The sequence below is a fragment of the Anaerobacillus alkalidiazotrophicus genome (genome assembly GCF_001866055.1).
The window spans coordinates 1-57,671 of the sequence record NZ_MLQS01000014.1; the positions used below are offsets into that span (position 1 = coordinate 1).

The following is a 57,671-nucleotide window of genomic DNA, read 5'->3' on the forward strand; positions in this document are numbered from 1 at the left end:
TAAATGGCTCAACAGAAGAAACAGAAGAAGTCAAAGGAAGTCATTTACCTGGGATAAATTCAGGCTCTTTCTTACTAGATATCCATTACCTTACGCCAGAGTTAAGGTTAATATTTATGACTTAAGAAAAGAGATTAGCTATATTCTGTAAATGGTAACTAGGAGGAGCCGTGTGCGTTAATAGCGCAAGCACGGTTCTGTGAGGGGAGAGAATGCAATCTACCGAGAGGTAGAGAGGTTCTCTTCTACTCGACTAAAACAGAAAATAGAGAACGTAAAGGGTTAAATGTAGATGTCGAATGACTTAGGTCCCAAGACTATTTTTTTATACTTCTAAAATCGTCCTGTATTTTTAATAATATTATATTTTTCACCATCCTTGCTCGTAAAAATTATTAGAATATGAGAATAGGACTTATTAAAAAGGATAAGTGGGACGGAGCTATCAACGGGACTAACTATGGTCCCGTTATGTTTTTCTATTCCTAAAAAGTAATACTTGTAAATAGCACTCCATGTTAATGCCAGCATTTCTTTCGTTTCCTCCCCCGTTAATTTTGGTAGTGGTTGTTGATAATACTTGTATAATTCTGTTAAAGGTACTGAATAATAATTAGATAGAGGGATATTGAAATATTCAATTAATTCTTGCCAAGTATACTCTAAGTTTTGCTGAATAATAGTATCTAATATTCGTTTTCCTTCTATTTCAGAAGGTGTTGTTGGTGTTTTGAAATATTCTATAGGACTTAAAGGCGAATCTAAAATATAAAGTTCATCATAACTCATCGATTGTATACTTTTTATTACATCATTTGGATAATGAGTCTGTCCATAATGAAAAGTAACGGCTTCGAAATGCCCACTATCTTCTCCATTAATTTTTTGTTTTTGTTGGAGTATATGACTATTTTCCTTCACTACTGACATCGTTTCTTTTAGCCACCCATCCTCAAATAACAGTGAAATATCTTGACTTAGATACGTTTTATCGGCAATTTCAGAGGAGGTTTGCCATTCGATAGTATACTCATCTTCGTCATCTTGTTCCATTAATTTTAATGTTGTAGAAACCTTTGAAAATTGTTTCTTTTGATCAATAGGAGAATTAACAATTGCTTCTTTACTTAAATCATTTGTATTATTTGTTGAATGAAAAAAATTTGAAGTACTAAATATAATGCCAATGATAATAAAGATGACCACTAGATATTTCAATTTAATCCCTCCTTGGACAGCCTATTTTACTTTATGATGTTTAATGAACAATTATGAAAAAAATATAGTTTATCCCACTCTTAAGGGGCAAGTAAGACCCCCACCTCAAAACTTAAGAAAATCGAGAAGTTTAGGTGGGGGATAAACTGCCCCTAAAGGTCCGATATAGAATAACTTTCATCGGTGAAAGCTGATGATTAGTTATTCTTATGCCCGTGGTATAAGTTGAACTAACAATCAGTGGGGGATGAAGGAAAACCCCCACTGATTGAAGTTCAGCTTTATTGAATTAAATCGAATCATACTAATTTGGGACCCATAAAATTAAGTGAATGGAAATGGTATTTTTAGTGAAAAATGTAATTGAAGTGGAGGGGCAAATTGTGAAAAATGAACAAATTCAACATCCTGCATCTAAAAACATTGAACATAATAACGCCTATCTAACGAGAGAGTTAGGAATTGATAAGAGTTTTGATCTTATTAAACTAGATTTAGAGTACGGCGGAAGAAAAATGACATTTTTCCTTGTTGATGGCTTTGCTAAAGATGAGGCACTTACTCAAATTCAAAGAGAATTAATGGTATTAAATGAAGAGGATCTTACCAGTGATATTTTACATACCTTAATAAAATCTAAAATTCCTTATGTAGAAATTGAAACTGAAAAGGACCTGAATAAAGTAGTTGACCAAGTACTTGCAGGGCCAGCAGCGCTTGTTGTTGATGGAATTAATGAAGTTATTATTATTGATACACGAACGTATCCAGTCAGAGGTCCTGAGGAGCCTGATACTGAACAAGTTATACGGGGAGCTAAAGATGGCTTTGTAGAAACACTGGTATTAAATGTTTCGTTAGCTAGAAGGCGAGTGAGAGATCGAACGTTAAGAAATGAATATATGACGGTAGGGAGAAGGTCAAAAACAGATTTGTGTGTTTCGTATATAGAGGATATAGCTGACCCTATTGTCGTTACTGAAGTTAAAAAAGCCTTAGAAAAAATTGATACAGATGGATTGCCAATGGGAGATAAAACGATAGAAGAATATTTATATGGACAACACTATAATCCATATCCGTTCGTTCGGTATACAGAACGTCCTGATGTAGCAGCAGCGCACCTATTTGAAGGTCATGTCATTATTTTTGTTGATGGTTCGCCAAGTGTGATTATTACACCAACAACATTTTGGCACCATTTACAGCACGCAGAGGAATATCGTCAAAAACCAATTATAGGTATTGCTCTTAGACTTGTTCGCTTTTCAGCCGTATGGTCATCAATATTTCTTTTACCATTATGGCTGTTATTAGCACAAAATCAAGCGTTACTTCCAGAAGGTATGGAATATATTGGACCAAATGAAACAGGAACGGTGCCATTATTAGCTCAATTCATAATTGCTGAAATTGGGATTGAAATGTTAAGGATGGCTGCTATTCATACTCCAGCTGCTTTAGCTACTGCCTTAGGGTTAGTTGCAGCGCTCCTAATTGGAGAAGTTGCAATAAATGTTGGGTTATTTTCTACGGAAGTTGTCCTTTATTTAGCAGTGGCTGCTGTAGGATCTTTTGCAACTCCAAGTTATGAAATGAGTTTAGCAAATCGTTTAATACGTGTGGGGCTTCTAATTGCTACAGGATTGTTTCAGGTTTTCGGTTATGTAATATCAGTAACCTTATTAGTTATACTACTAACATCGATGAAAGTTTATGCTACTCCTTATTTCTGGCCGTTTATACCGTTTTCTGTACGAAGTTTTCGGGATGTTATCTTTAGATCTCCAATACCTTTAAAAAGGCAACGGCCTAAAGCGATTCACCCTATAGATGAAGATAGATAAAACTGTCTCGAACATAAATCCAAAAAAGGGATGGAACACACCTCATCCCTTTTTTGGATTTAATTAATCAAATGATTTGTTCTTAAGGGTTATAGACCCCCACCTCTAAGCGTAGCGTAGGTGGGAACTTCCATTCAGGTGGAGTTGAGACTCCATCTGAATTTTCGATGTTCTAGCGAAGCTAGAACGAGTTCTCAATCTTTTTTGAAAATTTCATCTTCAATAAAAAAATTATTGTTTTTATCGTTGTCGTAGTTTATTGCTGTACTGCTAGCTAAGACAAGCCCGATAGGTGTATCATGTCCATCACTAACAACAGTAAAAGGCACATTTGATTTTGTAGCTTCTTTTATATATTTAGAATAAAGGGTGTAAGATAATTCACCGTTAACGTACATGTGGATATCTTTTTTCGATTGCAGTATTTTTTTGGCCTCTGGGTAGATCCCTTTATGTATCACTTGCTTATTTGTCAATGCCAAATAAATCCGTTCACTAATGGTTGATAAAAACAGTGCTCTTTCTTCAGGTAGAGTTTCTGGAGTACCATAAATTCCTTGCATTAAGACTTGGTGTAATTTATTCTTTTCCATAATAAACCTTCTTTCACTAAAGTTAAATTAGTATAGTTTAAGTTTCTTGTCCTTAATATTGTCTTTGATACATAAACTAATACAAGCAATCAATATGGGGTGAGTTTACGTGATCATATTATCATCTATTTTAACAGTATTTTGTGTAGGCTTGTCAACTGGTGGTTTACTTGTGTCAAGAAGGATAGATCCTCATCAAACATTATTTGTCGTTGTTGGGATCGTTTTTTTTCTTAGTTCATTAGTAGGTATGTTTATTGGCAGTAAAATTTCTAGTTTCATTAGTCAATCAGCGATCAGTATTTTATTTGGAATTTTCTGTTTAGGAATGATTGGCTTTTTAGTTTGGAAGTATGACCCAGCTTTCGGATATATTAAACAAGAACCAGTTATATTAAGTACTTTTGTTGTTTTCTTTTTTATACTAGGCGTAGAACTTGCAAAACTGGAATTATCTATATTGGTCTCTTTCATTTTCTCACTTATTTTTGTTTCTGGGACGTTTCTAGGTTTTATGTTTATATACCAAATTTTATATCGGCAAAGAAATCCACAGTTTTTTATTTTATTACCACTTATTCCTCTTCTTTTCATCGGTCTTTTTAAATTGATATAATACAGTTAGCGAGTGAATTTCTTAATTAACAAAAACGAACTGCCTAAATTTCTAGGCCATACGAACGGTTAAACGTAACTGCCTAGTGTGTCTTAGTGACGAAAATAATGAATTATGTATGATGAAATTTAAAGATAAAATAGGAGATGAAAAATGAATTCAATCTATGACTTAAGAAAGTTTTTACAAAATTATGGTGTTTTTATTTATACAGGTGATCGAGAGGGAGATCTTGATTTATTTGAAATGGAATTAAAACAATTATATGAATGGAACATGATTGATGCACTGACATTACAAAAAGGATTAATAATATTAAAGAAGGAATTAACGAACCATAAAAGAGCAGACAAGAGTAGTTTGACTAAGTGTGAGTAACAATAAAAAAGGTGATTCTTTATGCGCTTATTAAAAATTGAAAATTTGTGGAAAAAGAAAGGCCATCACTTTCAATTAAGAGATATTTCCATTGAATGTAACGAAAGAGAGTGGATCCTTTTTACAGGGCCAGTTGGAGAGGGCAAGGAGACATTAAAAGATATTCTTGTTGGCTTTGATGAGGACTGGGAAGGTTCGATTCAAATAAATGGTCAAGAAATAAAAGGTACATTAGAATACAATGATAATATATCATTCATTCATAAACATTTTTTTGATTTAGAACAGGATACTACAATTTTTAATTTTTTATCATCTCCTTTAAAGTTAAAAGAATTAACGGAAAACAAAATTTCAGAGATAATTCTTGAAACAATCAAATTATTTCCTTTTAAGGTACAATTACGTAAGTTAATAAATGATCTCTCGCTTGAAGAAAAAGTCGTGGTTTCATTCATATATGCAATGATCATTCAGCCTAAACTATTGATTATAGATGAGCCATTTTATGAATTACCTAATAGTAAAAGACAAATTATTTCTTCCGTTATAAGATTGATTTCAAAAACATGGAAAGGGGCACCTGTTTTTATTTTTAGTAGTTATGTAAAAGAATGGTTACCTATTTGTGATCGAATTACGTTAATTCATAATAAAACAATTCTTCAAACCGGAACAATAAAAGAAATGTTAGAAAAACCTCAACATATTTTTGTTACAAAATATATGGCAGAGAACGAGATTACATTTATTAAAGGCATAATAAAAGGAAGTCAATTCCAGACGAAAGGTCTTACCTTCATAATCCCTTTACAATATTTGCAAAAGCATCAATACTTTGAAGGACAAGAGCTTCAAATTGGAGTACCGGCAAAAAACTTTCAAATAGTTGATAAACTCCCTTCAAGTAAAGATGGGGTATCGTTTCTGGCCCCAGTTCATATCATAAAAAAAATGAATGGATACTACAAAATTTATTCGAATATTGGGGGACAGCTTGTAGTTGCACAAATAAAACATGATATTAAAATTGAGGAAGGTAGTGAAATTTATCTCTTTTTCCCTTTTAAATCGATGATTTTTTTTGATGGGAAAACAGAAACAATACTAAAACAAAGAGGTTGATTTCTATGAGTTAACAGTGGTTGGTTGTGTCGATACTGGTAGCCCAATTAATAAATTGTTTCCGTTTCGGTAGCATATCCAATTTAGCAAATGCTACTAACACGATTAAGATTGTATTGGGCGCTGAAGTTTCTAAAGCTGAAGATTTATTAATCAATAAGTGTATTTTCATTGCTTGTGAACCCGAAGAGGAAAATATTTACGATTATCACTATAGGTATTTGGTGCAGTAGTTACGGTGGTGTTTGGTTGATTAAACAAATACTGAATTCCTTGTAGTTGTTAATGCCAGAATTTCTTATTGAAGTTCTGGTTTTTTGCTTGTAAAGAATTAATGTATAATAAATCCGTAGAAGATTGGGGTTAAATTATCAATTAGGTATTTATTGAGAATTTCGTCATTACCTAAATGGAGCTACATAAGTTTAAATGTTGTTGGAAACGATCTTCATCCAATAGCATTTAGTTAAGTATCAGAGTAGGGAAAATAAACAATTATGAAATTCATTAATTATAGATACAATCAAGTTACTTTTTATTTGTTAAGAGCGAAAATAAATGGGATAATTAATCTAATCATTAGATGAGGGGAGGGGTTCTATGCTTAAGGTTATTTTTTTTATTATAGCTATTTTTTTAATGGTTAGTTGTGTTCAAGCAGACAAACCTTTTCTTATTCGTGATGTGAGTATGCATTCCAACAATTTAGTTGAAAAAAATGGGGTACCTCTAGTACTGAGAAACAATGAACTCTTGCATACTATTGATACAAATATATATAGCTTTGCCACAGTAAATGAATGGTTTGATCACGAGTCGATTTTATATTTAACCGATGAAAATGGGGTTTCTTATCTAAATAAATTTCATCTTTTTTCAGGTGAGGATGAACTGTTTTTTCAAATTAATGAACCGATATTACAAGTTGATGCCAATCCAGACTTTTCTGTTTTTGCAATTGAAGTAACATCATTAGACAGGGAAAAACATCTCTATTTTGTTAATAGGAAAGGTACAATTATTCACAAACTAAATAATGTTGGAGAAGAGTTTCAAATATATTGGAATCCATATAGAAATCATGAGTTGATTATTGCTGCTTTGCAGTCGGATTATTCCGTAAAGTTAAAGGAAATTAACCTAGTAGATAAAAGTATTGTTGATTTTAATTTTGAATATTCGTATGTTCAATGGATTAACGAGAGTGAATTAGCATTTTTAAAGTGGGATCTTTTATCGCCAAGTTTTTATGCGCCACTATATACGTATAATTTAGAGACTGAGAAAAAAGTGAAAAAAGTTGATGATATTATAGCGTTTTTTTCCTATTATAATCATTTATTAACTATAACCTTAGATGATATTGATAAAGAATATTCACAATACACATTTTATGATATGGAAACAAACAAAAAGCTTACACAATTTCAGGTACCCGTTTTAAACACATACTCAGAACAATGGTGGATTCCGAATCATGCTTTTGATAAAGAAAGTAAAACTTTTTATCTTTTAAAGCCTAGTAATGGTGGAGATTTATTTAGTTATTCAGAAGGTTTCTCATTAGTATCTATTCAGGTTGAAACAGGTAAAGAAATAACAATAGTTAACATTGATGAAAACTACCCGTTAAAACTATCACCAGATGGTCGTAGAATTTTATTTGGTTATCAGCTAGAGGAAATAATTGACCTAAAGAAAAGGAAAAATAATAGATTAATATATTGGTAGGCAAAACAATTGAAATTAGAGTGTTTTCTGTCATAATAATACTATTAGATAGTGTTTAATTTACTTAATTAAATAAGCGAAGACTAGGGGTGCCTTATGGCTGAGAAAAAGGTTGGACTTTTACCCTTGTACCTGATCTGGGTTGTGCCAGCGTAGGAAAGTCGTTGATTCTAACTGCTATGTAGCCGTAATCCGTCTTTCTTTAATGGATTACGGCTTAATTAATTTTAATTTTAAATGGAGGAATACGGATGAAAGATTTTCGGCTATACGCCATCACTGGAGAAGAATTTCATAAAGGGAAAAGTTTAGTTGAGGTAATGGAAGCAGCAATTATTGGTGGTGTTGATATTATTCAATTACGTGATAAAAAAAGCAGTAAAAAGGATGTACTTCATAAAGCCTTGTTACTAAAAGACTTAACGAAAAAATATAATATCCCTTTAATTATTAATGATCATATAGACGTTGCAATAGCAGTCGATGCAGATGGTATTCATTTAGGCCAGGATGATTTGCCCTTACAAATGGCAAGAAAGATTGTTGGAAAAGAGAAAATAATTGGTATATCGACACATGAAATAGAAGAGGCAAGGGAAGCTCAATTACAAGGTGCTGATTATATTGGTGTAGGCCCAATTTTTGCAACAAAAAGTAAAGAGGATGTTGTCGATCCTGTTACAACTAAATATATTGAAGAGGTAAAAAAGGAGATATCGATACCTTTTGTTGCCATTGGGGGTATAAAGCTTCATAATGTTGATCAAGTTTTGAACGCTGGAGCTACAAGAATTTGTGCAATAAGTGAAATTGTTGGAAGCGCTGATATAACAAAGACGTGTCAATTATTCATTGAAAAGATAAATGAAAGGGTGTCTACTAGATGAACGTGATTATTAATGGTGAAAAAAGAGAGCTACAGCTTGAAACCTTAAAAGACGTAATTGAACATTTTCACTTAGATGAAAATTTAGTTGTAACTGAAGTTAACGGAGAAATTGTTGATTGTGAAGAGCGAGCAAACACGTTACTTCAAGAAGGCATGAGAATTGAAATTGTTCAATTTGTTGGTGGTGGTTGATTACTAACGCTTATTAATATTAATTTAGAAAGGTAGATGGAAAAATGAACATTGGAAAAGCATTAACAATCGCTGGATCTGATTGTGGTGGTGGTGCAGGAATTCAAGCGGATCTAAAAACCTTTCAAGAAAGAGACGTTTTTGGAATGAGTGTTATTACGGTATTAACTGCACAAAATACACTAGGAGTAAATGGAGTTTTTCCTCAAACATTAGAAGCGATTGAAGCGCAATTAGATGCAATTTATAGTGACATAGGAACAGATGCAGTGAAAACAGGAATGTTATTCTCAGAAGAGATCATTAGCCTTGTAGCAGATAAATTATTACAATATGAGGTACAAAATATTGTTGTCGACCCGGTTATGATTGCAAAGGGTGGTGCCCCTCTTCTACAGAAGCAAGCAATGAATGCTTTAAAAACACGTTTGCTTCCGCTAGCAACTGTAGTAACCCCGAATATCCCTGAGGCTTGTGAAATACTTGGTCTATCTACTATTGAAACTCTAAAGGAAATGGAAGAAGCAGCATTAGAAATACAAAAAATAGGACCTAAATACGTTGTTTTAAAAGGGGGGCACTTAGAAGGCTCCAATAAGGCAATTGATATCCTTTTCGACGGAGAAAACTATCATTATTTTGAAACGAAAAGGATCGATACGATTCATACACATGGGACAGGCTGTACATTTGCTGCAGCAATAACTGCAGAGTTGGCTAAAAATCATTCAATTGAAGAAGCGGTGAATGTAGCAAAGAAATTTATTCAAGCTGCAATTGAAGACTCATTATGTATAGGAAGTGGCATTGGACCTACAAAGCACAGTGCCTACAGAAAAAGGGAAATATAAAAAATATAACAGACGGGATATACATAAGGTGAAACTTTTGTGTATCCCTTTTTAAAATGGTTTATCATCATCTATTTAGTAGGTATACTGTAATTAATGTACAACAATATTAGGATGGTGCGGAACTATGAACGGAAATTACGAGTTACAAGTAAAGAATGTAACCACTCCTAGGGTTTCAGATATTTCTTTTAACGCTTCACTAGGAAACATTATATCCATTATTGGTCCTTCTGGTGCTGGGAAAAGTAGTCTGTTATTATTGTTAAATCGTTTGATTGATCCAATAAAAGGAGAGATAATTTATCGTAATAAAGTATTAACAATGTACCCGATAATTGAAATAAGAAGAAAAATTGGCTTAGTATTTCAAACTTCTTCTCTTTTTGAAGGTACAGTAGAAGATAATTTGAAATATGGTCCTAGCCTTATAGGTAGATGGAATAAAAAAAGGGGACCAGAGTTACTAGAAAAAGTGCAACTCTCTAAAGAATATTTAGGACGAGATGTTGAGCAATTATCTGGTGGACAACAGCAAAGAGTAGCTTTAGCTAGAACGTTAGCAAATGATCCAGAGATACTATTGTTAGATGAAGTGACGAGTGCATTAGATTTACAGAGTGTGGACCTAATCGAGCAGCTATTAGTTTCACTTTCTAAAGAAAAAAAAACAATAATTATGGTGACTCATAATATAAGTCAAGCGGAGCGAATTAGTGATAAAGTAATCTTTATGAAAAATGGCACAATTATTGAACAGGGAAAAACTGAAGAACTGATTAATAACCCTAAAACAGAAGAATTACAACAGTTTTTAAAGGAGTAATTAAATGGCACCGACAATTTCAAATACAGCTATGTTGTTTTTAATAATATTTGTTTTAATTCCAGTTTCATTATCCTATATGTATTCGCTTGGTTTAGGAAAATCAATTACTTGGGCTTCGGTACGTGGAGTTATTCAATTATTACTTATCGGTTATATCCTTACATATCTATTTGAACTTCCTCCAAGCATCGGGATTTCTTTCATGTTATTTGTAATGATTTCGATTGCTTCATTTCATGCAAGCAAAAAAGGTGAGGGCATAACTAATGTCCGGATTATGATATTTTTAATAATTTTAGGTGTTGAGTTACTAATATTATCCATGTGGTTGGGATTTGGGATGATCTCTTTTACATCAGAACAAGTAATCCCTATGAGTGGTATGGTAATTGGTAATAGCATGGTAGCCATTGGTCTTGCTTTAGAACGAATGAAAAATGAATTTCGTGAAGGGAAAGGAAAAATAGTTGCAGCTCTTTCTCTTGGAGCCAAACCCCAACAAGCTACAAAAATAATTGTACGTAAAATCGTTCGAGCTGCAATGATTCCAAATGTAGATGGTTTAAAAACAGTTGGGCTTGTCCAGTTACCAGGAATGATGACGGGCCTTATTTTAGGTGGTGTAGCTCCAATTGATGCTATTCGTTACCAAATTGTTATTTCATTAAGTATTTTTATATGTGTGTCCATTAGTGCTATGTTAGTTACAATGCTGCTGTACCGTTATTTTTTTAATGAAAATATGCAATTAATAGACATGTAGACATAATAGTATCTTTGTAATGTTTAAATATAAGGGGTGTGGCTTTAAGGTGATTAAGGGAGTTTCGTATGAAAATGGAATTATCTTTATTGGTAAGCGTCACATATCTTGTGCCTACAATGATAATGGCATTATCAGAGACTGGATAAAACCATTAAATCATCATTCTATGGTGCAAGTAGCAAAGCAAGTGACTTTTTCTATGCCACTTTGGTTTAAAGTATTAACAATGATATATTTTACACTTATTTTCCTTCCTAAATTCTTTTCTATTTTCGGTGTTTACTTTTTATGGAATGGCTTACCGTTTTACTTCTCCTTTTATTATATGTTTGGAACTCATTTTATTTTTCCAAAGAGTTTACGAAAATATCATGGTGCTGAACATAAAGTGTTTAGTTACCGAGGTCTTAAGACAATGGCAAATAAAAAGGAGATTAAAGAAGCTGAGATCACAAATCGTTATTGTTCAACTAATCTTGTTGTTATATATTTTGGTATGGCTATCGTTTGTACAATTATACTATCTTTTTCATTTCCTTTAGCTAAGGCTGTTCAATGGGCTTCTTATGGTTCGTTATTATTGACTCCTACTATTAACTATATGTTAAATTGGAAAGGGATTAAGTTGCTCAAGTTCATTGTGTTAAAGCTTTCTTATTTTTTACAAAAGAACGTAACGACAACAGATCCAGAGGAGTTTCATATCAAAACTGCGATCAGGTCTTATCGTAGATTAGCACTAAGGGAGTTTCCTAATCAATTATTTGAAAAATCTAGACATAAAAAGGAGGAAAAGAAATTGGCAATTGTAGATATAACAATTATTCCTATTGGAACGAATGAACCGAGTGTTAGCCAATATGTCGCTGAAATTCATCAGTTACTAGAAACGTATAACGATAAGGTAAAGTATCAGCTCACACCTATGAGTACAATTATTGAAGGAGAACTCTCCGTCTTGTTCGAAGTTATCCAAGCGTTACATGAAGTTCCTTTTTCAAAAGGAGTCCAAAGAGTTGCGACAAACATTAGAATTGATGATCGAAGAGATAAACAATTAATCATGTCTGAGAAAATACGTAGCGTAGAGGGGAAATTAAATAAATCTTAACTTCATTAAGAAAAGCGCAAGGTGCCCGACTATCGGCGACAAACACTGGAAGACCTGCTCGTAGCGGTCGGGCTTTTGACCGAAAGAGAAGGTCTTCCAGTGATCGAGCCGATGGCGCCTGGAGCTAGACAGTTTCCAAGTTAGAAATTTATAAATTCTGATTATATTAAAAAGCGTCTTACAGCCCTTTAAGAATGTAGGAAAAGTTGAAGGTAATGAAATATAACTTTAGCGGGTGACTAAATTTAATGGGCCAGCCTATTAGTTAAGGTATATTTATAATTGTTACAAAAACCGAGTTATATAAATCTATATCTAGTTACGATCGGTTCGTCATAACTAGATATAGTATCTTGTAGCGAGTATGATGGGTTATGAAATTCATAAAATTAAATAATTATAAGTAAAATATCACGTTTATTTTGTATGCTTCGGCAATTCCTTCAATTAATTCTTGATGATAACGTTCAACAAAATAAATCGTTCTAATTTGTTCATTTTCAGAAGCAATTAGATGCTCATCCATCTGTTCTAGTGCATGTTGCAAGGCTTTTTCATTATTACCAGAAATGGTGAAGGGAATAACTAAATCCTTATATAAATAGAAATCCCCTTTTTGAGAAGTAAAGCCAAAATCAATAAAAATGTTTTTCATTTCTGGTTCCTTTAATTTATATAATACAAATGCATCTTCAAAAACATCATAATAAGTCAATAAATCTTTTAATAAGATTTGATCTTCAGGTGATGAAACTATAAACCCAAATTCGTTGTAATCGATGCTTTTTTCAAAAATGAAATTCTTTATTTTTTCATGTTTCGTTAGTAATTGTTCAGTTTCTAAGGATGTCTCCAATACTGTTAATGTATTCATAATTCCTCCTCTCTTCACACTTTGATAGGGCGTTAATTTAAGTGTAAAATAAAATATATTAAAAATGCAAAGGAGTTGTTTTAAATGGAGTGGAAACAAATTCCATTGGGACCGTTACAAACAAATGCGTATGTTTTATATAATGAAAACAAGGAAGCGATAATATTCGATCCAGGTGGAGAAGGTACGAAATTAAACACTTTACTTGAGGCAGAAGGTTTATCGCCAAAAGCAATTTTGTTAACACATGCTCATTTTGATCATATTGGAGCAGTAGATGATGTTCGTGACTTTTGGAAAATCCCGGTCTATATACATAAGAAGGAAAAAGATTGGCTAACAGACAGTAAAAAAAATGGATCGACTTTATTTTTAGGTGGGAGTAACGCAGTAAAGGTTAATGCGGCAGATTTTCTTATTAAAGAGGAGGGAAGGCTTGAAATTGGTTCGTTTAGTTTTGAAGTATTTGAAACACCAGGCCATTCACCTGGAAGTGTATCGTATTACCTAAAGGAGATAGAGATTGTTTTTTCAGGGGATGTTCTATTTGCTGGTGGAATAGGAAGAACAGATCTTCCAGGTGGAAGTTATGATGTATTAATGGATAGTATTAATAATAAATTAATGGAACTACCAGAACAAACTACAGTAGCTTCTGGACATGGACCACTTACGAGAATAGGAATTGAAATGAATTCAAATCCATATATAAGTGGAAGATAAAAGGTAAACAAAGTTATATAAGAAAAAAGGAGGATGACGATACGTCATCCTCAAATGGGGAGTTAATCTTAGTTATCATAAATGAACTTTTGAGGGGAGGGGGAACTCCCGAAGATCATTGCTAACTTACAACCTTATTATATAACCGCATTAACACCATGTCAATAGTGTTAATTATAAAAAGAGGGAAGGAGAGTTAGTTTTGATAGATAAGTTAATAGATAAAATTATACAGAATGAAAATTGTATGATTAATTACGCTGATTACATGAGTTTTGTTTTGTATGATCCGGTAATAGGATATTATATGAAAGATAATAAAAAATTGGGCAGAGAAGGAGATTTTTATACTAGTAGTGGTGTACATGCAGTTTTTGGTAAGGCTTTTGCCCACTTTTTTTTAGATATTATTCAAAAGGAAAAGCTTCCGGCAGTAATATGTGAATTTGGTGGTGGGGATGGACGTTTTGCCAAAGCAGTCTTAGATGAATGGCAACGAATAGCACCAATTGGTATGCTAGATCTAAAATATTCCATAATAGAAACGAGCCCTTTTCATCGTCAAGAACAAAAAAAACTACTTTCAGACAAAGTATTTTTTAAACAGTTTGATAGTTTAGAGACATTTAGGAAAAGTAATCCGAATATTTTTGAGGGCATTATTTTTTCGAATGAATTACTAGACGCTTTTCCAGTACATGTTATTGAGAAACAAAATGGTAACATTTATGAAGTTTTCGTGTCAGTAAATGAAGAAAGAAAACAGCTGACTGAAATAAAAAAACTATGTACCAATGATCATGTATTGTTGTGGATTGAGAAATATGGACCAAAATTAAAAGATGGACAAAGAATCGAAGTTCCTTTGTATATGAACGAATGGATAAATGATATATATCAGTTTCTTAGTAAAGGATTACTAGTTACGATTGATTATGGCTTTACAAGAGACGAATGGATGCTTCCACAAAGGAAAAAAGGGAGTCTTAGAGGTTATTCTAAGCATCAACTTGTAGATAATCCACTTTTGTATCCAGCAGAAATGGATTTAACGTCTCACATACATTTAGATGCTTTTAATGATGTAGCAATAGAAGTTGGCTTCGACAAAATCATAGATGTTAGGCAAAATCGCTTTTTATTAATGATAGGGATGTTAAAATTTTCACAGGAAAATTATGACCCTAATCCTTTTTCTGAAAAAAGTAAACAAAATCGTGCAATACAAACACTAATAAATGATAATGGGATAAGTTCCGCATTTCATGTATTTCTTCATGGAAAAAAACTTTCTGCAATAAATTCATATCGCTTTTTAAATGATAATCCTTACGATATATAACGACTAAAGAAAATGACCTCATTTTGAATAACTTTCATCAGGGAAAGCTGATGATTAGTTATTCTTATGACGTGGTATAAGTTGAACTAACAATCAGTGGGGAATGAAGGAAAACCCCCACTGACTGAAGTTCAGCTTTATATGTACGTCGGTCTGAGAGTACATTATACTAGACATAAGTATAAGAGAACTCGTTCTAGCTTCGCTAGAACATCGAAAATTCAGATGGAGTCTCAACTCCACCTGAATGGAAGTTCCCACCTACGCTACGCTTAGAGGTGGGGGTCTATGCCCCTTAAGAACAAATCAGTTCGATTAAGGCAATACTAGTGTCTTATATGAACAAAAACTGTAATCTATACCCTCTGACATAAAACTTTCTTTATTTAAATCGATTTCCCCAAAAAAGTAATCAAAAAATCCATGAATTAATGCTTGATGCATTTTACAGATAGGTGCACGATCTGGAACTAATTCTTTAAAAGTACAGTTATAAATTCTAAAGTTGACTTCATGTGTTTCTTCATTATAATGCATTTCTGGATTTAAACCTTGTTGCAAGGCGACTGTCTTAATATGATTTAACTTTTCTTTGTTTTCTAAATCGCTCAAACTTAGATCTAGTGCTTGTAAATACGTTCTCGCCGACTCATATCCATATTTACGACCTGTTTCTGTTAAAGCTTTTTCACCAATAGAACCTAAACTTAAAAGTGTATCGATTGCGATTTCAGATAATTTTTGATAATCTCTATATGGAAATTGTAGGCTTACTACTTCATCTGAAAGTCTATAAAATCGACTAGGACGACCACCTTTACCTGTTTTTTTTGTTTCTGAAATTAACATATTAACATCTTCTAATTTGGTCAAATGAAGCCGCGCAACATTCGCATGAATTTCAAATGCATCTGCTATTTCTTGAACTGTTACATCTCGATGCTGTTTCGTAACATATTGATATATTGAAAAGCGTGTAGGATCTGAAAGTACGCCAGTAATTTTTAGAGTTTGATGCTCCATTTTTTTCACTCCCTATGACATTCTAAATTAATTATAATACAGTATAAAATATAAATAAATGTATTTTCAATTTAATTATGTGGTTAAAGGTGGAAATGTTCGGAATTTGTACATTTTTAGACAAAAACTCCGTTGACTCTTTATTTTTATAGCAATTCAAATATTCATTTTAAGAAAATTTCATAAGAATAGCGCAAGCGCCTTGGTCACGGCGATAGGCGCTGAAGCTAGACAGTTTCAAAGTTAGAAATTTATAAATTAAATAAAAAAGACTCTAATTAACTAATTAGAGTCAATACATTATTCTACACTTGAGGCGCAGTTAGATAAGCTTTAATAATATAAGGTACTTATGATGGCTGGGATGGCAGGATTCGAACCTACGCATGACGGAGTCAAAGTCCGTTGCCTTACCGCTTGGCGACATCCCATTGAAGTAACATTAATTATTATAATAATAATCCTCAAAAATATACAAGAGAAAGTGTTATTTTAAGTCATCTAAAAATAATAAAAGGAAGTGATACTATTGTCAGCAATTGAATTGAAAAGTAATGCTATTATCTTAAGGGCGATACAAATCAATGCATCAGATATTCATATTATACCGGCGAAAAATTATTCACATGTTCAAATGAGGGTAGATCATCGATTATTAAATGTTGAAAGAATTAAAACCACTGAGGCAGAAAAACTTATCTCACATTATAAATTTCGTTCGAAAATGGACATTGGAGAAAAGAGGAGACCACAAAACGGATCATTATGTATGTCGATTAATCAACAGCAAACAAACCTTCGAATATCTACCCTCCCAACATTACCCCATGAAAGTTTAGCCATACGCATTCTACCACAAAACAAAATCGAAATTCCTTTAGAAAACCTAGCCTTATTCAAAAGCCAAACAAATAAAATAAGAGCTTTACTCAAAAAAGCACATGGCTTATTACTATTCTCGGGTCCAACAGGATCTGGAAAGACAACAACTATTTATTCCTTATTAAATGACAGTTTAATTAAAAATAAGAGGATAATATCGATAGAAGATCCAATTGAGAAGAGGATAGATGGTCTTATTCAAGTCGAAATAAATGAAAAGGCTGGATTAAATTATCAAGAAGTACTAAAAGCGACACTTCGGCATGATCCAGACATTATTGTGATAAGCGAAATAAGAGATACTCAAACAGCTAAAATGGCTGTTCGAGCAGCTATGACTGGTCATCTAGTCATTAGTACCATCCATGCAAATAATTGTATTGGATGTATTTCAAGACTTAGAGAATTTGGGATTGCTGAATATGATATCAAAGAAACAGTAATAGGATTAGTTTCGCAACGGCTATTAGAATTGAAGTGTCCTATTTGTCGGGGGAATTGTTCTTTATTATGCCAAATAAATCGTAAAAAAAGAAGGCTTGCAGTTTATGAAATAATAGCTGGAAAACCATTAGAAGAATTTTTTTGCGACTCTAGTAAAAGATTTGTATATGAAAGTTTGGAGAAAGTGATAAATAAAGGAATTGCTTTAGGGTATGTTTACGAAACTGAATTTGATAGGTGGTTAACTAGATGAGGAAAAAAAATTGGAATAATGATGAAAAGGCTGATTTCCTTATAAGAATCGGTGGTCTTCTCGATCAAGGATATACGATTTCAGAAACTTTGGAGTTGTTTCTGAAATATGACAAAGAAAAATTAAAACCTATGATGTATCAATTGTTAGAGGAGCTTAAAAATGGTAGATCTTTTAGTGATGCATTGTTGGTTTTAGAAATTCCTGAACATATCATAAGTTTCGTACACTTTGCAGAAAACTACGGAAATTTATCAAGTGGTCTACAAGAGGGAGGGAACCTATTAAGAAAAACAGATGAAAATAAACGGAAGCTTCAAAAACTGTTTAAGTACCCTATATTCTTGTTATGGATATTAATTATTTTCTTCGTTATAATATACAAGTTTTTATTTCCTCAATTTGCTTTACTTTTTTCCACACTTAATATTTCACTACCATTAATAACTCGATTGTTTATGTTTACTCTTGAAAATACCCCAACTTTCTTTTTGCTATTTCTTATAATAATGAGCACGTGTTCAATTTATTTTGTTGCTTTCTTTAATAAAAAATCAGTTTTTGAAAAAGCAAGGTTTATTGCAAAGTTACCTTTGATAGGTAACTTTTATAAAATGATTTCAACATACTTCTTCACAACAAACTTAAGTTATTTAATTAAAAACGGAATGTCAATTTATGACGCATTAAATTTATTTAAAGATCAAAAAAAACTAGGCTACATTAGTATAGTTGCAACAGCTATTATATCGAAACTTGAAAAAGGCCAAACATTGCACCAGGCACTGTTAAGTGAACCCCTTTTCTTAAAGGGGTTGGCGTTTATCGTTGATCATGGACAATCTAGTGGCAGGCTTGATAGTGAATTGAATTATTATGGTAGGTGGGTATTGTTAGATTTTGAGGAAAAATTAAAGAGAATTTTCATGATTATTCAACCAACATTGTTTGTATTTATTGGCTTAATCATACTATTTATGTTTACCTCAATTATGTTACCTATATATACGTTAATGAAAGACTTCTAATGAAAAAAACAAGAGTTAGATGTCGTTGCAATTATATAAAACATTAAGCTTATCACTTGTATCTAGTTATGATATTACTAATTTTATAAAATAACTTCTTAATTAACATTATATTGACATTGATAATCGTTATCATTTATAATATTGATAACGAAATACATACTAGAAAGGAGTGGCAATATGAAATCATTACTAGTTGTGGGAGCGGATCATCTTGGAACAATTCCTCAAAAGTTAGGTGAATTAGGTTTTTCAGAAGTTATTCATTTGAATGGAAGGAAAGTACAAATGGTAAAACGAGAAATACCAGAAAATATCGATTCAATTTTAGTTTTAACAGACTATATTAATCATAATCTAGCAAAAACATTAAAGAAAAAAGCTCAAGATCAATCTGTACCTGTATATTACGCAAAAAGATCTTGGTGTTCAATTTATCAAGCTTTATCCAAATGTGAACGATTATGTCCTGATCATGTTAAATGTAAACAAGGTGTTAAACACTAATTTACCATAATATAAAAAGGTAATACAACTGAGCGAATTTCATTATTCATCCATTAAAACTATATCTGGTTGTAAACGCGAAAAATCAATTAGGTATAGTATCATTGTGGCGTGATATCTGCACTATGTAATTTTTATCCCATTCTTCAAGGGGCAGTAAGACCTCTACCTCAAAACGTAAGAAAAACTTTCATCAGTGGTGATGAACGAAAACTCGCACTGATTGAAGTTCGCTTTATACACGGTTGTTATTTACCTTTTTTCTCTTTATTCACTTTCGAAAAAAAGAAAAAATTGCAATTTTTTTTTATACAAATGAAGGAATTTTGTTGGAGGATGTCAAATATGTTATTTGTAGGATTCTTATGATGAAACATTCATCTTAAGAACTATTGCCTCAATGGTCTCTCTTCATGAAACGTACACAAAATTATTGAGAAAGAGGTGAATATTTAAATACCCCCATTGCCCCCCTTTTTTTAAACCGCTTATTTCTTTTTTTCAGTAGAAGAGTCTCTAGTTATTAAATAATTAAGAGGTGTCTTATGAAAATCAGAAAATATTATTTGAATGAACGTGCTTTTACTCTTATTGAAATGATGATCGTATTAATGATTATCTCAATTCTCCTTCTCATTGCCATTCCAAATATGTCTAAAAATAGCTCAATAGCTCAAGAAAGAGGTTGCGAAGCGACGATTGATTTATTACAAGCACAAGTAGGTGCCTATTTTATTGAAAATGGTGAGTTGCCATCAAGTTTAGGGGTTTTAAAATCTGAAGGTTATGTAACCACAATTGATTGTCCAGATGGAACTGAATTAATTTTGAATGGACAAGGGGTAGTAGCGAAAGTCAATGAGTAAAGTTAATATCTTTCAGAATGATCGTGGTTTTACCTTACTTGAGATGACAATCGTTTTAATGATCGTTGCAGTCGTTACATCTATATCTGTAGGTAATTTTAGAGGAGCGCAAGAGGCTATCAATCGAAATGAATTTATTTTTCAACTAAAACAAGATCTCCATTATGCACAGCAAAAAGCTATTAGTCATTCTGCAACGACAACCGTTATTTTTCTTAATAGTGGGAAGGAGTATGTAGTTCGACAATCTGGAGAAATAATATTAAGAAGAAAATTCCATGATAATATTACATTTGTTCCAATAACACTGACCTTAAGTGATATCGCCTTTCTTCCAGATGGAAATGCTAGAAAATCAGGAACATTATTAATTAGAATTGGTGACTATAGCTATAGACTTGTTTTACTTTTAGGGAGGGGAAGGTTTTACATTGAACAACTGTAAAGGATTCTCTTTGATTGAAGTTATGACATCGCTGATGATACTTTCAATAATGACTATTATTATTCTCCCTACATTAGCTACGGTTTATCAGGAACGTTCGTCCATCCAACAAGAGCAACGAGCAATTATCATACTTGAAAAGGTAATTACTGAATGGATTTATGAAGGGAAAATAGTTCATGAAATGCAAATTGCAGAAATGAATACAATATTCACTATTTTCTCCGAAGCTAAAGGGAAGAAGGAATTAATTGTATGCATTAGTTGGAATGCTGCAAATAATCGACATTATGAAAGGTGTGAGAGTGGTAAGAAATGAACCAACCAAATGGTTTTACATCTATTGAAGTTTTAATTGCTTTCTTCATTTTCCTCGTAATTGCTTCAATACTTCCTCAATTTTTTAGAATAATAACATTTGAGCCGAAACTTTTGCATCGGATGGAAACATCAACTTTTTTTCAGCAGCTTACATTTGATGTACATCAAGCTGCTACTATTCTGGTTGATAAAAATATCCTTTACTTACAAAAAAGTAATGATGAAACGGTCACATATGCTTATCATCAGCAAAGAATTAGAAGGCAAGTTAATAATAAAGGTCAAGAAATTGTTATGCAAAATGTAGTTGATGTGAATTTTGTCCAATGGAGTAATGGTATTGATATAACGGTTACAGATATCTTTAATAATACTCATAATAGGCGAGTGACTCATTTGTTACCTTTAGAGAGAATGTATGTTGAACAATGAAAAAGGATTTATTATGCCTGTTACACTAATAATCATTTTGATAGTTTGTAGTTTTGTTACCTTTCAAATGAACCAATATGTAATTGAAAAGAATTATTTTTTTGAAGCTAGTGAAATGTATACAGCTGAACGCCTTTTGCAAATGGCAATTGTCGATGTTGAACAACATCTAGTTAATCAACATGAGAACCACCTGTCAGGAAAATTCCATTATGAAAATGGAGAAGTAATATTTGTTATTAATAAAGAAGTAGATGATGTTTTTTCTATTACTTTAACAAGTAAAACTTTAAATCAGAGATCTAGAAAAATAATGTATTACTATTACTCAGATGTCGGGACTGTTTTACCTTGGTTGAAAGAGAAATGAAGTGGTAATTAAAATAGATCTATAATGGGGCTTATGGGGAGTAAAAACCATATCTACAAGTAGGCCATCTGTTTTAGTAAAGATAACTTATTTTATTAGCATAAAGAAGTTTGATTTTGGTCATACTATTAATAAAAAAATGGTGAAGCTAAATGAAAACAAACGATTATATTAAATATGTGACACAACAATTTGTGAGTTATGTAGATACGTCAAGTGAAGAAAGAAAAGCTCAAAAAGTAGAAAGGAAAGCTAATAAATTACCGTTTACTTATCGATGGTTTGGATTAATTCCCTTTGCAATTATTCAAGCTTTCAACGTAAATAGAAAGAAAAGTAAATAAAACAATTATGTTAGATGACTACGCTTTACCGCTCCCGTCTAGGGAGGAAGTCGATAGTCATCTTTTTACGTTTATTATTCCACTCGACTCTTAAGGTACTGTAATATTCCCACCTCAAAGCTATGGTAGAAGACAATAGAGGTAGATGAGAAGTTCGTATGCGCTTTTGTGAAAGTAATATATTTTCATGCTGGTTTGTGCGTGTTAAACGCATCGATGTTTTCTTACTTATTCTTTAAGTAAAACAGTCCGCCATTAATGATATGAACGTTTATTTTTGGTTCATATTGATCTTTTAGGGCTTCTATTTCTAAATGGTAGCTTTCTGGCTTTTCTTCTGTTTCTTCATAGAATGTCTCCAAAAGTCTTAAGTCTTGTTGCCAACGATTATAAGCATCTTCTGCCCATTGATGGTCGTCTTCAGCTATAAGTGAACGTATGACATTTTCTAGTCTTAATAAACCGCTTTTTGGTGTTATTAAAGGAGATAGGGTAAAACAAAAGTCAGGAATTTTCGGAGTTACCGTTTTCCTTAATAACATGTTATGAAATTCATGTATTATTTCCCCTGTTATTAAGTTTAATCCTAATGAAATGATCATATCCTTCTTACGATCACATTGATACGAAATCTTTGTATTAATGCAAAGCCAAGGATGGAGCGCACTAGATTGGAACGTGTCGTCCTTAGGTATATGTTCATATAGTCGGATATAGGTTCCTAATTGCTTCAAGGATTGTAAAATTTGGTGAAGTCTAGGAGAACCGAAATGGATTTGTTCTCCTTTTTTTTCTTCGCTACACTGATTAGGGTTGGTAATTAGTGACATTTGCATGGGGTTAGGTGTCCCCCCGGTCTTTTCTAAATAATGCCAATAAAATGGTCGATTCATTAGCAATTTGTCTAGGTCGACGGAGAGTTGAACATGAAGATAGCCACTACAGTTTTCAAGAATGGTACTTTCATTAGCCGTAAAATAACGTTCTAATATATTATGAATTTCCTGCTGCTGCATCGTTTACTACACCTTCTTCATTTAACTTAATTAGTTCACTTAAGTGATTCATTTTTACACGAATTTCACCCTCGCTTTGTGATTGAACTAGGATATCTGTTATATGTTCTTCAATGTTATTTAATTCTAGTCTAGATAAGATATCGTCTAGTTCACCAATCACGCGTTCAAATAGGCGAATTTTATCGTAAAGTAAAGATAATATATGTTGTTCAACTGTATTTTCTGTTGAGAAGTTATAAATATGAACATCCTTTTGTTGACCTAAACGGTGAATACGTCCTATTCTTTGCTCTATTCTCATTGGGTTCCAAGGAAGATCGTAATTGATGATATGATGACAAAACTGTAAATTTATTCCTTCCCCACCTGCTTCTGTGGCAATAAGTACTTGTGCATGGTTGCGGAATAATTCTTTCATCCAATCTTTTTTGCTTCGTTTAAACCCACCACGAAAAGGTACACTCTTAATCCCGTGTTGGTTTAAAAACCATTGTAAGTATAATTGAGTAGCTCGATATTCCGTAAAAATAATGACCTTATCGTTTATTTTTTGGATTAGTTTTAGTGCTTGTTCAGCTTTTGAGTTTGTCTTAACTTCTTCAATTTTCTTAAAGATATATTTTATTTTTTCTGTCATATTAGGTGTAGCATTGAGTTTTTTGACCATATTTTTTAATGTTAAAAAAGCGGCCTCTCTACTACTACACACTTCTCTTTGTAATGTAATAAGGGAGAAAGGGCTTTTTATAATAGAATCATTAGAGGTAAAATCTTTTAAAGAAGAAATGGCATCATACAACTCTTGTTCTTCTTTAGTAAATGAGATTGTAACTGTTTCTACAATTCGTTTGGTCCACTCGATGCCAGTGTCATCTCGACGGTTTCGTACCATGACCTTGTTGATGAGTTCCCGCAGCTTTTCATCATTTTTAGGTGAACGATGATTTGACCGGAAATCTTTGTCGAAGCTATCTTCATCGCCTAAATGTCCAGGTTTTAATAAGGATACAAGGTTGAATATTTCTTCAAGTTTGTTTTGAACAGGTGTAGCTGTTAAAAGTAAACAAAATTTCTTCTTCAAACTTTGAATGAACTCATAGTTTTTTGTTTTTTTATTTTTAAGTTTATGAGCCTCATCTATTATAATGATGTCGTAATTTTGTTTTAATACAATGTCTCGGTGAGGATTTCTCTTGGCCGTATCTATTGAAGCAACAACGACATCACATTGTTCCCAGACGTACGTTTTACGCTGAGGCGTTGCAGGGATATAAAATTTTTGATTCAATTCTTGAGCCCATTGTGATACAAGAGAAGCTGGAACTAAAATTAATGCTTTTTTTACCAAGCCTCGAATCATATATTCTTTTAGGATTAAGCCAGCCTCAATTGTTTTGCCTAACCCTACCTCATCTGCTAATATTGCTTTTCCGTTCATTTCCTCAATTACTTTTTTAGCTACATCTAGTTGGTGAGGGAATATCGTTAAATTAGGTAAATGGTTAGGTGCCATTAATCCTGAAAACTCTTTAATTGATAGGTGATTTTCAGCTTCAATTGCCAGTTTATATAACTCCCAGTTTGACCAAGGTCCGTCATCTTCTACCCTTTTAAGCAATCCTTCCTTCCATGAAGAATCAAAATTAATCGTAATATTCATGGATATGCGGCTCCTTTCTTCTACACTTAGAAAAGTAAATCTCAGCTTTAATGAATAAATTTATTAATGAGTGGATTTCATAATGCCAATAACTTAGCCACATCAAGCCACATCTAGTTGAGAACGGTTTAACTCAACTAGATGTAGTATCCAAGTGGCGTTTAATCTATATTATGAAATTCATTGAATATAAACTAAAATTTTAATAAGTTTGAAACTCAAAAATGACTATAATAAAAACGTAATACTCTCACAGCTATTATTTACCCACTGTGTGAAAATAATGATTGCCATTGAAACTTAGATAATGTTAGGATAAGAGTAAGGGAGTTTTCATTGTTTTCATATTGTTTAGTATTGACAAACTAGGGAGAAAACATGAGTAATAGTACAACAATTTCATAGGAGCGGATGAGATCAAGGGGAGAGACTGCAAAGGTTTATGAGTTATTAATTAATAAACCGAAACTTAGCTTTGATGCAGCGCCGAAGGAGCAAGCGTTTTATCGTGAATCTCTCAGGCAAAAAGACTCTTGTTTGACGCAACTCTGGAGAGTGTCATTAATGACCACCCACGAGGAAAATTCTAATTAATTTAGAATAAACTTTCTGGTTTAAGGACAGAGAAATACATCACTATGTATTTCTCTGTCCTTTTTTGTATAATCAGAATTTATAAGTTTCTAACTCGGAAACTGTCTAGCTTCAGCGCCTACGAGCTCGGTCACTTCAGTCAAGTTTCTGACTTCAATGACTACATGAATAACGTCTCTGAATAGCTTCATGCAGCTTTGCTTCGAGGAAGCCTACTTCGAAGCATTGCTGTAAGACGCAGAAGCACGCGGAAGCCAAAGAGCGGCTTCTGTCAAAGGCCGCCCCAGTGAAGCTACTACTTGGATTACTACAAAGCAGCTTTGCGACGAGCGAACGGAGTGGCACAGGAGCAGCTGCTCGTGACCAAGGCGCTTGCGCTTTTCTTGTACTTTAAGTTTAACTTCGCTTAAGGATTAAAGTACAAAAAACTAAGGCTTTCGCTATAGAACTTATTTGGGCGTTGGGGCGAAGAGTGAGTAAAGGTAGTATGTAGGGATTATAAAATTTAGAAGTAATGGAGGGATTTGGTGAGTGATTTTAAACGTACACCACTTTTTGAAATATACAAAGAGTATGGTGGCAAAACAATTGATTTTGGTGGTTGGGAACTTCCGGTTCAATTTAGTAGCATTAAAGAAGAGCATGAGGCCGTTAGAGAACGAGCTGGTCTTTTTGACGTTTCACATATGGGAGAGTTTTTAATTACAGGAATTGGTGCAGAAAATTTCTTGCAAAAGTTAGTAACGAATGATGTTTCGAAATTGAAAGTTGAAGCAGCTCAATATACGGCTATGTGCTATAAAGATGGTGGTACTGTAGATGACCTAATTATCTACAAAAGAGATGAGAATGAATTTTTGGTTGTTGTAAATGCATCAAATATAGAAAAAGATTTTCAGTGGATGGAACAGCAATTATTGCCGGGTGTAGAGTTGAAAAATGTTTCTAAACAAGTTTCTCAATTAGCGCTGCAGGGCCCTTTGGCAGAGAAAGTTCTTCAAAAGCTAACGAAAACAAATTTAGCTGAAATCACTTTTTTTACATTTCGAGATGAGATTGATTTACAAGGGGTAAAAGCTTTAGTTTCGAGAACGGGTTATACTGGCGAAGACGGGTTTGAAATTTATTGTAATAATAAAGATGTAGTTTTCCTTTGGAGAGAATTATTAGAAGTAGGGAAAGACGAAGGGCTAATGCCTTGTGGCCTTGGAGCACGAGATACTTTACGTTTTGAAGCAAGACTACCTTTATACGGTCAAGAGTTAACAAAAGATATTACACCTATTGAGGCTGGAATTGGCTTTGCTGTAAAAGTTGATAAGGAAATAGAGTTTATTGGGAAAAAGATTCTGAAACTCCAAAAAGAAAAAGGTCTGCAAAAGCGGATCGTAGGTATTGAAATGATTGAAAAAGGAATACCAAGAACAGGCTATGAAGTATTTGTTGGTGAGGAGAAGGTTGGTTTTGTAACTAGTGGGACTCATTCACCAACTCTTAAGAAAAATATTGGATTGGCATTAGTTGATATTGAATTTGCACCTTTAAATACTTTAGTTGAAGTTCAAATTAGGAAAAAACGATTAAAAGCAAAAGTTGTCAGTACACCATTTTATAAACGGTCGTGAGTAGGCCTTACACATTTCTAATAAGGGGGAAGTAAATTGAAATTTCGTTATTTGCCAATCACTGAGCAAGATAAGAAAGAAATGATGGAAACGATAGGGGTTATGTCCATCGATGAATTGTTTGCAGATATTCCTGAAAAAATTCGTTTAAAAGGGGAAATGAATTTAAAGGATGCACTTTCAGAGCCAGACACCGTTAAAGAGTTAGTGAGAATGGCAAGTAAAAATGCTGACAGTAAGAACTACACATCTTTTTTGGGAGCCGGGGTTTATGAACATTACATCCCTTCTGTTGTGGATCATGTAATTTCAAGATCTGAGTTTTATACAGCTTACACACCTTATCAACCTGAAATTTCACAAGGGGAATTGCAAGCAATTTTTGAATACCAAACAATGATTAGTGAACTAACTGGAATGGATTTAGCTAACTCTTCAATGTACGATGGGCCAACTGCATTAGCAGAAGCTGCAATGATGAGCGCTGGTCAGACGAAGAAAAAGACCATTCTTGTTTCAAAAACAGTTCATCCTGAGGCAAGAGATGTACTAATAACTAATGCAAAAGGCCAAAACTTAACAGTGCTAGAGATTGAAATGCAAGACGGTATAACGAGTTTAATAGATTTAAAAGAAAAATATAATGATGAAACGGCTTGTGTTATTGTTCAATATCCGAACTTTTTAGGTAATATTGAAAACTTAGCTGAAATTGAAGAAATAGCTCATTCAGGTAAAGGACTTTTTGTTGTATCAAGTAATCCTTTGGCTTTAGGAGCATTGAAACCACCAGGGAAATTTGGCGCTGATATTGTAGTAGGAGATGCTCAACCATTTGGAATTCCTGCTCAATTTGGTGGTCCTCACTGTGGCTTTTTTGCTACAACATCAAAGCTTATGCGAAAAGTACCAGGGAGATTAGTAGGACAAACAACCGATGATAAAGGTCAGCGAGGTTTTGTTTTAACATTACAAGCACGTGAACAACATATTCGTCGCGATAAAGCTACTTCCAATATTTGCTCAAACCAAGCTCTTAATGCATTAGCAGCTTCTGTTGCTATGAGTGCTTTAGGTAAAGTTGGGATAAAGGAAATGGCATTACAAAACATTCAGAAGGCAAATTATGCGAAGCAAACCTTTATTAATAATGGTTTTACAATTGGTTTCCCTAATAGGGCAATTTTCAATGAGTTTATTATAAAACTTACTAAACCTGTTAAAGAAGTAAATGAACTGTTATTCAAACAAGGAATTATCGGTGGCTATGATTTAGGAAAAGATTACCCTGAATTAGATGGGTATATGCTTATTGCAGTTACAGAGCTAAGAACAAAAGCAGAAATTGATAATCTTGTTTCTGAATTGGGGGGAGTAAAAGAATGAGAAATCAACCATTAATTTTTGAGCAAAGTAAAGTCGGAAGAATAAGCTATAGTTTACCTATCTTAGATATTCCAGAACAAGAGTTAACCGATATACTCCCACTACAATTTATTAGAGATGAGGAACCAGAATTACCAGAAGTATCTGAACTTCAGCTTATTCGTCATTATACGGCTCTTTCAAAGAGAAATCATGGTGTAGATTCTGGATTTTACCCGTTAGGTTCTTGTACGATGAAATATAATCCAAAAATTAATGAAGATATTGCCAGATTAACTGGCTTTTCGCATATCCATCCGCTCCAAGATGAAAATACAGTTCAAGGTGCCCTAGAATTACTATATGATCTCCAAGTTTCATTAGCAGAAATTACTGGGATGGATGAGGTAACTTTACAACCAGCAGCAGGTGCTCACGGTGAATGGACAGGATTAATGCTGATTCGTGCATTTCATGAAAAGAATGGGGATTTTCATCGTACGAAAGTAATTGTACCTGATTCAGCACATGGTACGAATCCTGCATCGGCAACAGTTGCTGGCTTCGAAACAATAACTGTACGTTCTAACAATAAAGGGGTAGTAGACTTAGAGCATTTACGTGAGGTAGTAGGAGAAGATACAGCTGCATTAATGTTAACAAACCCAAATACATTAGGTTTATTTGAAGAAAATATTATTGAGATGGCAGAGATCATTCATAATGCAGGTGGTAAACTTTATTATGATGGTGCGAATTCAAATGCCATATTAGGAATTGCTCGACCAGGTGATATGGGCTTTGATGTAGTTCATCTAAATCTTCATAAAACATTTACTGGGCCCCATGGTGGTGGTGGACCCGGCTCAGGACCAGTGGGAGTGAAAAATGAGTTAATACCATTTTTACCTAAACCGGTCATCGCAAAAGATGGAGAACGCTATTATTTTGATTATGATCGTCCGGAAACTATTGGACGTGTAAAACCTTATTACGGCAATTTTGGAATTAATGTACGTGCATACACGTATATTCGCACAATGGGGCCAGAAGGATTGCGTAAAGTATCTGAAGATGCCGTTTTAAATGCTAACTATATGTTTAGACGCCTACAACCATATTTCGATGCACCTTATACTCAGCATTGTAAACATGAGTTTGTGCTTTCTGGTAAACTCCAAAAGAAATTAGGGGTAAGAACATTAGATATTGCTAAACGTCTACTAGACTTTGGTTATCATCCACCAACCATATATTTTCCATTAAATGTGGAAGAGTGTTTAATGATCGAACCAACAGAGACAGAATCGAAAGAAACGTTGGATGAATTTATTGAAGTAATGATACAAATAGCAAAAGAAGTAGAAGAAAACCCTGAAATTGTTCAAGAAGCTCCACACCATACGGTTATTGGGCGTCTTGATGAAACAACTGCCGCCAGAAAACCAGTACTAAAATATCAAAATAGTTGAAATGAAAAATGAAGGGGACTCCTTGGAGTCACCCTTCTATTTTTTGACTTTTCCTGACCATTTACGAAAGCCACCTTTTAAATGACTTAAATCTTCACAACTACGCTTCTTTTTTAAAAATTCAGCAGCACGCATACTTCTTGTACCATTCTGACAATATAGGTATACGGGCTTGTCTGGTCTAATTTCATTAGACCTTTGACGTAATTGTGATAATGGGATGTTTCTTGCTCCTAAGATATGACCAGTTTCAAACTCGTTTTGCTCCCTAACATCAATTAATTGAGCTTTTCTATAACCTTGACGAAATTCTTCCTCATTTAGGTCCGTTAAGTATTTTGGTTTGATAAACCTTCTTACAATAAAATATACTAAAACGGCAGTCATAATTGCTAAAATCCAATTCATCTTTTGTGACAGCACCTTTCTAAAAAATTTTTGAAATTTGTTCTAGTAGGAATGTAATCTTAAATAACAACTTAGAACCTTTATTTATATATTAATATATTATCAAATATAAATTAATCCATTCGTTTAATCAAGAAGGAATACAAATAAAGCTGAACTTCAATCAGTGGGGGGGTTCTTTCATCCCCCACTGATTGTTAGTTCAACTTATACCACAGGCATAAGAATAACTAATCATCAGCTTCACTGATGAAAGTTATACTATATCGGACCTTAAGGGGCAGTTAATCCCCCACCTAAATTTCTCGATTTTCTTACGTTTTGAGGTGGGGGTCTTACTGCACCTTAAGAGTGGGATAAAGATGTTTGACAGTCGTTACATATATACTATAGATTAATGATAATAATTCAAGAATAGAAAGAGGAATATCATGAGAGAAACATGGAATTTTATTAATTCAGGTAAGTGTTCACCAGCCTATAATATGGCTTTAGATGAGGCGTTGTTAGAATGGCATAGTAAAGGTAAGATAAGGCCAACCATTCGTTTTTATGGTTGGGAACCAGCTACATTATCTATTGGTTATTTCCAAAAAGTTGAAAAAGAAATTAATTTGGAAGCGGTAAAAAAGTATGAATTGGGTTTTGTTAGGCGGCCAACAGGCGGAAGAGGTGTGCTACATGATAAGGAACTTACATATAGTGTTATTGTTTCAGAGAATCATCCGAAGATGCCAAAGGGAGTTACCGAATCTTATAGAATTATTTCAGAAGGCGTCTTAGAAGGATTTAAACAATTGGGACTTGATGCTTATTTTGCCATTCCAAAAACAAAGGAGGACCAGGAAAATTTGAAAAATCCACGTTCAGCAGTTTGCTTTGATGCACCATCCTGGTATGAACTCGTTGTAGAAGGTAGAAAAGTAGCAGGAAGTGCTCAAACTAGGCAAAAAAATGTCATTTTACAGCATGGGTCTATTATATTAGAACTCGATGAAACTAAACTTTTTGATTTATTTAAATTTCCAAATGAGCGAGTCCGAGATCGTTTATTAAAAGGTTTTAGTCAAAAAGCGGTTCCTATTAATGAGTTAATTAAAAATAAGGTTACAATTTATGATGCAGAGGTTGCTTTCAAAAGAGGCTTTGAAAAAGGGTTGCAAATTGATTTAGTGCCTTATCAACTATCTGAAGAGCAAGAAACATACGTACATGAACTAGCTGTAAAACGGTATGCAAATGATGAGTGGAATTTCCGAAGGTAATACGAAATTCAAATCATACAAAAGGAAGCCTAAAACTCAGAAGGCTTCCTTTTATATGATTACTTACAATGTATTTCTACATATTTATTAAACGACTGTTGTAAAGTTTTTGTAATCTCACCTATTTGAAAAGTAGCATCAACATCACCAATTGTCTTTCTTATTGGGGTTATTTCTTGTGTAGTACTAGTAATAAAAGCTTCGTCTGCACCTTTTAGCTGTTGTAAAGAAATAGCTTCTTCTATTACCTGGATATTGTTTTTACGAGCGAGCTGTATTACAAGTTGTCTTGTAATACCATTTAATATCAAGTTTGATGCAGGATGGGTATATAATGTTCTGTTTTTTACAATAAAGATGTTTGACGAGGAGCCCTCAGTGATATTACCGTTACGATGCATAACTCCTTCTTGACATTGTTTATCAAAGGCATTTCTTTTTATCATTGTATTGCCTAATAAATTAATTGTTTTAATATCACAACGTAACCAACGAATATCTTCTGTTACAAAAACATGTATCCCCTTTTGTTTTGGTTTTTCTGGGAATTTCATTTCTCTACTAAAACCTGTAATTATGCCGTTTGAATCACGTTCATAAAGGTGAGATCGGGGTGAAACACCTCTAGTCATTTGTACATAAATAATCCCATTGTCGATTTTATTCGCATTCTTTAATTGATGTAATAGTTTTTCTAACTCATTTTTGTCGTAAGGAAGTTTTATTTCTAATTTTCTTGCACTATCTTCAAATCGATCTAAGTGCTCGTCTAGTGTAAAAAGTTTACTGTTATAGATGGGAATTACTTCATATATTCCATCACCGAAGTTATACCCACGGTCTTCCATATCAATTTTTACATTCTTTCGTTCCGTAATTTGATCGTTAAGTAGAACATAGCTCATCTTTTTTCATTCCTCCAGTATATTACAATTCTACATATATTAATGGGTTTATGTATAAGTAAGTATAGATAAAATTTATTTATGTTTCTATTGAAAATATTTTTTTGTGGATTAAATTTAACAAATGCTTTTATTATCAGCACTTATAAGACATTTTTCTAATGCAAATAAGAAAAATGTCCATATTTATTATTTTTTAAGGGATTTTGTTAGAATTTCTACATTTTTCTTTTATATTTATTCTCTTTTAAAGTTGACAAAAATAAAATTTTTCCGATTGATAACAATATATAGTATTTTGGTGTTATATTTGAACACTATATATTGAATAGTTGTTATTTCTATGGTAAGCTTAGACAAGCTATCATGAGAAATGTTTTGGTATCAAATACCAAAAATGGTAAAAAAACTCACGTATATTTTTTACATCATGAAAATGTATATTATTTAATAAAAGGGGAGAATGCGTGTGGCGATGACAATGTCAAAAGTGATGCGAATTAATGTGGAGAGTCTTAACGAGGATATTAAACAATTTCCGCAAGTTCATCCAATCACATCGGACATGAGACTCAGTAAAAAAGGCGTATCACGTCTCGTAATGTTAGATCGTTATACCTTTAAAGATACGGAGAAAAAAACGTTAAAAGAAGGAGATTTTGTCGTCTTAACAGTAAAACAAGATCCGAAATTTCCTGCTCGGGGATATGGCTTTATTCAAAACATTGACTGGGATAAAAGTGAAGCAAGTATTTTAGTTGACGAGGAATTTCAAGGAGTTTTAGATAATCCGGAAGAAATCGCTACTGGAATTGTAACGAGAGCTCTTGATTCGATTGAAAAGCCCTTAGAAATATTCTATGAACAAATTGCCATGCGTAATGCAACTGGACTTGCTTCGGTAGAAACCTCAGTGGAACGTAAGCAATCGTCTTTTCAAGAGTTTTATGAAGAACTAGTGAATCTCAATTTTATTCCAGCGGGAAGAGTACTATATGGTGCTGGGTCAGGCACAGACGTTACTTATTTCAATTGCTATGTTATGCCTTTCGTAAAAGACTCTAGAGGTGGAATATCAGAACACCGTACTCAAGTGATGGAAATTATGAGCCGGGGTGGTGGCGTTGGAACGAACGGTTCAACTTTAAGGCCGAGAAATACACTTGCTAGAGGAGTTAATGGTAAGTCTTCTGGGTCAGTGTCTTGGTTAGATGATATTGCTAAACTCACACATTTAGTGGAACAAGGTGGCTCGCGTCGTGGCGCTCAAATGATCATGCTTGCAGATTGGCATCCCGATATTTTAGAGTTCATCATTTCTAAAATGCAAAACCCAAAAATATTAAGATTTTTGTTAGAAAATACGAATGATTCTCAAATTAAGCAACTTGTTAAGGATAAGCTCAAATTTACGCCTTTATCTGAAGTTGAAAAAGCAATGTATCAAGGAATTTTGAATTACCAAGCAATACCAGGCTTCGGTGGGTTTGATGAAAGTGTCTTTAAAGAAGCTGAAGAAAAGCTTAGCTTAGGTGGAACTTATAGTGTGAATAACCCTGAATTTTTAACAGGTGCAAATATCTCAATATGTTTAACACAAGAATTTATGAGAGCAGTAGAACACGATGAGGATTATCCACTACGTTTTCCTGATGTTGAAAATTATTCACCAGAAGAAATGGAAGCATATAATCGCGATTGGAATAAGTATGGGGATGTTCGTGAGTGGGAAGCGCTAGGTTTCAATGTTAGGACATATCGTATGATTAAGGCACGTGAATTATGGAAGCTAGTAAATATTTGTGCAACATACTCAGCTGAGCCAGGGATTTTCTTTATTGATAATGCTAATGATATGACTAATGCAGTAGCATATGGTCAAAAAGTTGTAGCAACAAATCCTTGTGGAGAACAACCCCTTGCGCCATATAGTGTTTGTAACTTGGCTGCGATAAATTTAGCTGAAATGGCAAACAAAGAAACAAAGCAGGTTGATTTTGAAAAATTAAAACGTACGGTTAGTGTTGGTGTAAGAATGCAGGATAATGTTATTGACGCAACTCCGTACTTCTTAGATGCTAATACAAAAATGGCAAAGGGAGAGAGACGTGTAGGTTTAGGGGTAATGGGTTTACATGACTTATTAATCTATACTGAAACTGTTTATGGATCCAAAAAAGGTAATCAGTTAATTGATCAAATTTTCGAAACAATTGCTACGACTGCTTACCGAACAAGCATCGAGCTTGCAAAAGAAAAAGGTAGCTTCCCGTTTTTACTTGGAGAAAGCGATGGCGAAACACAATTACTACGTGAAAAATTTATTAATAGTGGTTATATGAGAAAAATGCCTGAAGATATCCGTCAAGATATTCTGAAATATGGCATTAGAAATTCGCACTTATTAACTGTTGCCCCTACTGGAAGTACAGGAACGATGGTAGGAGTTAGCACAGGACTTGAGCCTTACTACTCATTCTCTTATTATCGTAGTGGCCGTTTAGGTAAGTTTATTGAAGTAAAAGCAGGAATTGTAGAAGAATATTATAACGCTAATCCAGATGCTGATCCTAATCAATTACCTGAATGGTTTATCTCAACAATGGATTTATCTCCAGAGGCTCATGCGGACGTTCAATGCATTATTCAACGTTGGGTAGATAGTTCATTATCTAAAACTGTTAATGCTCCGCGAGGATATACAGTTGATCAAGTTCAAGCTGTATATGAACGTTTATACCGAGGTGGTGCTAAAGGTGGCACTGTTTACGTAGACGGTAGTCGTGATGCTCAAGTACTTTCTTTAACTGCAGAAGAAAATAAATTAGAGGATATTAATGTTGAGGAGAAAAAGACAGCGAAGCAACAAGTGGTTCTTCTTGATACAATTGCTGATCTACGGTCTACATCAGTAACAATTGGGTCAGAAGTTGGAAACACTTGCCCAGTTTGCCGTACAGGTACAGTTGAGGATATAGGCGGATGTAATACATGCACAAATTGTAATGCTCAATTAAAGTGTGGACTATAAATTTATATGGAGGGAGAGAACATTATGTATGTTCTCTCTTTTCCATTTTCGGTAGCTAATACACAAAAATAATATAATAAATCTGCACACCTTAATAAAGAATAAAGATACAATAAAATAAGGTGGTAAATAAAAATGGAGCCTTTTATACCTCAACTCGTTTATATAGAACCAAAAGCATTGGATTATCCACTAGGACTTGAGTTAAAAGAAAAGTTTGAAAAAATGGGGTTAGAAATTAGGGAAACAACTTCACACAATCAAGTCAGAAATATTCCAGGAGAAAATGAAAACCAAAAATACCGAAATGCAAAATCAACACTTGTTGTGGGTGTGAGGAAGACATTGAAGTTTGACACCTCAAAGCCATCTGCAGAATATGCTATTCCGCTTGCTACTGGGTGTATGGGCCACTGTCACTACTGTTATTTACAAACGACAATGGGTGATAAGCCATATATTCGTACTTATGTTAATTTGGAAGAGATATTTGAAGCTACAATAAATTATATTAAGGAAAGAGAACCAGAAATTACTCGTTTTGAAGCGGCATGTACCTCTGATATTGTAGGCATTGATCATTTAACTCATTCTTTGAAAAAGGCTATTGAATTTTTTGGTCAAACAGATTTAGGGAGACTTAGGTTTGTAACAAAATATCATCATGTAGATCATCTTTTAGATGTAATGCACAACGGAAATTCTCGGTTTCGTTTTAGTTTAAATTCTAATTATGTAATTAAAAATTTTGAACCTGGTACATCCTCGTTTGATAAACGTATTGAAGCAGCAGGAAAAGTTGCAAAGGCTCATTATCCTTTAGGTTTTATTTTAGCGCCACTATATAGACATGAAGGGTGGCAAGAAGGTTATTTAGAGCTATTTGAGAAACTTGAAGCTACTCTACCTTTATATGCAACTAAAGACTTAACATTTGAACTAATCCAGCACCGCTTTACGCAAACAGCAAAAAGAACTATTTTAAAACGTTACCCAAAATCAAAGCTTGAAATGAATGAAGAGGAAAGAAAATATAAATGGGGAAAATACGGTAGAGGGAAATATGTATATAAGAATGAAGAATCTGATGAATTAAAAGGTACGATAGAAGGATATATTCAAAAATTCTTTCCCAACGCAAAAATAGAGTATTATACATGAAGCGTTTTTAACTGTTTTAGATGAGTTGTCCATCAAATTTGAATGTAGTATAATCTTAAGCATGTAAAAAGATAGTATGGATGGCTGGAGAGGAAATCGGAGGGGACACGATGCCAACACCAAGTATGGAAGATTATTTAGAAAGAATTTATTTATTAATAGAAGATAAAGGATATGCTAGGGTTTCTGACATTGCAGAAGCTTTAGATGTACATCCTTCCTCTGTTACAAAGATGGTTCAAAAGTTAGATCAAACGGAGTACGTTATATATGAAAAGTATCGTGGTTTTGTATTAACTCCGAAAGGTAAGAAGGTCGGAAAGCGACTCGTATACCGTCATGATTTGCTTGAGGAATTTATGAGGATAATTGGAGTAAGTAATGAAAATATTTATCAAGATGTAGAAGGTATTGAGCACCATTTAAGCTGGGATGCAATTGATCGAATAGGCGATCTCGTACAATACTTTGAAGAGGATAAAAATCGAGTTGAAATACTCAGGAAAGTTCAGAAAAAAAACGAGACTGAAAACAACAAAATTAATTAATGACCAGTTAAGAAAAAATCGAACTCTTAAAAAAGAGCTCGATTTTTTTTCTTACTTTTCTTTCCTTCAATTACTGTTAAATTTACTTCAGTTCGCTTTTTAACTAGCGGACGGGAAATTTTTTTTGTATCTTTCTTGTTCTTATGAGGAGCAACTTTACTCCCATTGGAAGTTTTGAAATTCATTCTCTTTGGTTGAGGTTGATGTGAGCCATAATTAGTACTATTACTATGTTTATGTGCTAAAAATTTCTTTACTAAAAAGAAGATAATACTTGCGAATACAACCATAAATAACAACTGACTAAATAGTTCTACAGGATCTTTATATAGTCTGTGGAACAAGCCAACAATTGATAAACCTAAAACACATAAAATAAGTGGATGAAAAGAATAACGAGTCATATGCTCACCTCCTAAAATTCTTGAAATGTTTTAACACATTAACTGATTTATACTTCCTAACTTCCCTCATAATAGTCCCCACCTAATGCTAACGTTTATTGTTGTACTTTATACTCTATGCTCTGTTTTATTATAGTGGAACATGACTTAAAGATGGGAAAAACTAGGAATAATATAATTAGGAAGAAAATAGATGAAAGTTAAAAATGCTTAAGAAATTAATATTATATTTAATTAAATATATTCTACGTGTAAAACATTTTTCCTCTAAAATTACTTTCTACTATATATAATATTCCCAGACTTATAATGTTTTACACTCTTTTCCTAAAAATTCTAATTGCAATAGTTTAAAGAATTACGGTCATACTATACTTTGAGGTGATTAAAAAAATGGAAAACTTAGAGCAAAACAAACGGGAACAGCCAATGAGTTTTAACGGAACTGTGGCATCAATTGGATTTTTTGGTGGATTAATCTGGAGTCTAGTAGGATACTTTGCTTTCTTTTTTAATTTTATTCGAGTAGGTCCAGCTTTAGTATTAATGCCTTTTGCATTAGGAGATTGGAAAAATGGTTACATAGGACAGTTAGTAGGAATAGCATTAATATCGGTCATATCAATTCCTATCTCATTTTTGTATAGGTATATTTTAGCTAGTTTTAATAGTATATGGCCAGGTATTGGTTTTGGTTTCGTCTTATGGTTCATTGTTTTTTATTTCTTGAATCCAATTTTACCTGGGTTAAAACCATTAGTTGATTTAGATCTTAATACAATTATAACAGGAATATGCTTGTATGTGTTATATGGTGTTTTTATAGGATATTCCATCTCATATGAGTATAGTGAAAGGCTTAAATAACAAGGTGGTTACCTATTCAAATGATAATAGCTTGTGATAGAATGTCCATTAGGGACATTCTATTCGTTTTAAAATTCATAATTAAGAAAAATTAACAAAATTATGTGGGTATTAGTTAATTACATATAGCTTTAGCTAATGAATTCTATAATGCAAAAAGGAGGATGGATAGTGGGAAGATTAACTAAACTGAGAGAAAGACTAAAAAAAAATGAAATTGAAGGAATATTAATTGCTAGTAATTACAACAGGCGTTACATAACTGGGTTTACTGGAACCGCTGGTGTGGCACTAATAACTGAAACAGAAGCTAAATTTATTACAGATTTTCGTTACGTGGAACAAGCATCAGAACAAGCTGTTGACTTTGAAATAGTACAACACAAAGCTTTATTAGTTGATGAATTGGCAACACAAATTAAAAATATGGGGATTGAAAAGTTAGGTTTTGAAAAATGCCACGTTTCTTTTGCTCAGTACGAGGAGTATAAAGAGAGGTTTAAAAATGTTACATTAGTTCCTACTAGTGGAATTATTGAAAATTTACGCTTGATTAAAGATGAACAAGAGATTAAGATACTAAAAGAAGCAGCAAAAATTGCTGATGCAGCTTTTGATCATATAATTAAATACATAAAACCAGGTTTAACAGAGTTAGATGTATCAAATGAGTTAGAATTTTTTATGAGGAAACAAGGAGCAGAATCCTCCTCGTTTGATATTATTGTAGCTTCAGGTCTAAGATCTGCATTACCACATGGAGTAGCAAGTTCTAAATTGATACAAACAGGGGAGCTTGTAACTTTAGATTTTGGTGCATACTATAAAGGGTACTGTTCAGATATTACCCGTACAGTAGCAGTTGGAAAACTTTCGAGTGAGTTAGAAAAAATATATTATACGGTTTTAGAAGCTCAGCTAAAAGGAATGAAAGAAATAAAAGCTGGATTAACAGGAAAAGAAGCTGATGATATAACAAGGGACTTTATTTCTCAAAAAGGTTATGGTGAATATTTTGGGCACTCAACTGGACATGGTCTTGGTATGGAAGTTCATGAAGGACCAGGCCTTTCTAAGAAATCTGAAACAGTACTTCAACCAGGTATGGTTGTCACTGTAGAACCTGGTATCTATATTTCAGGGGTTGGTGGGACGCGTATTGAAGATGATACTGTAATAACTGAAGATGGTAATAATACATTAACATTTTCTACAAAGGAACTACTAATATTAGGCGATTAATAAATTTACATATAAGGATTAATTAGGAGGAAAAGCAATGATTTCAGTTAATGATTTTAAAACAGGATTGACGATAGAAGTAGATGGGGGGCTTTGGCAAGTAGTAGAGTTTCAGCATGTTAAACCAGGGAAAGGGGCTGCTTTCGTACGCTCAAAGCTTCGCAACCTTCGAACAGGGGCTATTCAAGAAAAAACTTTCCGTGCTGGTGAAAAGGTTTCAAAAGCACATATTGAAAATCGTCGCATGGCGTATTTATATGCTAGTGGTGATACACACACATTTATGGATAATGAGTCATATGAGCAATTAGAATTATCGTCGGCTCAGCTTGAGTATGAATTAAAGTTCTTAAAAGAAAACATGGTAGTTCAAGTAATGACATTCCAAGGAGAAACTTTAGGGGTTGAATTACCAAATACAGTTGAATTAAAGGTAACTGAAACCGAGCCGGGAATAAAAGGTGATACTGCTTCAGGTGGTACAAAACCAGCTACTTTAGAAACTGGATTAACAGTACAAGTACCGTTTTTTATCAATGAAGGTGATGTTCTTATTATTGATACACGTAATGCAGCGTATATGTCAAGAGCCTAAACCAAAGTTTGGTTTTTCACAATGAATTATTTCAATAAGTTATTAAGCATCTATTTACATTTTGTAGATAGATGCTTTTTTCTGTTCTAAATTATTGTTTCAGACATAAGGTTGTACTACATGCTAAACAGTCTTATAAATAAGTCTATTTATTAGAGGTGGAAATATATATGAAAAATTGGATGGCGGCAATTGAAACTGCAGTTTTGGGAATGGTTATTTTAAGAATAATATCGGGCCTTATAGAAATAACCGCTGCATCTATTATGTTGAAATTTAATACGGTTGACAAGGCATTAATGGTTAACGCCGCATTAGCAATAGTAGGACCAATAATATTAATTTCGACAATGAGTATTGGACTGATTGGTTTAGCTGACAAGCTATCTTACTCTAAGTTACTTCTCGTTGGTCTTGGGGTGTTATTAATCCTAATAGGACTACGTAGATAAAATCTATTGTTATGAAAATAGTCATATTATGGTCAAGTATGCATACATTTTCAGTAGTAAGGCTAGTACTACACAAACGACAATTGGAAGGTGGGTAAAAGATTGAAGGAGATTTTAGCGGTTCTACCGGAGAAGATCAAGGAGTTAGTTGTTTCGCTACCTTTACCTACAAGAGAAAACGTTGAGGAGATCCGTATCCGTGTCCACCGACCACTTGAAATTGTGATTGATGGGAAAGCGATCTTTCCTAAATATAATGCTTGTCCATATCCTGTTTCTCCTAGTGACGCCATTCATTTATTAAACCAGTTAAGCGATTATTCTCTATATGCCTTAGAAGAAGAATTAAAAAGAGGTTATATTACCATCCGGGGGGGGCACAGAGTTGGATTGGCAGGAAAGGTGATTACAGAAAAAGGACAAGTGAAGGCCATTCGGGATATAAGCTCTTTTAATATTAGAGTTGCTAGACAAAAGCTTGGAGTGGCAGAACCTTTAGTTCAATATTTATACAGCAGTGAAGAATGGAATAACACTTTAATTATTGGACCACCACAAACAGGTAAAACAACATTGTTAAGAGATTTGGCAAGAATAATTAGTGAAGGTAAGGGGGTAATTCCATCTATGAAAATTGGTATTGTAGATGAGCGTTCAGAGATAGCTGGATCCGTTAAAGGAATACCCCAACACTCTCTTGGAAATCGAGTTGATGTGTTAGATGCCTGCCCTAAAGCTGAGGGAATGATGATGTTAATTCGATCAATGAGTCCTCAAGTGTTGGTAGTAGATGAAATTGGTAGACAAGAAGATAGTGAAGCTATTATGGAAGCTATTCATTCAGGAGTGAAAATTATAACCACAGTACATGGGAGGACGTTAGAAGATGTTATTGACCGCCCATCATTAAAAACGTTAATGAATATGCACGTTTTTAAAAGAGTGATTGAATTATCTAGAAGCGTTCAACCTGGGAGAATCAATCGGATTCGAAATGAGTATGGAAAAGATGTGGTGAGGTTGCATTGAAAATACTTGGAGCTATATTAATCATTGTTGCAACGACATGGGTTGGATTTGAATTTGCTAGAAGGTTAAGTGACCGCCCAAGACAATTAAGGCAATTAAAAGTTGCCCTACAATCATTGGAATCAGAGATTATGTATGGACTAACACCATTATCAGAAGCGAGTAAGCATATAGCTAAACAGATGCCGAAACCTATTTCATACTTTTTTCAAAGTTTTGCTGAGAGATTAAATAAGGGTGAAGTTAGTGTTCATAAGGCATGGGAAGAAAGTTTAAATGATACGTGGCACATGACTGCTTTATGTAAAGGGGAATTAGAAGTTATGAGTCAATTTGGAGCAACATTAGGACAACACGATAGAGAACATCAGCAAAAACAAATTCGATTAACATTAAGCCATTTAGAAAGGGAAGAAGGGGACGCAATTGAAGCGCAAAATCGTTATGAAAAGATGTTAAAAAGTCTTGGGTTTTTGACTGGACTATTAATTGTCATATTAATGATGTAGGGGTACAGCTAAGGAGGAGATTACATGGGCTATGATGTTAATACAATATTTCAAATCGCAGGTATCGGTATTGTTGTGGCAATGATTCATACAGTATTGAAACAGATGGGAAAGGAAGATTGGGCTCATTGGGTGACATTAATCGGGTTTGTTGTCGTCCTTTATATGGTTGCAACAATTGTTGATAATTTATTTCAAAAAATAAAAGGAGTATTCCTGTTTCAATAGGGAGGTGTTTTGCCATTGAGATTATTCAAATAGTTGGGTTAGGATTAATCACAACATTTTTAGCTTTGGTAGTAAAGGAACAAAAGCCAATTTTCGCATTCCTATTAACGGTATTTGTAGGGATCTTAATCTTTATTTTTCTTATAGACCAAATATATCTCATTGTTTCAATGCTTCAAAAAATCGCCATTAACGCAAATATAAATATGGTTTATGTACAAACAATTTTAAAAATCATTGGCATCGCCTACATTGCAGAGTTTGGGGCACAAATTGCAAAAGATGCTGGTCAAGGGGCTATAGCATCAAAAATCGAATTGGCAGGAAAAGTATTTATATTAGTAATGGCTATTCCTATCATTACTGCAATTATAGAAACTGTGATTGGTTTATTACCGTACTAAGGTGGATAGGGGTTTTCAACATGAAAAAAATATTCGTACTACTAATTTTTATTTTCTTTCTTGTACCTACTGTAGCAATGGCTGAACCACCACCAAAAGAAAATCTAGTCGAACAACAGCTTTCTCAATTAGGAATCGAAGAAATTAGAGAATATTGGGAAGAAATTGTAAATGAATATGGGGGTTTCCTACCAGAAAACCAAAAAGGTTCATTTATGGAATTTGTTCGCGGTGAAAAAGAGTTTTCTCTAAAAGAGTGGTTATTTGGTTTTGTCCGATATTTTTTTCACGAAATAATTGTGAATGGGAAATTATTAGGAACTTTAATTCTATTAACAGTTTTTAGTATGATTCTTCAAACGCTACAAACTGCCTTTGAAAAGAATACAGTAAGTAAGGTCGCGAATGCGATCGTTTATATGGTATTAATGATTATTGCCATAAATAGCTTTTATGTTGCCATTACTTATGCTCAAACGGCGATTTCTTTGATGATAAATTTTATGATAGCCCTACTTCCTTTGCTTTTAGCCTTACTCGCTTCGATTGGTAGTATTACGTCAGTTGCTTTATTTCATCCTTTGATTATTTTTTTAGTTAATACAAGTGGACTATTAATTCAACACTTTGTTTTACCTTTACTTTTTTTATCAGCGTTATTGAGCCTTGTTAGTACTTTGACTGATCATTACAAGGTAACGAAGCTTGCCAATTTACTTCGAAACATTAGTGTAGGGACACTTGGAATATTTCTAACAATATTTTTAGGAGTCATTTCCGTACAAGGGGCAGTCACGGCAGTAGCAGATGGTATAACGATACGAACAGCAAAGTTTGTTACAGGTAATTTCGTACCAGTGGTAGGAAGAGTGTTTACTGATGCTGCAGATACAGTCATGGGGGCATCAATTCTTTTAAAAAATACGATTGGAATAGTAGGACTGGCTATTCTTTTATTAATCAGTGCTTTTCCAGCAATTAAAGTGTTAGCATTAGCCCTTATTTTTAATCTAGCTGCGGCAGTCTTGCAACCGCTAGGAGGTGGAGCGATCATTAATAGTCTTTCTATTATCGGTAAAGCAGTTATTTTTATTTTCGCTGCACTAGCAACAGTTTGTTTAATGTTTTTCCTAGCAATAACGATAATGGTCGCTGCGGGGAATTTATCATTAATGATGCGATAGAGTAACTTCAAAACAAAAGCATACTACGTATTATGTGTAAATTAAAAGGAGGGAGACGATGCAATTTTTAACAGAATGGATTAGTAATATTATCTTATTAATACTTTTAGCAACGATTTTAGAACTCCTCCTACCCAATTCAAGTTTACAACGTTATGTAAAGATGGTTGTTGGACTTTTGTTATTAGTAATCATTTTAAATCCTCTTTTTACAATTTTTACAAGAGAAGCTGATAGCTGGGTTTCTTCAATAGGGATTTCAAGTCAATTTAATGAAAAAAATTTAGAAATTTCAATTGAAAATAAGAAAAAAGAAATAGAATCGGCACAACTTGCATATATTTCAGAACAGGTGGCTGTCCAATTAAAGAGACAAGTAGAAGAGGAGATGATTGACAAGTTTGAAAAAGAAATAAAATCAATAAGTGTTAACTTAACTAATTTTTTGGATGAAGAAGATTACTTAAATAGTGTTGCAGAAGTTCTTGTGGAGCTTAAAGCAGTAAACGGTGATCAAATCTTGGAGGAAAAGGGCAGTATTGAAGTTGTTTCACTAGTGGCGATTGATACGTCGAAACAATTAGTAACTTCTGAAAAAGGTGAAACAAACAAGCAAGAAATTATAAATTATTTAGGTACTCAATGGCCAATACCGCTAGAAAAAATTGAGGTTGTTATGGAAGGAGGGAGTTGAAATAAATGACAGACAAAAACGATAACAAGGAGTCATGGCTAAGTAAGATAATTCCCACTAACAAAGATGATAAGAAAAAACGAAGCAGTCCAATTCAATATGTAGCCATCCTTCTGTGTGTTGGTCTGGCTTTAATGATTTTTAGTAACTTTACAAAGACCAGTAACATCCAAGAAAGTATCCCAGTATTTAATGAAGAATTAAATAAATCAAGTGATGATGTTGCTGTATTTTCTAATAAAAATTCTAGTGATGAACCACTCACGATGCAAGACTATGAATCTACTTATGAGAAACAACTTCGCGAGGCATTAGAACAGGTTGTTGGTATTTCAGATGTTACAGTTATGATTAACCTAGCAGAAACTGAAAATAAAGTTTTTGAAAGAAACACAAGCACTAAACAACAACATACAGATGAGACTGATCGTGAAGGTGGAAAACGAAAAGTCGAGGATATTACAAAAGATGATGAAGTAGTCATTATTCGAAGTGGTGATAGGGAAGAACCGCTTGTAGCTAAAACAGAAAAACCAACAATTAGAGGTGTATTAGTTGTAGCTAGAGGTGTTGAAAATATTCAAGTAAAGACCTGGGTAGTAGAAGCAGTGAGTAGAGTGCTAGACGTACCTTCTCATCGTGTCTCTGTATTACCTAAGAAATCTAAGGGGGAATAATAATGGTATTAAAAAGACAAACAGTTTGGTTATTAACAATGTTAAGTTTAATTATTGTATTATCGGTGTATTATATTACTGCACCACCTCAAAATGAGCAATTAGCTTATTTAGGTGAGAATGGTGAGGCTGTTGAAGAGAGTGAGACAGATTCTTCTTTTGTAGAATTTGAAGAAGTAACAGAAGCAACGATGGATGGTTTATTTGATGAAGAAATTCTTACTGGTTTTACAAATGATGAAGCATTTAATTCAATTCGCTTAGAAAGACAAATGTTGAGAGATCGATTAAGTGAAGATTATACGGCTGTTATTGCATCATCTGATGCTTCGGCAGATCTCCAAAGTCAAGCGTGGGATAATATAGAAAGCTTACGAGTATTAGCTCAAAAAGAAGAAATGCTAGAAACGCTAATTAAAACTAAGGGTTATGAAGATGTATTAGTGATTGCAGAAGACAATGAAGTGAAAATTATTGTAAAAGCTGACGAGTTATCGAGTGAAGAAGGTATAAAAATTATGCACATGGCAAGAGAGCAATTAAACATTAAGGATGTAGCTGTAGCATTTCAACCAAATAATTAATAAATAAAAGGATTGATCTATAGATCAATCCTTTTATTTATTTGAGTTAAAGGTTCAGTAACAGCTTGCTCTTAACTTTAAGGTGAACAAATAAATATAAATGATAATATAGAATAATTTTGTTAAAACTATCTGAAAAGGATGCATTTCTATTTTTTTAATGATATAATACGACCTTGTTATAGAAAGGCAAATTAAAGCTTTTTATATGGGATAGCCTACATATGTTTAATACGTTTGAGGATAAAATAATAAAACCTATGGCTTCGCTTTGGGTTAGATGAAAGAGTAAAATTATTGAAATAAGGGAGAGATCATTATGCAGTGGACTGATTTAACAGAAGGAGCAAAGGCAGTTTTAGAACAAACGAGGAATATGAAAAATGATCAAATTCAAATTGTAGAATTTGAAGTTGGTTTTGAACAAGAGATTGAAACATCAGATAATGAAGCTTATCGTGTTTCAATTAAAGAAGAAGATTATCAGTCACTCAAGAGGTATACAAAGGAAAATGAGTATGGTGATAAATTCCACATGGCACGTAATAAAAATATTGTTAAGATTATATTGTTAGAAAATGGAAAGATCCCTGATAATCTTTCAGAATTTCCTGTCTTTAAGCAATATAAAAATGATAATAATATCGTAGTTGAAGAATAATATTTGTAAAGTTGGTGGCTCAAAATAAAAAGAGTCACCTTTTTTGTACCTTAATCAGAATTTATAAATTTCTAACTTGGAAACTGTCTAGCTTCAGCGCCCTATCGACTAGAAAGCTTCCTTCGTCTCGTCTACGATAAGTCGAGAACGAAAGTCTAACGACTTTCGACTCTCCTATATCTCACTCGACTCAGTCCAGCATATTACGTCGATGAGCAAGGGCGCTTGCGCTTTTCTTGTGAAGGAGAATAAAATTCTCTATTATTAATTGTAAAAAGATTGAATAATACGTAATAAACTAGTGAACCAATAGCTGCTCTTAGTAAATTTTTTATTTAGTATTTTTGAAAAAAAAACTTTTAAATTAGGAAATTTTAATGTAGCATTAAATTAGTACTTAGTCATAAGACAAAGGCAGAAGATTTTCTTACAATATTCAGAAAAACTAAGGCTTTGCAGTTAAGGATAGGTGAAAAAACAAGTTTTTCTAAAATGATTTAGAAACTTCATTTTTTAGAGTTGGAATGTGTCTAGCTTCAGCTCCTACCGCTCTAGGTTACTTCGCCACATTACATAAAGCAAAAGAGTAGGCTTCATGAAAAGTAGGGGGTTCTGGTGCTTGTCGCGGGATCAAGGTACTTGCGCTTTTCTTACTAACCTTGATTTGAGTATAAAACAATGCTAAAAAAGAAATGATGGAAAATAATGAGGAGTGAATAATCATGTTAAATATTCAAGATATTCGTGAATTAATAAAAGCAATTGATCAATCCAGTATAGAAGAGTTTAAGTACGAGCAAGAAGGAACAAAAATAGTTTTAAGAAAAGAGCGTGAACACGCTATTGGACAAGTAACACAGCCAATTATTCAACAAGTACCTTCAGCAACTATAACTGAAACACCAGCAGTAGTACAGCAACATACGGAACTTGAAAAAGATGTTAAGCAAGAAGTGCAAGTAACTAATAGTCATTTACATAAAATTACATCTCCAATGGTTGGGACGTTTTATTCTGCACCATCACCTGATTCTCCGAGTTATGCTAAAGTTGGAGATAAAATAAAGCCAGATACTGTTGTTTGTATCGTTGAAGCGATGAAGTTAATGAATGAAATTGAAGCAGAGGTAAAGGGAGAAATTGTAGAAGTCCTTGTTGAAAATGGACAACTTGTAGAGTATGGTCAAGAGCTATTTTTAGTGAAACCTGAATAGGAGAGATTGCTAGATGATAAAAAAACTATTAGTAGCAAACCGAGGAGAAATTGCAGTTCGTATTATTCGCGCTTGTCGTGAGATGGGGATAGAAACAGTTAGTGTTTTCTCTGAAGCGGATAAAGATTCTTTGCACGTGAGATTAGCTGATGAGGCTTATTGTATTGGTCCAACACCATCTTCAAAAAGCTATTTAAATTTCACCAATATAATGAGTGTAGCAACCTTAACTGGGGTTGATGCAATTCATCCAGGGTATGGATTTTTAGCAGAAAACGCTGATTTTGCAGAAATATGTGCAGCATGTAATATTACTTTTGTTGGACCGAGCCCGGAAGCAATTAGTAAAATGGGGACGAAGGATGTTGCGCGTGACACGATGAAACAAGCTGGTGTTCCAATTGTACCAGGCTCAAATGGAATTATTAAAGATATTGAAGAAGCTATACGAATTGCAAGTCAGATTTCTTATCCTGTCATCATAAAAGCAACTGCTGGCGGTGGCGGAAAAGGAATTCGTGTTGCTAGAAATGAAGAGGAATTAGTAAAAGGTGTTACGATTACACAACAAGAAGCTCAAACAGCATTTGGTAACCCGGGAGTTTATCTAGAAAAATATATTGAAGATTTCCGTCATGTTGAAATTCAAGTTTTAGCTGATAATTATGGAAATGTTGTTCATTTAGGCGAAAGGGATTGCAGTATTCAAAGACGACTGCAAAAACTACTAGAGGAAACTCCTTCACCTGCTATTTCTGAAGTAAAACGAAAAGAAATGGGAGATGCAGCAGTTGCAGCAGCACTAGCTGTTAATTATTCAGGTGCAGGTACAGTTGAATTTATTTATGACCATAATACAGGCCAATTTTATTTTATGGAAATGAATACAAGAATCCAAGTAGAGCATCCGGTAACAGAAATGGTTACTGGTATTGATTTAATTCAGCAACAATTATTAGTTGCTCAAGGAGACAAGTTGCAAATTTCTCAAGAAGATATAACTTTTAGTGGTTGGTCGATAGAGTGTCGAATTAATGCAGAAAATCCAGATAAAAATTTCATGCCTTCTCCTGGTAAAATTACTATGTATTTGCCACCTGGTGGGCTAGGAGTTAGAGTAGATTCAGCTGCATATCCAGGTTATACTATACCGCCTTACTATGATTCAATGATCGCTAAAGTAATAACATATGGCGTGACAAGAGAAGAAGCAATCGCAAAAATGAAACGGGCGCTAAGTGAATTTGTAATCGAGGGTATTGATACTACAATCCCATTTCACCTTCGACTCCTTGAAAATGAGACATTTGTAAGTGGTCATTTCAATACTAAGTTTCTTGAGATACATGATTTATCTCAAAAGTAAACATTGGTAATACTTGAATTTATTACGCAATTATCCATTTAGGAGGCTAATAATATGACAGATAAAAACCATGTAATAGATATGGACGAACAGCATACGGGGTTAGGGAAAGTTGAAATTTCTCCTGAAGTAATTGAAGTTGTAACAAGTATTGCGGCTGCAGAAGTAGAAGGTGTTGCAACAATGAGGGGGAATTTTGCTACAGGAGTAGTAGAGAAACTAGGAAGAAAAAGCCATGGGAAAGGTGTAAAAGTAGACCTTGGGGAAGATGGGATATCAGTTGATGTTTACGTGATAATGAACTATGGTGTATCTATTCCAGAAGTAGCAAAGAAAATACAAGAAAATATATATCAAACGTTAAAAACAATGACTGCCATTGATTTAACTGCTGTAAATGTTCATGTGGTCGGTGTTCAACTTGAACATCAACAAGTGGATCAAGAGGCTAAACAAGATTAAGAAGTACTGAGGATGACTCAAGGCGCTTACTTTCTCCAATTAATAAGGAAGTAAGTATGTCCACGAGTCATCTTTTTGTACTTTTCTAAAATGAATTAGGTCATACCATGCTTTTAAAATTTTATGTTATTGTAGATAAAAATAATGTGTTATTTTAATACTAATAACTAATTGTATTCTGTATTGAAAAACAAGATTATGATATGATCATGTTTAGGAAAATGGTATTGTATTTAAAAGGAGAAATTACGTATGAAAAGAAGGCTTGCGAGAGTAAAAGCAGTTCAGTCCCTTTTTCAAGTTGATATGAGTGGAACTGATAAAAATGAAGCAATAAGCAACGTATTAGAGGATAATGAAAAAAAAGATGAGTTTTTAGAACGATTAGTTACTGGCACGTTAGATCATTTAGAAACAATTGATAAACTTTTTAGTGAACACCTCCAAAATTGGAAAATAGATAGAGTTGGTAATGTTGATCGTGCAGTCATTCGTATGGGTATTTTTGAGATGATGTTTATTGATGAAATTCCTATAAATGTTTCATTGAATGAAGCAATTGACGTTGCGAAAAGTTTTGGTGGCGAAGAATCAGGACGTTTTGTAAATGGTGTTCTGTCCAAAGTTGCAGAAACGTTAAAAACAGGAGTTTAAAATAAAGGGATTCTTCAATCTAAATTTAATGAATTAGAAAATCACACAATTAATAAAAAAGGTAAGGGGTAAAGAAATATGTCAGCATTAATAATTAGTGGGAAAGAATTAGCAAAAGAAAAAAGGGAAAGTATGAAAAAAGAAGTTGAACTTCTTGGGAAAGAAGAGTTACAACCTGGACTAGCAGTTATATTAGTAGGAGAAGACCCAGCTAGTCAATCCTATGTGAAAGCAAAACAAAAAGCTTGTGAGGAAATTGGAATTTATTCCGTTCTTTACAAACTAGAAGATAATGTTACAGAAACCGAATTGTTAAATCAAATTGAGGCTTTGAATAATGACCCTAAAATACATGGTATACTCGTACAATTACCGTTGCCTGCTCATATTTCGGAAAAGGCTGTAATTGAAAGTATTTGTCCGAACAAAGATGTTGACGGGTTTCATCCAATTAGTGTCGGGAAAATGATGATTGGTGAAGATACGTTTTTACCATGTACACCATTTGGAATTGTAGAAATGATTAAATCAAAGGGAATTACCATTGAAGGTAAGCATGTTGTTGTAATTGGCAGAAGTAATATTGTAGGAAAGCCAGTGGGACAATTACTTCTTAATGAAAATGCAACCGTTACTTATTGTCATTCACGTACGAAAGATATGAAAAATATTACAAAACAAGCAGATATTTTGATTGTTGCTGTCGGTAAGGCTAACTTTATTGATGCGAGTTTCATGAAGCAAGGATGTATAGTTATCGATGTAGGAGTTAACCGTTTAGAAAGCGGGAAACTTTGTGGAGATGTCGTTTTCGAGGATGCGAAAGAAGTTGCATCTTATATTACTCCTGTACCAGGTGGTGTAGGTCCAATGACAATTACTATGCTTCTCTTTAATACAATACAATCTGCCAAAAAATCAATCGTAACAGTTAAGTAAGGAGATGTCTTAATGTCAAATGATCAAATATTTACGATTACATCCTTAACAAAATATATCAAGCGAACATTTGACAATGATGAAGTGCTAAAAAATATTTGGGTAAAAGGTGAACTTTCAAATTTTAAAAAGCACAGCCGAGGCCATATGTACTTCACGATTAAAGACACACAATCACGAATCCAAGCAGTTATGTTTGCTGGGAATAACCGGTTTTTGAAATTTATTCCTGAAGATGGTATGAAAGTTCTTATTCGGGGCTATGTATCAGTCTATGAAGCAAATGGTCAATATCAAATGTATGTTAATGAAATGCAGCCTGACGGTGTTGGTAATCTTTACCTTGCTTTTGAGCAACTTAAAAAGAAGCTAGAAATAGCTGGATATTTCGATGAAAAGTACAAAAAGAAAATACCAAGCTTACCTACAAAAATTGGTGTAATCACCTCACCTACTGGTGCTGCTATTAGAGATATTATTACAACTCTAAAAAGGCGCTTCCCTATTGCCAGTATTACTTTATTTCCTGTTCTGGTTCAAGGGGGGGAAGCGCCAGCTTCAATTGCAAAAGCTATTCAAAAAGCTAATAATTTAGGTGACTTAGATGTTCTTATCGTTGGGCGCGGTGGAGGCTCAATTGAAGAGTTATGGGCCTTTAATGAAGAAATCGTTGCAGAAGCAATATTTGAGTCAAATATTCCTGTTATTTCAGCGGTCGGTCATGAAACTGATGTTACGATAGCTGACTTTATTGCTGACCTTAGAGCAGCTACACCTACTGCAGCAGCTGAACTTGCTGTTCCTAACACGGATGATCTTTTGGAAAAAGTAACACAAAGGAAAATTAGATTTCTAAGAGCTATTGTAAAAAGGATTGAAACAGAACGAAGAAAACTTACAAACCTTCAGAAATCTTATGCATTTCGTTATCCAGAGCAACTTATAAAACAGAAAGAACAACAACTAGATCGTCAAATAGAAGATCTACAAAGAAGCATGATGTATATTATTGAGAGAAAAAGAAGCGCTCTGGCCCATTTACAAAAAGATGTTGTTAGAAATCATCCGCATGCAATGGTTCTAAAAGTAAGAGAACAATTACTTAAAAATGAAACACTTTTGCAACAAAGTTTAATTGGGATTCAAAAAGAAAAAGAGTTTTCCTTTAAACAACTTTTGACCAAATTAGAATCATTGAGTCCATTAAAAGTAATGACACGTGGATATAGCTTAGCTTACACAAAAGAAGATAAGTTAATTAAAAGTGTGACTGATGTATCTAAAGGCGAAGAATTAACAATAAAGTTAAAAGATGGATCAGTTTATTGTCAAGTTGAGAACATTAAAGAAGTGTGAGGTGAATACATTGAGTGAAAAAAAAGATATATCCTTTGAGGAAGCGATGGAGAAACTTGAAGAAGTTGTTGGGAAACTTGAACAAGGTGATGTTCCACTTGAGGAAGCCATCTCTATGTTTCAAGAAGGAATGACACTCTCAAAATTTTGCCATGATAAACTAAAAAATGTTGAAAAAAGTATGGATCGAATTTTACGTGAGGATGGAGAGTTAGAATTTACGACATTTCAGGAGGAGTAACTAGTGACAAGTGTAAATTTATCGTCGTTCATTGAAGAAAAAAAAGCACATTTAGAAACTAAGCTTCCTGAATATGTTCTGCGATTAGATGCGCCTTGCCAGTTAAAAGATGCAATGCTTTATTCACTAAAGGCTGGTGGGAAACGTCTCAGACCTTTGTTATTATTTGCAACATTGGAAGGGTTTGGGCAAAACTATAAATCTAGTCTGCCGGTAGCTTGTGCTCTTGAAATGATTCACACATATTCATTAATCCATGACGATCTTCCAGCAATGGATGATGATGATTTTCGGCGAGGGAAGCCAACAAATCATAAGGTTTATGGTGAAGCGACAGCTATTCTTGCAGGTGATGCGCTACTTACCTATGCCTTTCAGATCATTTCAACTATGGATCAAATAGCCCCAACGCAAAAGTTAAGCTTAATAACGGAACTTGCTAAAGCATCAGGACCAGAAGGTATGGTTGGTGGCCAAATAGCAGACATGGATGGTGAAAATAAAGGTTTATCGTTAGATCAGCTAGAGTACATTCACCTACATAAAACGGGTGACCTTTTAGGTTTTTCCATTATTGCTGGAGCGATATTATCAAATGCAAAAAAACAAGACATAAAAAACCTTAGGGAATTTGCGAAACATTTAGGATTAGCATTTCAAATTAAAGACGATATTTTAGATATAGAGGGAAAAGAAGAAGACCTTGGCAAGCCTGTCGGAAGTGATATTACAAATGAAAAGAGCACGTATCCAAAGCTATTAGGTTTAGTTGGTGCAAAGAAAAAATTAGCTAATCATATTTCAGCTGCAAAAGAATATCTTTATAGTGTCAACATGAAATATGAAAAATTAGAACTAATTGTTGATTATATTGTAAATCGTGACCATTAAACTATAATTTTTAGCTTAATTTTTTAAAGAAGTATTATGGTAGCCTTAAGGTTTTGCTTTGCCAAGTTTTCTATATTGTTGATTTTGTTTGTACCATGCTATAATTGTTTAAAGTAAGTGGTGCAGTATTCTAGTCGGTCCTCCATTTTCGAAGGCGGGCCTAAAAATCCGCTAAAGGGCACATCGATGAAGTTCCTAGTTTTGGCTTGAGGCGCCCAGCCTTGGGTCATTGCTGGGAGTAAAGGGAGTAGGGCGATCCACAATGGCATGTGGGCGTTGACCCTCCTTCCGCGGAGGCCTTAATTCGTGGAATTCTCTTGGGAATGATAATTTTACGAATTACGGTATGAACCTGCATAGCAAGTTTCCCCTTGTTTGCAGCGTAGCCTGCCTTGAGTGGAGTAGAGGGGATTATGGATACTAAATTGTATACACTGTATTATATTATTAGTGATCCACATGAAATCTGCTCTGCAAAAGAGGATAGAGAATGTGTAGGGGCTGTTGAGGAAAACTCCTAGACTGTTCGCAAGACATTTAAAGGGGATTATAGTGCGTTCTAAGTGGTAATCTAGTCTAGCGTTTGGTGACAGCGCTAAGGTGGATTTAAAGGGAAACCGCCAATGTGGCGACACGTCGGTATCTACTTGGGAAAACCTACTGGACCTAAGACGCAGTCTTTACTCTTTAAATGACCACTTACAAATACATAAAACTCACTTTAAAGAATTATAGATTGTTAAAAAAATATGCTCTTCTTTTTTTAAAAAAGGTAAGAATTTATAAATTTCTAACTTGGAAACTGTCTAGCTCCAGGCGCCATCGGCTCGACCACTTCAGCCCTTCTCTTTCGGTCAAAAAAACGACCGAAACGAGTAGGTCTTCCAGTGTTTGTCGCCGATAGGTGGGCGCCTTGCGCTTTTCTTATATTAAATGAAAGATTGGTGTGTACTAAACTTTTATGAATAAAATTAAAGCTTCTTTAAATTGGACTTTAGCGATCGCCGTTATCACTCTTGTGTTAGCGGCTATTTTTTCCATTGTATCAACCTTTTTTTTAAGTGGTGTTACTTGGGGAGTAGGAATGTTCATTGTATTTCTGATTGTACTAGTAGGTATTATTTTTGATACAATAGGAGTTGCGGCTACTGCCGCTGAAGAATCTCCTTTTCATGCGATGGCAGCCGAACGTATTTTAGGTGCAAAGGAAGCGGTATTAATTACAAGAAATGCCGACCGCTTTGCAAACTTTTGTAATGATGTTATTGGTGATATTGCTGGAATAATAAGCGGTACAGCAGCTGCTTTTGTAGTTTTGCAATTAGCCAACTCATTAGGTCAAGGTGAAAATACTAGTTATCAATTTTGGATTTCTGTTTTTTTCACTAGTATTGTGGCAAGCCTTACAGTTGGTGGTAAATCATTAGGAAAAACAATTGCCCTAGAGTTCGCAACTCCAATTATTTTCCAAGTAGGTAGATTATTTTATTTATTACAGGTAAAATTGAAAATAAATATTTTAAATAATGGCAAGAACAAAGATAAGAAAAAAAAGAAAACCAAAAGAAAGTGAGGGTTTTTCTTGGATATAAAATCAATAGATGAACCAAAATTTCTTAAAAATTACAGTTTAAAACAACTTGAAACGCTAGCTGAGGATGTACGAGGTTTTCTGGTGGAAAAGCTTTCGGTTACAGGGGGACATTTGGGTCCTAATCTAGGGGTAGTAGAGTTAACACTTGCATTACACAAAGAATTTAATAGCCCAACTGATAAAATAATTTGGGATGTTGGACATCAAGCTTATGTTCATAAGATTTTAACTGGACGAGCAAATCGCTTTGATGAACTCCGCCAGTATAAAGGGCTTTGTGGGTTTCCGAAACGATCTGAAAGTGAACATGACGTCTGGGAAACAGGTCATAGCTCAACATCTCTATCTGCTGCAATGGGGATGGCTGTTGCAAGGGACTTAAAAGGTACAAATGAAAATATTATTGCAGTAATTGGTGACGGTGCTTTAACTGGTGGAATGGCGCTAGAAGCCCTTAACCATATTGGGCACGAACAAAAAGATCTGATTGTTGTATTAAATGATAACGAGATGTCTATTGCTCCAAATGTTGGGGCTCTGCATAATGTATTAGGAAGGCTTCGTACCGCTGGGAAATATCAAAAAGCAAAAGATGAGTTAGAACAATTACTGAAAAAAATTCCTACATTTGGTGGGAAAATTGCTGCAACAGCAGAACGACTTAAAGATAGCTTAAAATATTTATTTGTATCAGGAATGTTCTTTGAAGAAATGGGTTTTACGTATTTAGGACCAGTAAACGGTCATGATCTTGAAGATCTCCTTGAAAACATAAAATATGCCAAAAAAACAAAGGGACCAGTTCTTATACATGTATTGACAAAAAAAGGTAAAGGTTATGGACCGGCAGAAAATGATGCTTTGGGAACATGGCATGGATTAGGCCCCTATAAAATTGAATCTGGAGAAGTTGTAAAAAAGCCTGGGCCTCCTAGTTATAGTGCTGTATTTGCTAATACTTTAGTGAAAACAGCTAAAAATGATAATAGGGTTGTTGCAATTACTGCAGCAATGCCTGGTGGAACGAGGTTAGATATATTTGCAAAAGAATTTCCTGATCGTATGATTGATGTTGGTATTGCTGAGCAACATGCTACTACGATGGCAGGTGGTTTGGCTACCCAAGGGTTAAAGCCAGTATTCGCTGTATATTCAACATTCTTACAAAGAGGATATGACCAAGTTGTACATGATATTTGTCGTCAAAATTTAAATGTCTTTTTTGCAATTGATCGCGCTGGTTTGGTGGGAGCTGATGGTGAAACTCATCAAGGTGTATTTGATATCTCGTTTTTAAGGCATATTCCAAACATGACAATTTTATCTGCTAAAGATGAAAATGAATTACAACACTTAGTGTATACAGCAGTTCAATATAATGACGGACCTATTGCTGTTCGTTATCCACGTGGTAACGGCTACGGTATAAAAATGGATGAGGTATTAAAAGAGATACCAATTGGAAAATGGGAAGTCCTTAGAGAAGGTTCAGATATTACAATTTTAACATTTGGAACTACAATTCCTATGGCTGAGGAAGCGGCTGAATTATTAGCGAAGGAAGGTATATCTGTAAAAGTAATTAATGCTAGATCAATTAAACCGGTGGATTCAGATATGTTGTTAGATCTAGCAAAAAGAAAATGTCCGATTTTAACGATTGAAGAAGCGACACTGCAAGGTGGATTTGGAAGTGCGATAATTGAATTTTTCCATGATAACGACTGTCATGGTTTGATTGTTGACAGAATGGGAATACCTGATCGATTTATAGAACATGGGAGTGTGTCTGAATTAATGGAAGAAATCGGGTTAACAACAAAAGGTGTAATAAATAAGGTTAAACATATGCTCCCTAGAAAACAGCAGAGGGCATAACGATGGGAAAAAAAGAAAGAATTGATGTTCTCTTAGTTGAAAAAGGCTTATTGGAGACGAGGGAAAAAGCAAAGAGATCTGTAATGGCTGGTCTGGTCTTTTGTAATAACGAAAGAATTGATAAACCGGGTGCAAAGATTGATGTTGAATCAGAGTTAACTGTTAAAGGCAACCTCATACCGTATGTTAGTAGAGGTGGTTTAAAGCTTGAAAAAGCAATAAATGAATTTCAATTTGATTTAAATGATAAAATTGTTTTAGATATAGGATCATCAACAGGTGGTTTTACAGATTGTGCACTACAAAATGGAGCGAAACTCGTCTACGCTGTAGATGTTGGGTATAACCAGCTAGCATGGAAATTAAGACAAGATGATCGAGTTGTTGTAATGGAAAGGACAAACTTCCGTTATGTAACTCAGGATACATTTTCAAAAGGGTTACCGGATTTTGCAACCATTGATGTTTCTTTTATTTCTTTAAGATTAATTTT

At 33.9% G+C, this 57,671-nt stretch carries 62 protein-coding genes, 1 tRNA gene, 1 pseudogene and 2 riboswitches (1 of these 66 running past the window's edge); of the genes and pseudogenes, 54 read left to right on the top strand and 10 right to left on the bottom strand.

Translation table 11 applies throughout. The annotated features are described in order from the left end of the window. Window positions 1-333: 333 nt before the first annotated feature. Entirely contained in the window at window positions 334-1,218 is an 885-nt protein-coding gene (locus BKP45_RS09305) for a hypothetical protein (protein WP_071389428.1), read from the bottom strand. A gap of 338 nt (window positions 1,219-1,556) precedes the next feature. Between BKP45_RS09305 and BKP45_RS09310 the strand changes: the two genes are divergently transcribed. Then, on the top strand, window positions 1,557-3,065 hold the full coding sequence (locus tag BKP45_RS09310; protein WP_071389429.1) for a spore germination protein: 1,509 nt from the start codon (window positions 1,557-1,559) through the stop codon (window positions 3,063-3,065). Between the two features lie 194 nt (window positions 3,066-3,259). Here BKP45_RS09310 and BKP45_RS09315 read toward each other — a convergent pair whose 3' ends face one another. After that, window positions 3,260-3,658 (bottom strand): YueI family protein, encoded by a 399-nt coding sequence (locus tag BKP45_RS09315; RefSeq protein WP_071389430.1) that lies wholly within the window; start codon window positions 3,656-3,658, stop codon window positions 3,260-3,262. Between the two features lie 109 nt (window positions 3,659-3,767). Here BKP45_RS09315 and BKP45_RS09320 point away from each other — a divergent pair, with 109 nt between their 5' ends. From BKP45_RS09320 to BKP45_RS22945, 11 genes and pseudogenes are all read left to right on the top strand, one after another. Then, window positions 3,768-4,274 carry a hypothetical protein gene (locus BKP45_RS09320; RefSeq protein ID WP_071389431.1) on the top strand — a complete coding sequence of 169 codons (507 nt, stop codon included), beginning with the start codon at window positions 3,768-3,770 and terminating at the stop codon, window positions 4,272-4,274. A gap of 153 nt (window positions 4,275-4,427) precedes the next feature. Beyond that, a complete protein-coding gene (locus tag BKP45_RS09325; RefSeq protein ID WP_071389432.1) occupies window positions 4,428-4,652 on the top strand; it encodes a YqgQ family protein in 225 nt (74 codons plus the stop codon). 21 nt (window positions 4,653-4,673) lie between these two features. After that, window positions 4,674-5,777, top strand: a complete 1,104-nt coding sequence (locus tag BKP45_RS09330) for an ATP-binding cassette domain-containing protein (RefSeq protein ID WP_071389433.1) — start codon at window positions 4,674-4,676, stop codon at window positions 5,775-5,777. A gap of 600 nt (window positions 5,778-6,377) precedes the next feature. Further along, a complete protein-coding gene (locus BKP45_RS09335; RefSeq protein ID WP_071389434.1) occupies window positions 6,378-7,508 on the top strand; it encodes a YqgU-like beta propeller domain-containing protein in 1,131 nt (376 codons plus the stop codon). A gap of 75 nt (window positions 7,509-7,583) precedes the next feature. After that, a riboswitch (TPP riboswitch) is annotated at window positions 7,584-7,684 on the top strand. Between the two features lie 75 nt (window positions 7,685-7,759). Further along, window positions 7,760-8,395 (top strand): thiamine phosphate synthase, encoded by a 636-nt coding sequence (gene thiE, locus BKP45_RS09340; RefSeq protein ID WP_071389435.1) that lies wholly within the window; start codon window positions 7,760-7,762, stop codon window positions 8,393-8,395. Then, window positions 8,392-8,589: a sulfur carrier protein ThiS gene (gene thiS / locus BKP45_RS09345; RefSeq protein ID WP_071389436.1), complete on the top strand. Its 198-nt coding sequence runs from the start codon at window positions 8,392-8,394 to the stop codon at window positions 8,587-8,589. The genes thiE and thiS overlap by 4 nt, the downstream gene beginning before the upstream one ends. A 44-nt stretch (window positions 8,590-8,633) precedes the next feature. Further along, on the top strand, window positions 8,634-9,440 hold the full coding sequence (gene thiD / locus BKP45_RS09350) for a bifunctional hydroxymethylpyrimidine kinase/phosphomethylpyrimidine kinase (RefSeq protein WP_071389437.1): 807 nt from the start codon (window positions 8,634-8,636) through the stop codon (window positions 9,438-9,440). Window positions 9,441-9,567: 127 nt separating this feature from the next. Next, on the top strand, window positions 9,568-10,266 hold the full coding sequence (locus BKP45_RS09355; protein ID WP_071389438.1) for an ATP-binding cassette domain-containing protein: 699 nt from the start codon (window positions 9,568-9,570) through the stop codon (window positions 10,264-10,266). Between the two features lie 4 nt (window positions 10,267-10,270). Then, window positions 10,271-11,032 carry an ABC transporter permease gene (locus BKP45_RS09360; protein ID WP_071389439.1) on the top strand — a complete coding sequence of 254 codons (762 nt, stop codon included), beginning with the start codon at window positions 10,271-10,273 and terminating at the stop codon, window positions 11,030-11,032. Window positions 11,033-11,051: 19 nt separating this feature from the next. Beyond that, window positions 11,052-11,756, top strand: a pseudogene (locus BKP45_RS22940) (DUF1385 domain-containing protein); the annotation flags it as partial. A 78-nt stretch (window positions 11,757-11,834) separates the two neighbouring features. Further along, complete coding sequence (locus BKP45_RS22945; protein ID WP_071389541.1) at window positions 11,835-12,146, top strand: MTH1187 family thiamine-binding protein; 312 nt, start codon at window positions 11,835-11,837, stop codon at window positions 12,144-12,146. A 397-nt stretch (window positions 12,147-12,543) separates the two neighbouring features. Here the strand turns inward: BKP45_RS22945 and BKP45_RS09370 are convergent, their stop codons facing one another. Then, complete coding sequence (locus BKP45_RS09370) at window positions 12,544-13,020, bottom strand: hypothetical protein (protein ID WP_071389440.1); 477 nt, start codon at window positions 13,018-13,020, stop codon at window positions 12,544-12,546. Between the two features lie 84 nt (window positions 13,021-13,104). Between BKP45_RS09370 and BKP45_RS09375 the strand changes: the two genes are divergently transcribed. Then, on the top strand, window positions 13,105-13,743 hold the full coding sequence (locus tag BKP45_RS09375; RefSeq protein ID WP_071389441.1) for an MBL fold metallo-hydrolase: 639 nt from the start codon (window positions 13,105-13,107) through the stop codon (window positions 13,741-13,743). A 202-nt stretch (window positions 13,744-13,945) separates the two neighbouring features. Next, the gene (locus BKP45_RS09380; protein ID WP_084787788.1) at window positions 13,946-15,085 is read left to right on the top strand and encodes a class I SAM-dependent methyltransferase; all 1,140 of its coding nucleotides are present in this window, start codon (window positions 13,946-13,948) and stop codon (window positions 15,083-15,085) included. A 315-nt stretch (window positions 15,086-15,400) separates the two neighbouring features. Here the strand turns inward: BKP45_RS09380 and BKP45_RS09385 are convergent, their stop codons facing one another. Further along, window positions 15,401-16,108 carry a helix-turn-helix transcriptional regulator gene (locus tag BKP45_RS09385; protein ID WP_071389442.1) on the bottom strand — a complete coding sequence of 236 codons (708 nt, stop codon included), beginning with the start codon at window positions 16,106-16,108 and terminating at the stop codon, window positions 15,401-15,403. A 356-nt stretch (window positions 16,109-16,464) separates the two neighbouring features. Further along, window positions 16,465-16,539 (bottom strand) — tRNA-Gln (locus BKP45_RS09390). A gap of 98 nt (window positions 16,540-16,637) precedes the next feature. Between BKP45_RS09390 and comGA the strand changes: the two genes are divergently transcribed. The 9 genes from comGA to BKP45_RS09435 all read left to right on the top strand — a co-directional run bounded on the left by comGA (window position 16,638) and on the right by BKP45_RS09435 (window position 22,000). Then, window positions 16,638-17,687: a competence type IV pilus ATPase ComGA gene (gene comGA, locus BKP45_RS09395; protein ID WP_071389443.1), complete on the top strand. Its 1,050-nt coding sequence runs from the start codon at window positions 16,638-16,640 to the stop codon at window positions 17,685-17,687. Then, window positions 17,684-18,715, top strand: coding sequence for a competence type IV pilus assembly protein ComGB (gene comGB / locus BKP45_RS09400; protein WP_071389444.1), 1,032 nt, complete (start codon window positions 17,684-17,686; stop codon window positions 18,713-18,715). Before comGA ends, comGB begins: the two co-directional genes overlap by 4 nt. Window positions 18,716-18,895: 180 nt before the next feature. Beyond that, a complete protein-coding gene (locus BKP45_RS09405) occupies window positions 18,896-19,222 on the top strand; it encodes a DUF2325 domain-containing protein (protein ID WP_071389445.1) in 327 nt (108 codons plus the stop codon). Window positions 19,223-19,767: 545 nt separating this feature from the next. After that, a complete protein-coding gene (gene comGC, locus BKP45_RS09410; protein ID WP_071389446.1) occupies window positions 19,768-20,088 on the top strand; it encodes a competence type IV pilus major pilin ComGC in 321 nt (106 codons plus the stop codon). After that, window positions 20,081-20,533, top strand: coding sequence for a competence type IV pilus minor pilin ComGD (gene comGD, locus BKP45_RS09415; protein WP_071389447.1), 453 nt, complete (start codon window positions 20,081-20,083; stop codon window positions 20,531-20,533). Before comGC ends, comGD begins: the two co-directional genes overlap by 8 nt. Further along, window positions 20,520-20,852 (top strand): competence type IV pilus minor pilin ComGE, encoded by a 333-nt coding sequence (comGE, locus tag BKP45_RS09420; protein ID WP_071389448.1) that lies wholly within the window; start codon window positions 20,520-20,522, stop codon window positions 20,850-20,852. Before comGD ends, comGE begins: the two co-directional genes overlap by 14 nt. Beyond that, window positions 20,849-21,286 carry a competence type IV pilus minor pilin ComGF gene (locus BKP45_RS09425; protein WP_071389449.1) on the top strand — a complete coding sequence of 146 codons (438 nt, stop codon included), beginning with the start codon at window positions 20,849-20,851 and terminating at the stop codon, window positions 21,284-21,286. Before comGE ends, BKP45_RS09425 begins: the two co-directional genes overlap by 4 nt. Beyond that, on the top strand, window positions 21,273-21,656 hold the full coding sequence (gene comGG, locus BKP45_RS09430; protein ID WP_071389450.1) for a competence type IV pilus minor pilin ComGG: 384 nt from the start codon (window positions 21,273-21,275) through the stop codon (window positions 21,654-21,656). Before BKP45_RS09425 ends, comGG begins: the two co-directional genes overlap by 14 nt. A gap of 152 nt (window positions 21,657-21,808) precedes the next feature. Beyond that, the gene (locus tag BKP45_RS09435) at window positions 21,809-22,000 is read left to right on the top strand and encodes a YqzE family protein (protein WP_071389451.1); all 192 of its coding nucleotides are present in this window, start codon (window positions 21,809-21,811) and stop codon (window positions 21,998-22,000) included. A 224-nt stretch (window positions 22,001-22,224) separates the two neighbouring features. On the opposite strand, the gene BKP45_RS09440 is transcribed toward BKP45_RS09435, so the two are convergent. Then, complete coding sequence (locus tag BKP45_RS09440; protein WP_071389452.1) at window positions 22,225-23,016, bottom strand: YqhG family protein; 792 nt, start codon at window positions 23,014-23,016, stop codon at window positions 22,225-22,227. Further along, window positions 22,994-24,679, bottom strand: coding sequence for a DEAD/DEAH box helicase (locus tag BKP45_RS09445; RefSeq protein ID WP_071389453.1), 1,686 nt, complete (start codon window positions 24,677-24,679; stop codon window positions 22,994-22,996). Before BKP45_RS09445 ends, BKP45_RS09440 begins: the two co-directional genes overlap by 23 nt. A 411-nt stretch (window positions 24,680-25,090) precedes the next feature. Further along, window positions 25,091-25,222: riboswitch (glycine riboswitch) on the top strand. A 578-nt stretch (window positions 25,223-25,800) separates the two neighbouring features. On the opposite strand from BKP45_RS09445, the gene gcvT reads away from it, so the two are divergent. Genes gcvT through gcvPB form a run of 3 tightly spaced genes read left to right on the top strand, consistent with a single transcriptional unit; the run spans window position 25,801 to window position 29,735 of the window. Continuing rightward, window positions 25,801-26,898 carry a glycine cleavage system aminomethyltransferase GcvT gene (gene gcvT / locus BKP45_RS09450; RefSeq protein WP_071389454.1) on the top strand — a complete coding sequence of 366 codons (1,098 nt, stop codon included), beginning with the start codon at window positions 25,801-25,803 and terminating at the stop codon, window positions 26,896-26,898. Between the two features lie 36 nt (window positions 26,899-26,934). After that, the gene (gene gcvPA / locus BKP45_RS09455; RefSeq protein WP_084787790.1) at window positions 26,935-28,284 is read left to right on the top strand and encodes an aminomethyl-transferring glycine dehydrogenase subunit GcvPA; all 1,350 of its coding nucleotides are present in this window, start codon (window positions 26,935-26,937) and stop codon (window positions 28,282-28,284) included. Then, window positions 28,281-29,735 carry an aminomethyl-transferring glycine dehydrogenase subunit GcvPB gene (gene gcvPB / locus BKP45_RS09460; RefSeq protein WP_071389455.1) on the top strand — a complete coding sequence of 485 codons (1,455 nt, stop codon included), beginning with the start codon at window positions 28,281-28,283 and terminating at the stop codon, window positions 29,733-29,735. The genes gcvPA and gcvPB overlap by 4 nt, the downstream gene beginning before the upstream one ends. Window positions 29,736-29,771: 36 nt before the next feature. Here the strand turns inward: gcvPB and BKP45_RS09465 are convergent, their stop codons facing one another. Then, a complete protein-coding gene (locus BKP45_RS09465) occupies window positions 29,772-30,143 on the bottom strand; it encodes a rhodanese-like domain-containing protein (RefSeq protein WP_071389456.1) in 372 nt (123 codons plus the stop codon). Between the two features lie 431 nt (window positions 30,144-30,574). Here BKP45_RS09465 and BKP45_RS09470 point away from each other — a divergent pair, with 431 nt between their 5' ends. Further along, on the top strand, window positions 30,575-31,408 hold the full coding sequence (locus BKP45_RS09470; RefSeq protein ID WP_407639589.1) for a lipoate--protein ligase family protein: 834 nt from the start codon (window positions 30,575-30,577) through the stop codon (window positions 31,406-31,408). 59 nt (window positions 31,409-31,467) lie between these two features. Here BKP45_RS09470 and dat read toward each other — a convergent pair whose 3' ends face one another. Then, window positions 31,468-32,313, bottom strand: coding sequence for a D-amino-acid transaminase (gene dat / locus BKP45_RS09475; RefSeq protein ID WP_071389458.1), 846 nt, complete (start codon window positions 32,311-32,313; stop codon window positions 31,468-31,470). Between the two features lie 475 nt (window positions 32,314-32,788). Between dat and BKP45_RS09480 the strand changes: the two genes are divergently transcribed. The 3 genes from BKP45_RS09480 to mntR all read left to right on the top strand — a co-directional run bounded on the left by BKP45_RS09480 (window position 32,789) and on the right by mntR (window position 37,053). Beyond that, complete coding sequence (locus BKP45_RS09480) at window positions 32,789-35,344, top strand: vitamin B12-dependent ribonucleotide reductase (protein ID WP_407639591.1); 2,556 nt, start codon at window positions 32,789-32,791, stop codon at window positions 35,342-35,344. 135 nt (window positions 35,345-35,479) lie between these two features. Continuing rightward, window positions 35,480-36,505, top strand: coding sequence for a spore photoproduct lyase (gene splB, locus BKP45_RS09485; RefSeq protein ID WP_071389460.1), 1,026 nt, complete (start codon window positions 35,480-35,482; stop codon window positions 36,503-36,505). 110 nt (window positions 36,506-36,615) lie between these two features. After that, the gene (gene mntR / locus BKP45_RS09490) at window positions 36,616-37,053 is read left to right on the top strand and encodes a transcriptional regulator MntR (RefSeq protein ID WP_071389461.1); all 438 of its coding nucleotides are present in this window, start codon (window positions 36,616-36,618) and stop codon (window positions 37,051-37,053) included. Window positions 37,054-37,079: 26 nt separating this feature from the next. Here the strand turns inward: mntR and BKP45_RS09495 are convergent, their stop codons facing one another. Then, complete coding sequence (locus tag BKP45_RS09495; protein WP_071389462.1) at window positions 37,080-37,457, bottom strand: SA1362 family protein; 378 nt, start codon at window positions 37,455-37,457, stop codon at window positions 37,080-37,082. A gap of 393 nt (window positions 37,458-37,850) precedes the next feature. On the opposite strand from BKP45_RS09495, the gene BKP45_RS09500 reads away from it, so the two are divergent. From BKP45_RS09500 to BKP45_RS09615, 24 genes are all read left to right on the top strand, one after another. After that, window positions 37,851-38,324: a YqhR family membrane protein gene (locus BKP45_RS09500; RefSeq protein ID WP_071389463.1), complete on the top strand. Its 474-nt coding sequence runs from the start codon at window positions 37,851-37,853 to the stop codon at window positions 38,322-38,324. A 171-nt stretch (window positions 38,325-38,495) separates the two neighbouring features. Next, window positions 38,496-39,566: a M24 family metallopeptidase gene (locus BKP45_RS09505; protein ID WP_071389464.1), complete on the top strand. Its 1,071-nt coding sequence runs from the start codon at window positions 38,496-38,498 to the stop codon at window positions 39,564-39,566. Window positions 39,567-39,603: 37 nt separating this feature from the next. Continuing rightward, window positions 39,604-40,161, top strand: a complete 558-nt coding sequence (efp, locus tag BKP45_RS09510; RefSeq protein WP_071389465.1) for an elongation factor P — start codon at window positions 39,604-39,606, stop codon at window positions 40,159-40,161. Between the two features lie 170 nt (window positions 40,162-40,331). After that, window positions 40,332-40,613, top strand: coding sequence for a YqhV family protein (locus tag BKP45_RS09515; RefSeq protein ID WP_071389466.1), 282 nt, complete (start codon window positions 40,332-40,334; stop codon window positions 40,611-40,613). A gap of 90 nt (window positions 40,614-40,703) precedes the next feature. Then, window positions 40,704-41,642: a stage III sporulation protein AA gene (gene spoIIIAA, locus BKP45_RS09520; protein ID WP_407639590.1), complete on the top strand. Its 939-nt coding sequence runs from the start codon at window positions 40,704-40,706 to the stop codon at window positions 41,640-41,642. Continuing rightward, window positions 41,639-42,151 (top strand): stage III sporulation protein SpoIIIAB, encoded by a 513-nt coding sequence (spoIIIAB, locus tag BKP45_RS09525; protein WP_071389468.1) that lies wholly within the window; start codon window positions 41,639-41,641, stop codon window positions 42,149-42,151. The genes spoIIIAA and spoIIIAB overlap by 4 nt, the downstream gene beginning before the upstream one ends. 24 nt (window positions 42,152-42,175) lie before the next feature. Beyond that, window positions 42,176-42,379, top strand: coding sequence for a stage III sporulation protein AC (gene spoIIIAC / locus BKP45_RS09530; RefSeq protein ID WP_071308427.1), 204 nt, complete (start codon window positions 42,176-42,178; stop codon window positions 42,377-42,379). 14 nt (window positions 42,380-42,393) lie between these two features. Beyond that, entirely contained in the window at window positions 42,394-42,783 is a 390-nt protein-coding gene (gene spoIIIAD / locus BKP45_RS09535) for a stage III sporulation protein AD (RefSeq protein ID WP_071308428.1), read from the top strand. Window positions 42,784-42,803: 20 nt separating this feature from the next. Then, window positions 42,804-43,967: a stage III sporulation protein AE gene (gene spoIIIAE, locus BKP45_RS09540; protein WP_071389469.1), complete on the top strand. Its 1,164-nt coding sequence runs from the start codon at window positions 42,804-42,806 to the stop codon at window positions 43,965-43,967. A 58-nt stretch (window positions 43,968-44,025) separates the two neighbouring features. After that, the gene (gene spoIIIAF / locus BKP45_RS09545; RefSeq protein WP_071389470.1) at window positions 44,026-44,661 is read left to right on the top strand and encodes a stage III sporulation protein AF; all 636 of its coding nucleotides are present in this window, start codon (window positions 44,026-44,028) and stop codon (window positions 44,659-44,661) included. A gap of 5 nt (window positions 44,662-44,666) precedes the next feature. Beyond that, on the top strand, window positions 44,667-45,338 hold the full coding sequence (gene spoIIIAG / locus BKP45_RS09550) for a stage III sporulation protein AG (RefSeq protein ID WP_071389471.1): 672 nt from the start codon (window positions 44,667-44,669) through the stop codon (window positions 45,336-45,338). Window positions 45,339-45,340: 2 nt separating this feature from the next. Continuing rightward, window positions 45,341-45,922 (top strand): SpoIIIAH-like family protein, encoded by a 582-nt coding sequence (locus BKP45_RS09555; RefSeq protein WP_071389472.1) that lies wholly within the window; start codon window positions 45,341-45,343, stop codon window positions 45,920-45,922. Window positions 45,923-46,241: 319 nt separating this feature from the next. Beyond that, window positions 46,242-46,583 carry a hypothetical protein gene (locus BKP45_RS09560; RefSeq protein WP_071308433.1) on the top strand — a complete coding sequence of 114 codons (342 nt, stop codon included), beginning with the start codon at window positions 46,242-46,244 and terminating at the stop codon, window positions 46,581-46,583. Window positions 46,584-47,305: 722 nt separating this feature from the next. Then, entirely contained in the window at window positions 47,306-47,797 is a 492-nt protein-coding gene (gene accB / locus BKP45_RS09565; protein ID WP_071389473.1) for an acetyl-CoA carboxylase biotin carboxyl carrier protein, read from the top strand. A 13-nt stretch (window positions 47,798-47,810) separates the two neighbouring features. Further along, entirely contained in the window at window positions 47,811-49,163 is a 1,353-nt protein-coding gene (gene accC / locus BKP45_RS09570; RefSeq protein ID WP_071389474.1) for an acetyl-CoA carboxylase biotin carboxylase subunit, read from the top strand. Between the two features lie 54 nt (window positions 49,164-49,217). After that, entirely contained in the window at window positions 49,218-49,625 is a 408-nt protein-coding gene (locus BKP45_RS09575) for an Asp23/Gls24 family envelope stress response protein (protein ID WP_071389475.1), read from the top strand. A gap of 252 nt (window positions 49,626-49,877) precedes the next feature. After that, window positions 49,878-50,279 (top strand): transcription antitermination factor NusB, encoded by a 402-nt coding sequence (gene nusB, locus BKP45_RS09580; RefSeq protein WP_071389476.1) that lies wholly within the window; start codon window positions 49,878-49,880, stop codon window positions 50,277-50,279. Between the two features lie 78 nt (window positions 50,280-50,357). Beyond that, on the top strand, window positions 50,358-51,218 hold the full coding sequence (gene folD / locus BKP45_RS09585; protein ID WP_071389477.1) for a bifunctional methylenetetrahydrofolate dehydrogenase/methenyltetrahydrofolate cyclohydrolase FolD: 861 nt from the start codon (window positions 50,358-50,360) through the stop codon (window positions 51,216-51,218). Window positions 51,219-51,230: 12 nt separating this feature from the next. Then, window positions 51,231-52,574: an exodeoxyribonuclease VII large subunit gene (gene xseA, locus BKP45_RS09590; RefSeq protein ID WP_071389478.1), complete on the top strand. Its 1,344-nt coding sequence runs from the start codon at window positions 51,231-51,233 to the stop codon at window positions 52,572-52,574. A 10-nt stretch (window positions 52,575-52,584) separates the two neighbouring features. Further along, entirely contained in the window at window positions 52,585-52,815 is a 231-nt protein-coding gene (locus BKP45_RS09595; protein WP_071308440.1) for an exodeoxyribonuclease VII small subunit, read from the top strand. A gap of 3 nt (window positions 52,816-52,818) precedes the next feature. Then, complete coding sequence (locus BKP45_RS09600) at window positions 52,819-53,706, top strand: polyprenyl synthetase family protein (protein ID WP_071389479.1); 888 nt, start codon at window positions 52,819-52,821, stop codon at window positions 53,704-53,706. Between the two features lie 961 nt (window positions 53,707-54,667). Then, complete coding sequence (locus BKP45_RS09605; protein ID WP_071389480.1) at window positions 54,668-55,279, top strand: hypothetical protein; 612 nt, start codon at window positions 54,668-54,670, stop codon at window positions 55,277-55,279. Window positions 55,280-55,288: 9 nt separating this feature from the next. Beyond that, entirely contained in the window at window positions 55,289-57,178 is a 1,890-nt protein-coding gene (gene dxs, locus BKP45_RS09610) for a 1-deoxy-D-xylulose-5-phosphate synthase (protein ID WP_071389481.1), read from the top strand. Window positions 57,179-57,180: 2 nt separating this feature from the next. Then, on the top strand, window positions 57,181-57,671 hold the 5' portion of the coding sequence (locus tag BKP45_RS09615) for a TlyA family RNA methyltransferase (RefSeq protein WP_071389482.1). Its footprint extends 328 nt past the window's final position; 491 of the gene's 819 nt are visible here — the first part of the coding sequence; its start codon is at window positions 57,181-57,183; its stop codon lies off the right edge, out of view.

What these genes read in the sequence shown, in the direction of transcription:
- BKP45_RS09310 (WP_071389429.1), top strand. Translation starts at nt 1,557, where the DNA reads ATGGTATTTTTAGTGAAAAATGTAATTGAAGTGGAGGGGCAAATTGTG.
- BKP45_RS09315 (WP_071389430.1), bottom strand. Translation starts at nt 3,658, where the DNA reads ATGGAAAAGAATAAATTACACCAAGTCTTAATGCAAGGAATTTATGGT.
- BKP45_RS09325 (WP_071389432.1), top strand. Translation starts at nt 4,428, where the DNA reads ATGAATTCAATCTATGACTTAAGAAAGTTTTTACAAAATTATGGTGTT.
- BKP45_RS09330 (WP_071389433.1), top strand. Translation starts at nt 4,674, where the DNA reads ATGCGCTTATTAAAAATTGAAAATTTGTGGAAAAAGAAAGGCCATCAC.
- BKP45_RS09335 (WP_071389434.1), top strand. Translation starts at nt 6,378, where the DNA reads ATGCTTAAGGTTATTTTTTTTATTATAGCTATTTTTTTAATGGTTAGT.
- thiE (WP_071389435.1), top strand. Translation starts at nt 7,760, where the DNA reads ATGAAAGATTTTCGGCTATACGCCATCACTGGAGAAGAATTTCATAAA.
- thiS (WP_071389436.1), top strand. Translation starts at nt 8,392, where the DNA reads ATGAACGTGATTATTAATGGTGAAAAAAGAGAGCTACAGCTTGAAACC.
- thiD (WP_071389437.1), top strand. Translation starts at nt 8,634, where the DNA reads ATGAACATTGGAAAAGCATTAACAATCGCTGGATCTGATTGTGGTGGT.
- BKP45_RS09355 (WP_071389438.1), top strand. Translation starts at nt 9,568, where the DNA reads ATGAACGGAAATTACGAGTTACAAGTAAAGAATGTAACCACTCCTAGG.
- BKP45_RS09360 (WP_071389439.1), top strand. Translation starts at nt 10,271, where the DNA reads ATGGCACCGACAATTTCAAATACAGCTATGTTGTTTTTAATAATATTT.
- BKP45_RS09370 (WP_071389440.1), bottom strand. Translation starts at nt 13,020, where the DNA reads ATGAATACATTAACAGTATTGGAGACATCCTTAGAAACTGAACAATTA.
- BKP45_RS09375 (WP_071389441.1), top strand. Translation starts at nt 13,105, where the DNA reads ATGGAGTGGAAACAAATTCCATTGGGACCGTTACAAACAAATGCGTAT.
- BKP45_RS09385 (WP_071389442.1), bottom strand. Translation starts at nt 16,108, where the DNA reads ATGGAGCATCAAACTCTAAAAATTACTGGCGTACTTTCAGATCCTACA.
- comGB (WP_071389444.1), top strand. Translation starts at nt 17,684, where the DNA reads ATGAGGAAAAAAAATTGGAATAATGATGAAAAGGCTGATTTCCTTATA.
- BKP45_RS09405 (WP_071389445.1), top strand. Translation starts at nt 18,896, where the DNA reads ATGAAATCATTACTAGTTGTGGGAGCGGATCATCTTGGAACAATTCCT.
- comGC (WP_071389446.1), top strand. Translation starts at nt 19,768, where the DNA reads ATGAAAATCAGAAAATATTATTTGAATGAACGTGCTTTTACTCTTATT.
- comGD (WP_071389447.1), top strand. Translation starts at nt 20,081, where the DNA reads ATGAGTAAAGTTAATATCTTTCAGAATGATCGTGGTTTTACCTTACTT.
- BKP45_RS09425 (WP_071389449.1), top strand. Translation starts at nt 20,849, where the DNA reads ATGAACCAACCAAATGGTTTTACATCTATTGAAGTTTTAATTGCTTTC.
- comGG (WP_071389450.1), top strand. Translation starts at nt 21,273, where the DNA reads ATGTTGAACAATGAAAAAGGATTTATTATGCCTGTTACACTAATAATC.
- BKP45_RS09435 (WP_071389451.1), top strand. Translation starts at nt 21,809, where the DNA reads ATGAAAACAAACGATTATATTAAATATGTGACACAACAATTTGTGAGT.
- BKP45_RS09440 (WP_071389452.1), bottom strand. Translation starts at nt 23,016, where the DNA reads ATGCAGCAGCAGGAAATTCATAATATATTAGAACGTTATTTTACGGCT.
- BKP45_RS09445 (WP_071389453.1), bottom strand. Translation starts at nt 24,679, where the DNA reads ATGAATATTACGATTAATTTTGATTCTTCATGGAAGGAAGGATTGCTT.
- gcvPB (WP_071389455.1), top strand. Translation starts at nt 28,281, where the DNA reads ATGAGAAATCAACCATTAATTTTTGAGCAAAGTAAAGTCGGAAGAATA.
- BKP45_RS09465 (WP_071389456.1), bottom strand. Translation starts at nt 30,143, where the DNA reads ATGAATTGGATTTTAGCAATTATGACTGCCGTTTTAGTATATTTTATT.
- BKP45_RS09470 (WP_407639589.1), top strand. Translation starts at nt 30,575, where the DNA reads ATGAGAGAAACATGGAATTTTATTAATTCAGGTAAGTGTTCACCAGCC.
- dat (WP_071389458.1), bottom strand. Translation starts at nt 32,313, where the DNA reads ATGAGCTATGTTCTACTTAACGATCAAATTACGGAACGAAAGAATGTA.
- BKP45_RS09480 (WP_407639591.1), top strand. Translation starts at nt 32,789, where the DNA reads ATGACAATGTCAAAAGTGATGCGAATTAATGTGGAGAGTCTTAACGAG.
- splB (WP_071389460.1), top strand. Translation starts at nt 35,480, where the DNA reads ATGGAGCCTTTTATACCTCAACTCGTTTATATAGAACCAAAAGCATTG.
- mntR (WP_071389461.1), top strand. Translation starts at nt 36,616, where the DNA reads ATGCCAACACCAAGTATGGAAGATTATTTAGAAAGAATTTATTTATTA.
- BKP45_RS09495 (WP_071389462.1), bottom strand. Translation starts at nt 37,457, where the DNA reads ATGACTCGTTATTCTTTTCATCCACTTATTTTATGTGTTTTAGGTTTA.
- BKP45_RS09500 (WP_071389463.1), top strand. Translation starts at nt 37,851, where the DNA reads ATGGAAAACTTAGAGCAAAACAAACGGGAACAGCCAATGAGTTTTAAC.
- efp (WP_071389465.1), top strand. Translation starts at nt 39,604, where the DNA reads ATGATTTCAGTTAATGATTTTAAAACAGGATTGACGATAGAAGTAGAT.
- BKP45_RS09515 (WP_071389466.1), top strand. Translation starts at nt 40,332, where the DNA reads ATGAAAAATTGGATGGCGGCAATTGAAACTGCAGTTTTGGGAATGGTT.
- spoIIIAC (WP_071308427.1), top strand. Translation starts at nt 42,176, where the DNA reads ATGGGCTATGATGTTAATACAATATTTCAAATCGCAGGTATCGGTATT.
- spoIIIAE (WP_071389469.1), top strand. Translation starts at nt 42,804, where the DNA reads ATGAAAAAAATATTCGTACTACTAATTTTTATTTTCTTTCTTGTACCT.
- spoIIIAF (WP_071389470.1), top strand. Translation starts at nt 44,026, where the DNA reads ATGCAATTTTTAACAGAATGGATTAGTAATATTATCTTATTAATACTT.
- spoIIIAG (WP_071389471.1), top strand. Translation starts at nt 44,667, where the DNA reads ATGACAGACAAAAACGATAACAAGGAGTCATGGCTAAGTAAGATAATT.
- BKP45_RS09555 (WP_071389472.1), top strand. Translation starts at nt 45,341, where the DNA reads ATGGTATTAAAAAGACAAACAGTTTGGTTATTAACAATGTTAAGTTTA.
- BKP45_RS09560 (WP_071308433.1), top strand. Translation starts at nt 46,242, where the DNA reads ATGCAGTGGACTGATTTAACAGAAGGAGCAAAGGCAGTTTTAGAACAA.
- accB (WP_071389473.1), top strand. Translation starts at nt 47,306, where the DNA reads ATGTTAAATATTCAAGATATTCGTGAATTAATAAAAGCAATTGATCAA.
- accC (WP_071389474.1), top strand. Translation starts at nt 47,811, where the DNA reads ATGATAAAAAAACTATTAGTAGCAAACCGAGGAGAAATTGCAGTTCGT.
- BKP45_RS09575 (WP_071389475.1), top strand. Translation starts at nt 49,218, where the DNA reads ATGACAGATAAAAACCATGTAATAGATATGGACGAACAGCATACGGGG.
- nusB (WP_071389476.1), top strand. Translation starts at nt 49,878, where the DNA reads ATGAAAAGAAGGCTTGCGAGAGTAAAAGCAGTTCAGTCCCTTTTTCAA.
- folD (WP_071389477.1), top strand. Translation starts at nt 50,358, where the DNA reads ATGTCAGCATTAATAATTAGTGGGAAAGAATTAGCAAAAGAAAAAAGG.
- xseA (WP_071389478.1), top strand. Translation starts at nt 51,231, where the DNA reads ATGTCAAATGATCAAATATTTACGATTACATCCTTAACAAAATATATC.
- BKP45_RS09605 (WP_071389480.1), top strand. Translation starts at nt 54,668, where the DNA reads ATGAATAAAATTAAAGCTTCTTTAAATTGGACTTTAGCGATCGCCGTT.